Source organism: Herbaspirillum robiniae (assembly GCF_002213415.1).
GTDB classification, from domain to species: Bacteria; Pseudomonadota; Gammaproteobacteria; order Burkholderiales; family Burkholderiaceae_D; genus Herbaspirillum; species Herbaspirillum robiniae.
In genome coordinates, this window is the sequence record NZ_NJGU01000014.1 from 1 (window position 1) to 57,671 (window position 57,671).

Here is a 57,671-nt window from a genome sequence, read left to right on the forward strand (position 1 = left end):
ACAACAATAGCAACACTCCACCATCACCCCCGCCCCCCCGCAAACAACCCCTCACTCAACGCCATCCACGCCCGCGCAGCATGCGACAAATACCCCCCACGCGTGACATACGCCACCTGCCACTGCACCTCCGGCTCCACCAGGCGCACCGCCTGCAACTGGTCGGTAGCGATCCGGTGAATGAACGGCTCGGGCAACAGGGCCGTGCCCATGCCCGCCAACGCCATGGCCACCAGCCAGTCCCATTGCCCGCTCTGCGCGGCGACCTGCGGTGAAATCCCCAGTTCGCGGAAACTGCCGCGCAGGCTGCGCGTGAGGCCGAATTCGTTGTTCAGCATCACCAGCGGCATGCCGTCCAGCTGCGCGCAGCGCAGGGTGCTGCGGTTCTTCTGAAAGCTGCCGGCCTGGGCCACGGCCCAGATCGGGTAGCGTGCCACCGGCATTACCTGCAGCTCCAGTTCCGGGTCGACCGGCAACACCGTCATGCCGATCTCCAGCTCGCCGCTGGCCACGCGCTGCTCGATCTGCGGACCGGTGTCTTCCTTCAGGTTCATCGCGATATCGGGATGGCGCTCGCGGAAGGCCTTCAGTACCGGCGTGCACAGGATGTTGATCATCGGCGGGATGCCGATGTCGAGATGCCCCTGGCGCAGCGCCTTGGTGTCGCGCACTTCGGCGTTGAGGCGCTGCATCGAGGCCAGGATCTGCTGACCCTGCTCGTACACCACGCGCCCGGTGTCGGTCAGCTGCAGGCTGCGGCCGTCGCGGATCAGGAGCGGGGCGTCCACCTCGTCCTCCAGCTGGCGCACCATCTTGCTGACGGTGGACTGGGTCACGTGCAAGGCGTCGGCGGCGCGGCTGAAGCTGTTCAGGCGCACCGTTTCGGTGAAATAGCGCAGGGCGCGGATGTCCATGGCGGCAAGGCTTTCAGGCTCGGTTTGCGGGAAATCAAGGTATGCGTATTCCGACTGGAACAACGGAATTTAAATCATACAGCGCATAGGTCCCGGCTCCTATACTGGACCGAAACAAGAATGCAAGAAGTCCGTTTGGGCCCGCCACACCGTCGCCCGCGCGGATGCACTTCACCCTTTCCAAAAGAAACCGAGCAGGAGCAAACATGGACAGCCAGCGCATCCGCCAGCCTGAACTGGCGGGCAAAGTCATGACGGCCGAAGCGGCCGCCTCTTTCTTCCACAACGGCATGACCGTCGGCATGAGCGGCTTCACCCGCGCCGGCGACGCCAAGGCCATGCCGCGCGCGCTGGCCGAACGCGCGCAGCGCGAGGAGCTGCGCCTGACCGTGATCACCGGCGCCTCGCTGGGCAACGGCAGCGACGGCCTGATGGCCGAAGCGGGCCTGCTGGCGCGGCGGCTGCCGTTCCAGGTCGACCCGACGCTGCGCAGGAAGATCAATGCCGGTGAAGTCATGTTCATCGACCAGCACCTCTCCGAGACCGCCGAGCAGCTGCGCAGCGGCTCGCCGTCGCAGGTCGACATTGCCGTGATCGAGGCCGCCGCCATCACGGAGGACGGCATCGTGCCGACCATGTCGGTGGGCAATTCGGCCAGCTTCGTGGAGCAGGCGAAGATGATCATCATCGAACTCAACACCAGCGTGCCGCCGGCGCTGGAGGGCCTGCACGACATCTACCTGCCGGCCGCGCGCCCGGAGCGCGGGGCGATCCCGCTGACCGCGCCGCAACAGCGCATCGGCCGCACCACCATTCCCTTCGATCCGGCCAAGGTGGCCGCCATCGTGCTGACCGAAACGCCGGACAGCCCGTCCACGGTGCTGCCGCCGGATGACGAGACCAACGCCATCGCGCGCCACGTCATCAGGTTCCTGGAGTGCGAGGTAGAGGCCGGCCGCCTGCCGCACACGCTGGCGCCGCTGCAGGCCGGCATCGGCACCATCGCCAACGCGGTGCTGCACGGGCTGGTGGAGTCGCCGTTCCGCAACCTGTCGATGTATTCGGAGGTGCTGCAGGATAGCGCCATCGAGCTGCTGGATTCGGGCCAGCTGGCCTTCGCCTCGGCCTCGTCGATCACGCTGTCGCAGGCCCGGTACGAACACTTCATCGCCAACATCGAGCGCTACCGCGACAAGCTGGTGCTGCGCCCGCAGGAGATCAGCAACCATCCGGAACTGGTGCGCCGGCTGGGCATCATCGGCCTGAACACGGCGCTGGAGTTCGACATCTACGGCAACGTCAACTCCACCCACGTGGGCGGCACGCACATGATGAACGGCATCGGCGGCTCGGGCGACTTCGCGCGCAACGGGCAGATTTCGATCTTCGTCTCCAAATCGGTGGCCAAGGACGGCGCGATTTCCAGCGTGGTGCCGATGGTCTCGCACGTTGACCACAGCGAGCATGACGTCGACGTGCTGGTCACCGAATGGGGGCTGGCCGACCTGCGCGGCCTGGCGCCGCGCGAGCGCGCGGTGCGGGTGATCGACAACTGCTGCCATCCGGATTACCGGGCGCAGCTGCGCGACTACTTCACGCGCGCATGCGCGGCGGGCGGGCATACGCCGCATTTGCTGGGTGAGGCGTTCAGCTGGCACCAGCACTATGCGCAGCACCGGACGATGCGCCTGGGCTGAGCGCGGCCGGCGGGGCGGGCCGGGCGGGAACACGCGACGCTGACGATGCCGCGCCACCTGCGCCGGCCATCGTGCGCGCGTCTCTCACTGAACCGTCATCCCGGCGCAAGCGAAGCCCCCGGGGAGACGACTGCCGCTCGGGCTGGCCATCCTCAATCCTTCTGCTGCATCCTCTTCAACGCTTCCCACCCCACCGCGCCGCTGACCGCCGCCGGCATCGCCTCCTTCATGGTGTCGATGAAGTGTCTCAAGCGCGCCGGATAAAAACGCGCGTAAGGGTAGAGCAGCGACACCGGCAACGGATCCGGCCGCCACTGCGGCAGCAGTTGCACCAGCCGGCCGGCGGCCACGTCCTCGGCCAGGATCCATGACGAACCCACGGCCACGCCCATGCCCTCGATGGCGGCGTTGCGCAGCGCGTAGAGGCTGTCGGTGACCAGCTGCGGACGGAAGGCGACCTGGCCCTGTTCGCCGGTGACCTCATGCGTGAGCGTGACTTCGCGCCGGTAGAAGGCGGGAATGGCGATCCACGGCAGGGCCGCCAGCCCGGACGGATGCTGCGGCAGCGGACGTCCCTGCAGGAGCGCGGGCGAGGCCACCGTCATGCGCGGCACCTCGGCCAGGTGGATCGCCACCAGCGACGGGTCGCGCACGTCGCCGACCTCGATGGCGCAATCGATGCCGTGGGTGATGAAGTCGGCCGCGCGGTCGTGCAGCAGCCACTCCACGGTGATGCGCGGATGGCGGCGCATGAACTCGGCCAGCGGCCCGATCAGCTGCTTTTGCCCGAACGCGTGCGGCACCACCACCCGCAGCGAGCCTTCGGCCTCCAGCCGCGCGCCGCGCAAGTCGCTCTCAAACTCATCCCAGCCGGCCAGCAGATCCTTGGCGCGCTCGTAGCAGCGCTCGCCGTCCTCGGTCAGCTTCATCGCGTGCGTGGAGCGCTGCAGCAGGCGCACGCCCAGCGAGCGCTCCAGCGTCTGCAGGCGGCGGCTGATGGTGGGCTGGGTGGTGCCCAGCTGGGCGGCGGCGGCCGACAGGCTGCCGGCCTCGACGATGCGCACGAAGGTCTGCATCAGCTCGATGCGGTCGGTGAGACCGGCGGCGGAAAAGGGCGGGATGGCGGGAGAAATCGGCTTTGTCATACGCCCAACGTATATCAATTCTGCTTTTTGCGCTACTACCGTATGCGAGTGCGGGAGCGGAGAATCCGGTTCAACGCTGGCAGAGGCGGCATGTTTCAGCCCTCGCAAGACCAGCAGCGACGCAAACACACCGGGAGTAACACCATGAATAGCATTCCTAAGACGCATACAGCCGCCGCCGGCGTAGCCACGGGCACGACGGCCAAGGCCAAGGCCCATCCCCAACCCCACCAGCAGGCCGGCCTGTCGCCCGCGCTGATCGGCCTGCTGGCCACCGGCGCCGGCCTGGCCGTGGCCTCGCTGTATTACTCGCAGCCGATGCTGGGCGTGCTGGCCGACGACATCGGCGCCTCCGAGCGCGCCGTGGGCATGGTGCCGATGTCGACCCAGCTCGGCTATGCGCTGGGCATCCTGCTGCTGGCGCCGCTGGGCGACCGCTACGACCGCCGCCGCATCATCCTGATCAAGGCCGCCATCCTGACCGCCGCGCTGCTGCTGGCCGGGGCCGCCTCGGGCGTGGGCATGCTGCTGGCCGCGAGCCTGGCCGTGGGCCTGACCGCCACCATGGCGCAGGACATCGTCCCCGCCGCCGCCACGCTGGCGCCGGAGCAAAGCCGCGGCCGCATCGTCGGCACGGTGATGACGGGCCTGCTGCTGGGCATCCTGCTCTCGCGCGTGGTCAGCGGCTTCGTGGCCGAGCACTTCGGCTGGCGCGCCATGTTCGTCGGCGCCGCCGCCAGCATCGCCGCCATCGGCGTGGCGGCATGGCGCGGCCTGCCGCGCTTCCACGCCACCACGCACCTGTCGTACGGCGCGCTGCTGGGTTCGCTGGCCACCTTGTTCAAGAAGCATGGCGCGCTGCGCCGCGCCGCGCTGGCGCAGGGCCTGCTGTCGATCGGTTTCTCGGCGTTCTGGTCGACGCTGGCGGTGATGCTGCATGGCGCGCCGTTCCACCTGGGCAGCGCCGCCGCCGGCGCCTTCGGCCTGGCAGGCGCCGCCGGCGCCCTGGCCGCGCCGCTGGCCGGCCGCATCTCGGACAAGAAGGGCCCTGAACTTGTGACCCGCCTCGGCGTTGGCCTGGCCACCGTGTCGTTCGCGGCGATGGCGCTGTCGCCATGGTTCTCGGCCGACGGCCAGCTGGTCCTGATCGCCCTGGCCGCCATCGGCTTCGACCTCGGCGTGCAGGCCACCCTGGTGGCGCACCAGACCATCGTCTACAGCATCGAGCCGGGCGCCCGCAGCCGCCTCAACGCCATCCTGTTCGTCGGCATGTTCATCGGCATGGCCGCCGGCGCCGCCCTGGGCAGCCTGGCCCTGGCGCAGTGGGGCTGGATCGCGGTGGTCTCGCTGGCCACGCTGACCTCGATCCTGGCGCTGACGGTGCGGCTGTGGCCGGGCGCGGCCAAGGCGCGCTGAGTCCTCCAGCGGAAATAGGCTTTCCGAACACGGCCCCGGTGCGAACCGGGGCCGTTTTTTCATGCCGGCGCGGATAGATATTGGACAAGAATCATTCTCATCTATAATCGGCCGGTCTGAAAACAGGGAGACGGCCGCGCACCGGGATCGCCGGACGCCGCGCGACGCCGGGGAGCCGATAATGAAAAGTACGACCTTGCGCGGCTGGTATGCGGTACACCGCTGGACCAGCCTGATCTGCACCATCAACCTGCTGCTACTGTGCGTGACCGGACTGCTGCTGATCTTCCACCACGAGATCGACGAGCTGCTGGGCCAGGACGCCCATCCCGCCGCCGTCGCCGAAGGCGCGCCGCGGCCCACGCTGCAGCAGCTGGTGGACAAGACCCTGGCCGCCAATCCCGGCACGGCGATGCAGTCGCTGTCCTTCTTCGGCGAAGACGGCGAGCACTTCGTGGGCGTGCGCGTCGGCCCGCCGGGCGCGGCCAGCCTGCGCGAGGGCAAGTCGGTCTTCTATGACGCCGCCAGCGGCGAGACGCACAACATCGGCGGCGGCGACACCTTCACCGGCTTCATCCTGAAGCTGCATGTGAACCTGTTCCTGGGCTTCCCCGGCCAGCTGTTCATCGGCCTGGTGGGCATCGTGTTCGTGCTGAGCATGGTCAGCGGCATCGTGCTGTACGGCCCCTTCATGCGCAAGCTGGCCTTCGGCCTGGTGCGCTTCGGCCGCCAGGTGCGCATCGTGCAGGCCGACCTGCACAACCTGTCGGCCATCGCGGTGATGGTGTGGGCGCTGGTGGTGGGCCTGACCGGCACCTTCCTGTCGCTCTCGCCGCTGATCATCGGCATCTGGCAAAAGACCGAGCTGGCCGACCTGGTCCGCACGCTGCCAGCCACCGAGCCGAAGGCGCTGGTGGCGCCCGACCGCGCAGTGCAGGTGGCCAACGCGGCGGTACCGGGCAAGGACCTGGCCTTCGTCTTCTATCCCGGCACCGAATACGCCACCAAACGCCACTACATGGTGGTGCTGCGCGGCCATACCGAACTGGAAAAGCGCGTCTACAACATCGCCGTGGTCGACGCCGAAACCGGCGCGCTGGCCGACAGCCGCGGCATGCCCTGGTACATGCAGGTGCTGCTGTTGTCCGGTCCTTTCCACTTCGGCGACTACGCCGGCATGCCGCTGAAGATCCTGTGGGCGCTGCTGACGGTGCTGACCACGCTGGCCACGGTGTCGGGCTTCATCATCTGGATGAAGCGCAGCAAGAAGGCCATCCGCAGGATCGATGAGCGCAGCGCCGAGCGCGCCGCCATCGCCAACCCAAGCATGAAGGAACAAGGATGAACGGAACCTGGGGCTGGCCGCTGTTGCTGGCGGCGCTCACCTTCGGCGGTCTGGCCGCCGGCATCTTCGGCGACGGCGTGTGGGACTGGCTGTGCTGGGCCGGCCTGGCCGCGCCGGTGTGGGTGGTCGGACGCAAGCTGGCGCAGCAATGGCGTGGGCGGGAGCGTCCCGACGCCTGAGAAGGATGCCTCCTCCTGCCGCATGCCCTGTTCCCGTTCTTGTCCTTGACGCCGTTTTACTTGATAATAATTCTTGTTTACATTTGACGCGCGTTGCATCCAGGGAGGGAGCATGACCGTCGGCGGCCTCAGCAAGAACGAATTCCTCAGCCTGCTGTTCCGGGAGCACCACGGGTGGCTCTCGGCCTGGCTGCGCAAGAAGACCGGGTGCCCGCACCACGCCGCCGATCTCGCGCAGGAAGCCTTCACCCGCATCCTCTGCCTGGCCGATCCGGCCTCGCTGCAGCAGCCGCGCGCCTTCATGGTGACCACCGCCACGCGCCTGATCATCGACGAGGAACGCCGCCGCAAGCTGGAGCGCGCCTATCTGGAAGCGCTGGCGCAGATGCGCGATTCGCGCCAGGAATGCGCCGACAGCCCGGAACAGATCATGCTCGCGGTGGAGGCCCTCAACGCCATCGCCGCCATGCTCGAAGGCCTGGCCGAAAAGCCGCGCCGGGCCTTCCTGATGCACCGCCTGGACGGCGCGGCGCACGCCGACATCGCGGCCGCGCTGAACGTCTCGGCCAGCATGGTCAAGCAATACCTGGCCGCCGCCACGCTGCATTGCTACCGCGCCCTCTATCCCTCGACCCACCCCGCATCCGGCAAGGCCGCATGAACGCCGCCGACAACGCCATCCTGCCATCCCCGGCCGAACCCGACCAGCGCACCGTCGAGCGCGCCATCGAATGGCTGGCCCGGCTCGACGCCGGCGATGCCGGTCCGGACGAGCGCGCCGCCTATCGCCGCTGGTGCGAGGAAGACCCGCGCCATGCGCTGGCCGCGCAGCGGCTCGAACACATGCTGGCGCGCTTCGACGGCCTGGCCGCCGGCCCCGCGGCCTCGGCGCTGGAAACGGTCGCGCCGCCGCGCCGCAAGCGCGGGCATTCCGGCGCGCGGCGCGCGATCGCCGCCGCCGTGCTGGTGGCTTTCGGCGCCGGGTGTTGGGCGCTGATGCCGCAGGCCCGCTACTGGAGCGCCGACTACCGCACCGCCGCCGGCGAACGCCGCACCGTGGAGCTGCCCGACCACAGCAAGCTCACCCTCAACAGCCGCAGCGCCGTCAACGTGCACTATGAAGCCGGCCGGCGCCGCATCGAACTGCTGCAAGGCGAGATCCTGGTCGACGTCGCCCACATCGAGCATCCGCGGGAGCGCCCCTTCGCCGTACGCACCGGCGACGGCGAGGCGCGCGCCCTGGGCACGCGCTACTTGGTGCGCGACGACGGCCGCGGCACCGTGGTCACGGTGCTGGAATCGCAGGTGCGCGCGCAGAGCGCGGACGGCGCATCCTCCCGCGTGCTGGCGCCGGGCCAGCGCGCCACCATCTCGCCGCACGCCGTCGGCCCCGCCGAGACGCTGGACGCCGACCTCGCCGCCAGCTGGACCGGCGGGCGCCTGGTGGCCGACGACATGCCGCTGGCCGACGTGCTCGACGAGCTGGCCCGCTACCGCGCCGGCATGCTGCGCTACGACCGCGCGCAGCTGGCGCGGCTGCGCGTCTCGGGCGTGTTCGCGCTGGACGACCCGGACCGCGTGCTGCAAACGCTGCAGGCGGCGCTGCCGATCCGGGTCGAGCATTACTCGCCGCTGCTGGCGGTGGTCAGCGCGGCGCCGAAGTAGCCGAAAAATATTTTGTCCGCGCGCTGTCCCTTTGCATTTCTGCTTCGTCATGGTCTGTGAACGCCGCGAAACCGCGCGGCAAACCAACCAGAGACCACCATGACCCCTATCCCCCGACTTCGTCCCCTGCAGTTGGCCCTGCGCCTGGCACTGTGCGCCGCCACCGCCGGCGCGACGCTGGGCGCGGCCGTTCCGGCCCTGGCCCAGTCCGCCGCCGCGCAGCAGGACTACAGCATTCCCGCCGGCTCGCTGGCCGGGGTGCTCAACCGCTTCGCGGCCCAGGCGGGCGTGACCCTGGTGTTCGATCCCAAACTGGCCGAAGGCCTGGCCTCGCCCGGCCTGTCGGGCCGCCATGGCGTGCAGTCGGGCTTCGACGCCATCCTGCGCGGCAGCGGCCTGTCGGCCCAGGCGCAAGCCAACGGCGACTACCTGGTGCAGCGCGCCGCCGTCAAGACGCGGGCGGCGCAGGAGGGCGCCGCGCCCGCGCTCTCCGAGATCGTCGTGGTCGGCGCGCGCACGCCCACGCAGGTGACCGAGCTGCCGGCCACCACCTGGGTGATCGAGCAGGAACAGATCGCCGCGCAGGCGCGCGCCGGCGTGCCGCTCAAGGAGTTGCTGGGCAACCTGGTGCCGGGCCTGGACGTGGGCCCGCAGGGGCGCACCAATTACGGCCAGAACCTGCGCGGGCGCAGCGCGCTGGTGATGATCGACGGCATCTCGCTCAACGGCTCGCGCGCGCTGTCGCGCCAGTTCGACTCCATCGACCCGTTCAACATCGAGCGCATCGAAGTGCTCTCCGGCGCCAGCGCGCTGTACGGCGGCAACGCCACCGGCGGCATCATCAACATCGTCACCAAACGTGCGCAGTCCGACGCGCTGCGCTTCACCAGCGAAGCCGGCTTTCGCTCGGGGCTGCACAGCGGCGACGATTTCGACTGGCACCTGGCGCAATCGGTCTCGGGCGGCAACGACCGCGTACGCGGCCGCCTCGGCGTGGTCTACAGCAAGAACGGCGGCGCCTATGACGGCAGCGGCAAGGCCGTCATTCCCGACATCACCCAGACCGACCTGCAGTACAACGAGTCGATCGACCTGCTGGGCAACCTCGACATCGATTTCGGCGGCGGCCAGAGCCTGAAGCTGACCGGCCAGCTGTACGACTCCGGCTACCAGCCGGGCAAGGCGCTGTACATGGGCCAGAACCTGGGCGGCGCGATCCAGCTCGGCGCCGCGCCGGTCAATCCGGCGCTGCTGGATGTGCGCGACGGCTTCAGTTCGGACGTGAAGCCGCGCACCCAGCGCGAGATGTTCTCGGCCGACTATCACGCGCGCGACGTGCTCGGCGGCCAGGACTTCTACCTGCAGGCCTTCGCCCGCTCCGAGAAGCTGGACTTCTATCCCTTCCCCGGCACCGACAGCTACACCATCGGCGGCGTGCGGCGCAGCGCGGTGTACTACAGCACCTCGCGCCAGAACACCGACACCTACGGCGCCAAGGCGGTGCTGGCCAAGCAGTTCGACACGGTCAAGCTGACCTACGGCGTGGATTACGACCACGAGAAATTCACCGGCACCCAGGTGATGTTCAACACCGCGCAGGCGCTCTCCAGCGGCGGCCTGGTGTTCAACCGCTTCGCCGAGCTGGGCCGCTACCCGACCTTCCAGACCGACATCTACGCCTTCTACGGCCAGGCCGACTGGAAGCTGTCGGATCGCCTGACGCTGTCGGGCGGCGTGCGCCGCCAGCATGCCAACATCGAGGTCGGCGACTTCGTGCAGGTGGCGCAGCAGCGGCTGGTCGCCGCCGGCGTAGGCACCAGCGCGCAGGCCATCCCGGGCGGCAAGAACAGCTACGACGTGACGCTGTTCAACGGCGGCCTGCTCTACAAGCTGACCCCGCAGCAGCAGGTGTGGACCAATTATTCCGAAGGCTTCGAACTGGCCGACCCGGCCAAGTACTACGGCCAGGGCAGCTACTCGCTGGTGGGCGGCGCCACCGGCACCTGGAACCTGCTGAGCTCGACCAACGTCGCCAATTCGCCCATGAGCGGCATCAAGACGCGCCAGGTGGAGGCCGGCTGGCGCCACAACGGCGGCGGGCTGACGACGCAGCTGGCGGCGTTCTATTCGTGGTCGGACAAGGCGATCCAGATCAACCGCAGCACGCTCAACATCGACGTGGTCGACCAGAAGGTGCGCAACATCGGCCTCGAAGGCCAGCTCAACTACGCCTTCAGCGAGCGCTGGGACGCCGGCCTGAACTGGCTGGCCATCATCACCCAGCAGCAGTCCAACGGCGACTGGGCCAAGCGCGACGTGACCACTTCCAGCCCCTCCAAGATGACCGCCTACGCCGGCTGGAAAGAGAACAACCTGGCGCTGCGCTTGCAGGGCACGCAGGTGTTCGCGGTCTCCGACGGCGGCGGCAACCGTCTCGCGGGCTATGCGCTGTTCGACCTGCTGGGCGCCTACCAGCTGCCCAGGGGCACGCTCAGCTTCGGCATCCAGAACCTGCTGGACCGCGACTACACCACCACCTGGGGCCAGCGCGCCAAGATCCTGTACGGCAGCCTGGTGGCACAGCAGGCGCTGGACTACAAGGGCCGCGGACGAACCTTCGGCGTGAGCTATTCGCTGGATTATTGAGGCGCTTGCAGGTCGCCCGTCATGAACGAACCGCCCCGTCAGGGGCGGTTTTTTTATTTTTTCGGCGGGCAATAACCCTGTCGCCAGCCTCGTCAAATAATAATTGTTCTCATCTATAATCGAGCCCCTCCTCGCCGGAAGCAGCAGCAGACAAGGGAAGGCGAGGCCGCAACGGGAGATCCAGATGAACGACAAGACGCTTCCCGCGCCCGCCGCTTTCCGGCAAGACGACACCCCGGGCGCCGAACACGCGATGCTGGCGCGCCACCTGGCCGCCGCGCAACGCCGCTGCAGCGACGTGATCGCCCGCCAGGCGCGCGAGATCGCCGAACTGCGCGCGCAGGCGATGCAGATGCGCGCGGCCATCATCGCGCGCGACAGCGCGCTGGCCTGGGCATATGAAGACCGCGCCGCGCTGGAAGCGGCCAACCCCGACCTGGCGCCGCGCGTGACGCTGGCGCGCAAGGTGAGGGAGCTCAACCGCAAGCTGCAGGACCTGATGCGCGAGAAGATGCGCCCGCCGATGGGCGCGCCGCTGACTCCGGCCGCTCAGGCCCGGGCCGAAGGGGAGCAGATGTCCGACCTGGAAGCCAGCGTGGCCGCCGCCGACCTGGTGATCTGCCAGACCGGCTGCCTCTCGCATGGCGACTACTGGCGTGTGCAAGACCATTGCAAGCGCACCGGCAAGACCTGCGTGATGGTGGAACAGGCCGCCAACTTCCGCGTGGTGCGCATCCACCAGGACATGCGGGCGCACGCCGACAACGGCGCGCCCGCGTTGCCCAGGATGCCGGAGACGCCGGAAACCCCGGCCTGAGCGACAGGATTTTTCAGAGCGTTTTTCAGAGCGTCCTTTTCATGCCGGCGTAAGCCGGCATTTTTTTATCCACAGCAAACGCCGGCAGGCGGGCGAAAAACAACGCCGTCGGCGGCTTAACTGTTAATAGCAATCACTATCATTTATACTTAGCGCTTCCCCTCCGCGCGACCTTGCCCGACGGCAAGCGGCAAACCCGGGCTGCGCGGCCGGCTCCATTTTTCCAGGGATGCGTTTTCCCATGTCCATCGAAGCCCTCTACTGCGATCACCATTCCTGGCTCAAGGGATGGCTTGCGCGTCGGCTCGGCAACAGCGATCAGGCGGCCGACCTGGCGCACGACACCTTCATCCGCCTGCTCGGCAGCGAGCGCGTGCCGTCCGTGCTCAACGAGCCGCGCGCCTACCTGACCACCGTGGCGCAGAACCTGGTGTCCAACCTGTGGCGCCGCGAAAAACTGGAAAAGGCCTATCTTGAAGCACTGGCGCAGGCCCCGACCGGGCTGGCGCCCTCGCCCGAAGAACAGGCCATCCTGCTGGAAACCCTGATGGAGCTGGACCAATTGCTGGACGGCCTGCCCGCCGTGGTCAAGCGCGCCTTCCTGCTCTCGCAGCTGGACGGCCAGACCCACGCCCAGGTCGCCGCTGCGCTGGGCATCTCGATTCCCACCGTCAAACGCTACCTGGTGAAGGCGCTGCAGCGCTGTTATTTCGCCGACGTTTCCTTCCTCTGATCGGGCCGAACTTGTCCGCCTCGACCTGGTACCAGCACACGCCCGACGCCGCCGCCGTAACGCCGCAGGTGGCCGAGCGCGCGCTGGAATGGCTGGTCGAGCTGCAGTCGCAACCGGTGGCGCCGGAGACCCTGGCCGCCTGGCAGCGCTGGCGCACCGCCCATCCCGACCATGAACGCGCCTGGCAGCGCATCGAGTCGGTGCGCGGGCGCCTGCAGCCGCTGGCTTCGCCGGTCAGCTCCGCCATCGCCCAGGCCGCGCTGGCCCCGCGCGGCTCGCCGCGCCGTCGCCAGATCGTCAAGACCCTGGCCGTCACGCTGTTCGCCGGCGGCGCCGTATGGGGCGCGGCCGAACTCACGCCCTGGCGCGAATGGAACGCCGACTACCGCACCGCCGTGGGCGAGCGCCGCGCGCTGGTGCTGGCCGACGGCACCCACCTGACCATGAACACCGCCAGCGCCGTAAACGTGGCCTTCGGCGCCGCCGAACGCCGGCTGCGCCTGGTGGCCGGCGAGATCCTCGCCGCCACCGGCAAGGATGCGGCCCGTCCCTTCATGATCGAAACGCAACATGGCACCGCTTACGCGCTGGGCACCCGCTACACCGTGCGCCGGCTGGATGCGAGCACCGAAGTCGCGGTGTTCGAGGGCGCGGTGCGCATCGAACCGCGCCATGGCGCGACCGGCGCCATCGTGCTGCAGGCCGGCGAGCAGGCGCGTTTCACCGACACCGACGTCGGCGCGGCAGGCCGCGCCGAGCAGGCCGACATCGGCTGGGTCGACGGCTTCATCGTCGCGCGCAGCATGCGGCTGGACGATTTCCTGGCGCAGCTGGGGCGCTACAGCCGCGACAGCCTGTCCTGCGACCCGGCGATTGCCGACATGAAGGTCTCGGGCTCGTTCCCGGTGGCCGACGCCGTCACGGTCGTCGAGTCGCTGGCCGCCACGCTGGCGGTCCGGGCCGACATGCGCGAGCGCTTCTGGGGCGGCCGCCGCATGCGCCTGGCGCCGCTGCCGGGCGCATCCCGCCGCGGCTGAGCCGCGCGTTTTAAAAAAATCCAAAAATAATCAAAAAATCCGGCCTGGGGCTGATCCGTTTTCGTTTTTCGCGGGTCATGGGGATGGGGACACCGTATTCTTATCTTGCAAGGAGAGGTCGTAAGCACATGGGGCAGCAGAGGGCTTCCACGCGTCGCGCCCGCACAAGGGCCGCGCTGGCCTGCGCCGGGCGCCTGGCGCTGGGCGCGGCCGCCATGGCCGCGGGCCTGGCGCTGCCGGCCTTCTCCGCTGCGGCGGCGGCCCAGCCCGTCGCGCGCGCCTACGACATCCCGGCCGGTTCGCTGGAGGAGGTACTGGGCCGCTTCGGCCACGACGCCGGCATCCTGCTCTCGTTCCGCCCTGAACTCACCGCCGGCCTGCGCAGCGAAGGACTGCACGGCCACTACGACGTCGAAGACGGGCTGGCCGCGCTGCTGGCCGGCAGCGGCATCCAGGCCGTGCGCCAGACCAACGGCAGCTATACGCTGGCGCGCGCCGCCGCTACCGGCGCCGCCGCGCCGTTGCCCACCGTCACCGTGGTCTCGCAGGCCGACCAGGACAGCGCGCCCTACGTCGGCGGCCAGGTCGCCCGCGGCGGCAGCCTGGGCATCCTCGGCACCTCCAGCATCATGGACGTGCCGTTCTCCACGATGAACTACACCTCGGCCCTGCTGCGCGACCAGCAGGTGCGCACGCTGGCCGACGTCGTCATCAACGACGCCTCGGTGCGCATGCTGACCTCCACCGGCGGCTTCGGCGAGACCTACCAGATCCGCGGCTACAACCTCACCAGCGGCGACGTCGGCGTCAACGGCCTGTTCGGGCTGGCCTCGGGCAGCCGCATGCCGGCCGCCATCATGGAACGGGTCGAGGTGCTCAAGGGGCCGGGCACGCTGATGAACGGCATCAATCCCGGCGGCAGCATCGGCGGCAGCATCAACATCGTCACCAAGCGCGCCGGCGACGAGCCGCTGACGCGCCTGACCACCAGCTTCCAGAGCCGCGCCCAGCCGGGCGTGCAGGCCGACATCGGACGCCGCTTCGGCGAAGACAATGCCTGGGGCATCCGCGTCAACACGGTCTACCGCAACGGCGAGGCCAGCATCAAGGGCGGCCACCAGGAGCTGGGCGTGGGCACGCTGGCGCTGGACTACCGCAGCGCGCGCCTGCGCTGGTCGCTGGACGCCTACGCCCAGCACGAGGACAGCGACAACTTCCGCCCGCAGGTGGGCTTCGTCTCCGGCGTCACCTCGATCCCGGCGCCGCCGGCGGCGGACTTCAACTTCTTCCCCGACAACCGCCTGCACCTGGACGACAAGGCCGCCGTCACGCGCCTGGACGCCGAGCTCGCCGATGGCCTCACCGCCTATGGCGCGATCGGCTACCGGCGCGGCTGGACCCAGCAGAACCTGCCGGTCGGCTCGGTCAACGAAGCCGGCATGGGCACGCAGCGCAACGGCTACTACGACACCTACAGCAAGACCGTGACCGCCGACGCCGGCCTGCGCCTGCAGCTCGACACCGGCGGCTTGCGCCACACGCTCTCGGCCGGCGCGACCCGGCTGCGGCAGGAGACCGGCAACGCCTACGTCACCGCCGGCAGCTCCACCGCCTACAGCATCTACGCCCAGAACGCGCTGGCGCCGATCACCGCCGACCGCACCGCGCCCAGGAAATCGGCCGACATGGTGCTCGACAGCCTCACGCTGACCGACGCCATGTCCCTGCTCGACGGCCGCCTGCGCCTGTTCGCCGGGGCGCGCCGGCAGAGCGTGCGCTACGACAGTTTCGACACCGTCACCGGCGCCCAGGTCTCGTCCTACAGCGCGAGCGCGGTGTCGCCGCTGTGGGGCGTGGTGGTCAAGCCCCATGACAGCCTCTCGCTCTACGCCAACTACACCGCCGGCCTCACGCGCGGCACCATCGTGCCCACCGGCATGGTGAATTCAGGCCAGATCCTGCCGCCTTACCGTTCGCGCCAGATCGAGACCGGCGCCAAGCTCGACTGGGGCAATCTGCAGACCGGCCTGTCGGTGTTCGAGATCACCAACCCGAGCGCGGTGATCACCTTCCTCTCGAGCTCGCCGCAGACCAGCTCCTACGGCTACGACGGCGAGCAGCGCAACCGCGGCCTGGAACTCTCGGCCTGGGGCGAGGCCGCGCCGGGCCTGCGCCTGCTGGCCAGCGGCACCTTCTACGACGCGCGCCTGACGCGCACGCAGAACGGCGCCAACGACGGCCGCAACGCGCCCGGCGTCCCCAAGCGCACCTTCAACCTCGCCGCCGACTGGGATGCGCCCTGGCTGCCCGGCCTGGCCTTCAACGCGCGCATGGTGCGCACTTCCTCGGTCTACTTCAACGCCGCCAACACCCTGAGCCTGCCCGGCTGGACCCGTTGGGACATCGGCGCGCGCTACCAGACCCGCTTCGCCGGCCACGCCGTGGTGCTGCGCGCGAACGTGGAGAACCTGTTCAACCGCAATTACTGGCTGCTGGACAACCCCTACGTCACCGTAGCCGCGCCGCGCACCGTGCTGCTGTCGGCGCAGGTGGATTTCTGAACGGCGCCTGCCGGGATCCGGTGTCTTTCGTTGTGCATCGATGGCCGCTGAACGACGCTGGATCCTGACTTTCGTCAGGATGACGGAGAAGAGGGGGGACGCCGGTTGGTCTCATCAATGTCTCCGATCTGCGAAGGGCGCGATGCGGTGGCGTTGTTCCACCGCCGGATTTCCTTCCATCTATGCCCGTCCTCCCATCTCCGTCATCCCGGCGCAGGCCGGGATCCAGTGGCTTTCGTTGCACATCGACGGCCGCTGAACGACGCTGGATCCTGACTTTCGTCAGGATGACGGAGAAGAGGGGGACGCCGGTTGGTCTCATCAATGTCTCCGATCTGCGAAGGGCGCGATGCAGTGGCGTTGTTCCACCGCCGGATTTCCTTTCACCTATGACCGTCCTCCCATCTCCGTCATCCCGGCGCAGGCCGAGATCCAGTGGCTTTCGTTGCACATCGACGGCCGCTGAACGACGCTGGATCCTGACTTTCGTCAGGATGACGGAGAAGAGGAGGGACGCCGGTTGGTCTCATCAATGCCTCCGGTCTGCGAAGGGCGCGATGCGGTGGCGTTGTTCCACCGCCGGATTTCCTTCCATCTATGGCCGTCCTCCCATCTCCGTCATCCCGGCGCAGGCCGGGATCCAGTGGCTTTCGTTGCACACCGACGGCCGCTGAACGACGCTGGATCCTGACTTTCGTCAGGATGACGGAGAAGGGGTGACGCCGGTTGGTCTCATCAATGTCTCCGATCTGCGAAGGACGCGATACGCGTGGCGTTGTTCCACCGCCGGATTTCCTTCCACCTATGGCCGTCCTCTCATCTCCGTCATCCCGGCGCAGGCCGGGATCCAGTGGCTTTCGTCGCACATCGACGGCCGTTGAACGACGCCGGATCCTGACTTTCGCCAGAATGACGGTGAAGAGGGATGAGCCGTTTTTCACGCCCGCGTGTCAATGAGATGAGAAGCTGTTTTTCTCCGCGCACGGCAGCGATGCCGTGCGCGGCGGCCAAGGTCTGGCCGCGGCACGAGAAGGGTTTCAGATGCCGTCCGGCGCAAGCCGGACGGCATTTTTTTCAGCCCTCGATGCCTTCGGCCGCGAGCGCCGCGCGCACGGACGGGCGTTGCGCCATTGCCGCCATGAAGCGCGCCAGCGCCGGCCAGCGTTCCATCCCGATGCCGAAAAAGCGCAGCCAGCCCAGCACCGTGAAGAGATAGGCGTCGGCCACGCCGAAACGCTCGCCCATCAGGTACGGCGTCGCCTGCAGCGCCTGCTCCACATGCGCGATGCGCCGGAACAGCCGTTCGCGAAACACCGCCTTGACCTCCTCGCCGAAACTGTCGGAAAACAAGGGACTCATGCCCGCATGCAGCTCGCTGGTGATGAAGCTCAGCATCTCCTGCAGGCGCACGCGCTCCCAGCTGCCGGCCGGCGGCGCCAGCGCGGCCTCGGGCCGCAGGTCGGCCAGGTATTGCAGGATCGCCGGCCCTTCGGTCAGCACGCGGCCGTCTTCCAGGCGCAGCGCGGCGACGTAACCCTTGGGGTTGATGGCGAGGAAATCCTCGCCGCGCGCGGTGCGCTTGCTCTTGTTGTCGACCTTGACGGCGTCGAAGGGCAGGCCGAGCTCATGCAGCACGATGTGCGGCGACAGCGAACAGGCGTGCGGGGCGTAGTACAGGGTCAGTGGCGATGTCATGCTTCACTCTCGTCGGTGGAAAAGCCGGTATTCTGTCGGCCGCCGCACACGCGCACAAGAACGCAGAATTTTGTGCCCAAGGCACAAATTTGTTACCGGAGAGCGAAGTGAAAGACAACGTATCGGGCTGTCCCGTGGAAGAGGCGATGCGCCTCCTGGGTGGTCGCTGGCGCCTGCTGCTGGTGTGGTTCCTGCTGGACGGCCCGAAGCGTTTCAACGAATTGAGGCGTCACCTGCCCACCATCTCGCAACGCATGCTGACGCTGGACCTGCGCGCGCTCGAGCAAAGCGGCATGATCAGCCGCACGGTCTATCCGGAAGTGCCGCCGCGCGTGGAATACGCGCTCACCGAAGAAGGCCAGCGGTTGCGTCCGCTGGTAGGCGCGTTTCAGGATTTCGGGATGTGGCTGAAGGAGCGCGGCGCGTCCGGCCCGCAGAGCTGATACCGGTGCGCTTCAATCCGCGCGCCGCGCCAGCGTCTCCACCAGCGCGTCGGGCAGGTAATGCGGCCCGTCGAAGATCGAGACCCGGTAGCCGCGATAAAGGTTGACCTGCGGCCGGATCTCGTCGGCGGTGGCGCTGCGAAAACCCCCGCCCGGCATCGGCCGGAAGGCCTCGGCGATGATGCGCACGCGCTCGCGGCCCAGCCGTTTGGCAAGCACGTCGGCGTAGTGCAGGGCGACGCGCGGCTCGCGCGCATACACGCCCACGCCATCCTGGAAATACACCCCCACATCCGGCGGCAGCCATTTCAGCAGGCCGTCGGCCAGCGCGTCGGGACCGACGTTGGCGCTGTCGTACACGGTAATCCACAGCGCGCGCGGCAGCTTGGCCAGCAAGGCGCCCAGGCGCGGCGCCTCGGCCCAGGTCGGATCGATCTCGACCGGAAAGTACCAGCCGGTCACGTGCAGCGGCGTGGGCAGCTTGGCCAGTTCGATGGAGTCGGCCACCAGTTGCTCGATGCCGGCGCGCGCGGCCTTCTCGTCGAAGCGGCCGGCCAGCCCGAGGATCACGTCCTGCGCCCACGGCTCGCCGGCGATGCGATGCCAGTCCGGCATCTGCGGCGCGGCCGGCATCTGGCTGCCGGGCACGAAGGCCATGCCGTCCACCGCCGTCCATTGCACCAGCAGTTCGCGTGCGCCCAGTTGCTGCCATTTGCCGCGCGGCATCACGGTGGCATTGTCGGGCTGCCAGACCACCCCATCCACGCGCACCGGCGCGCGAGCAGCGGCGTCGAACGGATCGCAGCCGGCGCAGGCGGCCAGCAGCGAAGCCGCGCCTACGGCCAGCGCGGCGCTGCGCAAGGATCTGCTGATGCGGGGCAAGGGGTCCACGGCCGGCTCCTGGAGGATGGATTCAGTAGGACAACGTGGTGGTCAGGAAGAATCCCTTGGCGCGATCGTCGCCGCCCATCCGGACGCGGTATTGCAGCGACAGGTCGAGGTAGGAGCGCGGGGCGTGATAGCGGTCTTCGCGGAACCAGTAGCGCACATTGACACCAGGACCGAAGCCGAACGCAGTCTTGTTGCCGTTGAGCGAGTTGTAATCGCCGTTCAACGTCAGGTGCGGGAACACCACCAGGTTCCGGCTCACGTTGTCGAGGCGGAAACTGCGGCCGGCCTGCACGGATGCCAGGCCATAGGTTTGCGGGTTCTGGACGTAGCGGCCGACCTCGCCGTACCACTGCGTGGTCCACCACGACGGCCGGTCCACCCGCAGGTCGGTGCCGATGCCGTCGGAGTAGGCCAGCTGCGCCAGCCAGTCGGAGGTGGACTGCGACCCCAGCGGCACCAGCCTGCCCAGCGAGACCACGATGTTCTGGCTGGCGAAGGGCTTCCAGCGTGCGCCGATGGTGGCCTGCGCGGTCTGCGGTCCGGTGGCGCCGCCGGACTTGTCGTCCAGTGTCTGGAACACGCGCCCGAAGACTTCGAAGGTGCGCCCGTCCATATAGCCGAACGGCCGCCAATACGCTTCGGCGCCGGTCTGCCAGGTGCTGTCGCGGCTGGACGCGCCGGGGCGGCCGCTGTTGCCGGCGCTGGGCCCGCCGCCGCTGCGCGAGAGCGAAGCGATAAAGCCGAACTCGCGATCGATGGTCGAGATACTGCGACGGGTGTCGAAGCCCTGCTGCGCGGTCTTGTCGACGCGGCCCTCGTCGGCGGCATCCACGCTGCGTTTGAACCAGTCCAGCGCGCTTGACTCGTCGCGGTTATGGACGGCGGTGTAAGCGGCGTCTTCCAGCGCGCTGTCGGGCAGCTTGCCGGCGGCATCGGCCTTGCCGAAGGATTGCTGGGCGGCGCCGTTCTCGCCGGCGCGTGAGGCCAGGTAGGCCATCTGCAAATCGTCCAGGTCATCCAGCGCGCCGGCGTCACGGCCGGCCAGGAATTTGGCGCGTGCTTCGGCCTGGTGGCCGGTGCGCGCCAGCAGGTCGATTTCGGTATCGAGCGGCAGGCCGCCTTGCGCCAGCGCATCGGCGTAATCCTGACGCACACCGGCGGCATTGCCGAGGCGCTCGCGAATGCCGCCGCGCTGGGCCAGCAAGGCGCCGTCTTGCGCCGTGCCTTGCTTCAGGGCGTCGGTGGCGGCCTGTTCGGCTTCCGGTAGGCGCTGCGCCGAGACCAGCGCGTTCAACAACAGCAGGCGGTAATCCATGTTCTGCGGCGCCAGCGCAATGGCGTCGCGCGCGCCGTCGGCGGCAGCGCCGTAGTCCTTGCGCTCCATGGCCTGGTAGGCCAGCAGCGCCTTGTCGTAACCGGCGTCGCGCGGCAGCGCGCCCGGCACCACGCGGCAACCATTGGCGGCATCGGCGCCGGACGGATTGCAATCCAGCGCCGGCACCGGGAAGTCGCGCGCCGACAACGGTATGGCTTCATCGGCGGCCAGCGACAGCGAAGCGCGGCGATAGCGCGCCAGGTCCTGTTTGGCCTGTTGACGCGTCTGCCGCAGCTGGGCGGCACGCGCCTGGTCGGTCGTGGCGGCCTCGTCGATATCGGCCAGCGCATCGAGTGCGCGTTGCGGGCGATGCAAGGCCAGCTCGGCATCGGCCTGCAGCAGGCGCACATTGAGTTGCTCGTCGGGACGCGCCAGCTCGCGCGCGCGGCTGAAGTCGCTCTGCGCCGCCTCACCGCGCCCCAGCCGCAGGCGCGCATAAGCGCGCAGCAGCAGCGGACCGGCCTGCCATTCGTCACGCGCACGCGCTTCGTCGGCGGCAGCCTCGGCGTCTTGCAGGCGCTCGTTGCGCAGCAAGGCGATGGCCAGCATCAGGCGATACGACATTTCTTGCGGGGCGTACTCCACGGCGCGCTGCGCGGCGGCCAGTTCGGCGGCGGGGTCCCGGTCCTGCTGCGCGCGGAACACGGCGGCCGCCTGCACCGCCGCCATCTCGCGGCGCAGTTCGATCTGGCGACGACGCAGCGGGCCGGCGTCGCGCACGTTGTCGACACCTTGCGCCAGCGCCGTCTCGGCATCATCGTAGGCATGCGTTTCGATCAGCGCATTGCCCAGCAACAGCCAGTAGGCATTGTTGCGCGGCGACTTTTCCACGGCACGGCGCGCCAGCGCGATGGCTTCGTCATAGCGCCTGGCGTTATAGGCGCGATAGGCGGCGGTGGCGTCGTTGTAACCGGCATCGCGCACGGCGCTGCGCATGGCGGCGCCGTTGCGTTCCAGGTCGCGCGTCTGGCGCAGTTGGCGACGCAACTCCATCGAATCCGGACGCAGGCGGATCGCCTCATGCAGTTGCGCCTGCGCATGGCGGAAATCGCCACGTGCGGCGGCCTGGTAAGCGTCTTGCGCCAGCTTGTAGGCGGGGCCGGACAGCGGCAACGGAATCACTTCCGTCTGCGCCTGCGCGGCGCCGGCGCTGAAGGCGGACGCCAGCAGCAACGCCAGCGCGCAGCGATGTGGAAGTGGCAGGCACAACGCGGAGGACGGTCGGTTTTTTCTCATCTTCTTGTTCTCATGTTTTTTTGTGGTGAAGCGTCGTCACGCAGATTGCCCGCCCTGCGCCAGCAGCTCGCGCTGGCGGCTCACGGCCTGTTCGATGGCTTCGCGCGAGATCACCGATTCGTTGACCAGGTAGTCGCCGATGCGGCCGTGGCGGTCGGGACGATAACGACGCATGGCGGCGTCGAAGGTCTCGCGCGAGAGCAGGCCGCTGGCGATCAGCAGGTCGCCCAGCAGCGGCACGCGAGCGTCGGTCTGTTCGCGGTCGAAGGCATTGCTCTGGCCGCGCAAGAGGCGCAGGCCGGCGGCGATCTCGGACTCGCGCGCCACCATCGCGAAGGGCGCGCGGCCCAGCGCGATCTCCAGTTCGGCGCGACCCTCGTCGGTCAGCGCGCTGGCTACCGCCACGCGCGCCAGTCCGGCGTCGGGGCGGCCATCCACACCGGGCCCGATGTACAGCGCGCGCAGGCGGGCGCTGACTTCGTGCGGCAGCAGGCCGGCGTATTGCTCGACCATCTCGCGCGTGAGGCTCACGCGCGGCAGGCGCTCCTGGTAGGCCAGCGCCTCGGCCAGCGTTTCTTCATCCAGCCAGCCGTTGGTGACCATCACGGTGCCCAGCGGCAGGTGGGTGCGGCGCTGCTCTTCCAGCGCGCGCGACAGCGTGGCGTCGTCCACCGCCTGCCAGGTCTTGAGCAGGTCGCCCAGGCGCAGGCGCGGACGCGCCTCCATGCCCTCGGTGGGGAAGTCGTGCATGGTCTTGTCCCAGGCCAGCGCCTTGCCCGCGAACAGGTAGAGCAGGAACAGCCGCCAGGCGCGCGCCACCGCCATGAAGTTGACGAAGTTCGACACCACCATGCGCGGCAGCGCCATCAGCCCGTGGCGCCAGCCGTACAGCTCGGCGGTGAAATAGAAGCGGTGCGCGGCGCGGTTGAGCATGGCCAGCGCGTTCAACATCAGCACGGTGCGCCACCAGCCGTCGCCGGCCAGCAGCGGCGGATAGAACACGTCCCACAGGTTGAAGGTGGTGGCCGCGGAGAACAGGATGAACTGCAGCGCCAGCACATAGCCCAGCATGCTGATGAAGGCGGTGACGACGCCCTTGCGGTCGTGCAGCAGCAGGTAGCGCGAGGCCAGCGAACCCTTCCAGTCCATCTGCTCCCAGCTCTGCAGGCCGATGCCGATGACCCAGCGCGCCTTCTGGCGGTAGGCCTGGCGGAAGGTGTCGGGGAAATATTCGCGCACCGCCAGCGGCATCTCCAGCGTGCTCTCGACGGCGCGCTCTCGATCGCCGAAGAACCAGGGCTTGCGGCGCACCGTGAACTTCACCGGGAAGCGCGCGAAGATGGTCTGCATGCCCATCTGTGACAGCTTGGTGCCGACCTCGTAGTCTTCGGTAAGGCTGGCGATGTTGAAGGGCTCGCCGCCGGATTCTTCCATCAGGCCCTTGAGGGCCTTGCGCGAGAAGCAGGTGCCCACGCCCGCCGAGGGCACCATGCCGGCCACGCTCTCACGCACCATCATGTCCTTGGCGTGGCTCTCGGCGAACTCGTCCATGTAGGTGCCGGCCACCAGCTCGAACCACTCGCGCTCCAGCGAGGCCACCGGCAGCTGGATCATGTCCTTGCGCGGCAGCAGGTAGTTGAAGAACTTCAGCTCCAGCGGGTGCAGCACGTCTTCGCTGTCGTGCAGGACCACGCCGGCGAAATGCATGTTCAGCTGCGTCTCGGCGGCGAAGATGGCCTTGACCACCCAGTTCAGGCAGTCGGCCTTGCAGGTCGGTCCGGCGTGCGGCACCTCGACGCGGTGCAGCTGCTTGTAGCGCACCCGCATGCGCTCGACCTCGGCGATGGTGGCCTCGTCGTTCATGTAGGTGCCGACGAAGATGTGGTAGCGGTGGTAGTCCAGCACCGCCACCATGTCCTCGATCATCTGCGCGATGACGTCGGCTTCCAGCCATGCCGGGATCATGACGGCGATGGGCTGCTCGTCGCGCTCGCGCAGTTGCTCGACCGTCAGCGGCGTGCGCGTGCGCTCGATGGTGAGCTTGCGGTAGATCCGGCGCGCCCAGTACCAGAGGTCGAAGAACAGGTCGTCGATCGCCGAGAGCAGGATCAGGACGGCCACCACGGCCGCCGCGATTTCCAGCGCCGAATAGTAATTGGCGAACAGGAAATTGAGCTGGGCCGTGGCGTTGGCGGTGGAAAACATGGCGTGTTCCCCGGCCTTATTCCTGCTCGCGCTGCTTCTGCTTTTCCTGCTCCTGCTCACGCATGCGGCGACGGCGCGCGCGGCTTGCCAGCACCAGCAGCAGGATGAAGAGCCCGATGATGGTCATCGGCACCACCCACCACAGGATGTCGGGGATGGTGATCGAAGGCGCGTCCTGCACGTAGTCGCGGCCGGTGCTGTCGTTGGTGTCGATCTCCGAGAGCAGGCCCGACGACGCCACCGCCGCCACGTTGCCCGAGGACAGCGCGAAGGGCTTGGAGATCACCGGCCGGCTCTCGCCCACGCTGCGCCATACCACGCCCTGCTTGCCGCCGGCGCTGGCCACTTCGAGGATGCCGAGGCGGTTGAAGCCGGTCACGTCCAGCATGGGCTTGGCCGAGCTGTCGTTCATCACCAGCGTGTTGCCCTTGACCTGGACGATGCCCCGGCTGTCCTTGAAGGGCGTGTCGAAGGCCAGGAAGTCGCCGGAAGGTACGGCGTCCTTGCCGTCCTCGACCACGGTGAGCCTGGTCCTGGCCGCCGGCAGGCCGGCGCTGGCGGCCACCATGATCACGCGTTGCAGGCTGGCCGGAACGTCGTTCAGGTAAGACTTCGGCACCAGCAGTTCGGCGCCGGCGGCAAAGCGCCGCACCATGCCGGTGAAGTTGGCCTCATCCTTGGCCTTGGCCAGCTTGACGTGGCTGGAGACCAGCACCGCCACCGGGAAAGCCTGCGGCGTCTCGCGGCAATTGTCGCTGGAAGGCTGGCGCACGAAGGCCACGCGCAGCAGGTTCTGCGCCGCCAGCGCGCCCGGCGGGATGCGCGCGGTGATGCGCTCGCGCTGGCCGTTGGCCTGCAGGCTCCTGGCACCCAGCAGCACGTCGTTCAAGAACACCGAGGCCACCGGTGGCGTGCGGCCCGCGCCCGGCGCGGCCGACACGTCCAGCACCAGTTCCGAGGGCAGGCGGCCGTCGCTGGCGACTTCGGCGATGTCGAAGGAGGCGGTCCAGTCGGCGCGGCTCATGACGTCGAAGCTGCCCGGCGCGCCGCCGAGGTTCTTCAGCAGGATGAAGTCTTCGCCGGTGCCGGGCTTGTGCGCGGTGCGCGCGATCAGGTTGGGCGCGCCGCTGATGTTGCGCCAGTAGCTGTCGAACATGCTGGCGAAGGCGGTGCCGGCCTGCGGCCCGGCCAGGATCACCGGATGGCCGAAGGCCTGCGCCAGGCGCAGCTCCTGCGCATCCAGCCCGGCCGCCTGCGGCTGCACGCGCGCGCGCCAGTCGGCGAAGGCTGTGGCGGCATCGGGCGCGCCGGCCTGCACCTGCTGCTGCAGCGCGGTCATGGCGGCGTCGATGCCGGCCAGCAGTTTCTGGTCGCCGACCAGGATGTCGCCGCGCAGCTGCGCGTCGGCGCCGTTCTGGCCGACGGCCATCAGCGCGCCGATCTCGGCCTGGTCTTTCAGGACGTGCTCGCCGCTGCCGGAGAGCGCGGCGAACGCGGGAATCGCGCGCAGTCCCTCAGGCACGGCAAGGCGCGAGAGGTCGATCTTGTCGCCCACCTGCGGCAGCACGGTGACGGTGCTGTGCTTGCCGGCGCGCTCCAGCGCCACGCCGATGCGCCAGGCGGTGTCGTAGGACTTCGGATCCAGGTCCTTGCCGGCCACCATGATGGAGGTGAGCGCCGGCAACGCGCCCCAGGCGGTGCGCAGGTCGCCGATGGCGCGGCTGTCGTAGCGGTAGCTGAAGGCCGAGCCCGGCGCCACGCGCAGCACATTGCCCGGCGTGCGCGGGTCGGAACACATGGTCAGGCCGGAGAGCATCGTGGTCCAGTTCACCGACATGCGCACGAAGCCGTTGGCGCGCGGCGCGCCGTCGATGCCCAGCGTCAGGCTGGCGTCGCCCTGGTCGGCCGTCATCGCGCGCGCGGCGGCCGGGAAGGTATCCACCGCCAGCACCATGGTGGTCCGGCCGCCGTCGGCGCGCAGGTATTTGGCATCCAGCTTCAGCGAGGCGTCCGACAGCGGCACGTTGGCCGGCACCGGCAGGTAGATCTCGCGGCTGCTGTCGTTGGAGGCCAGCACCAGCGGCGTGGTGAAGCCCAGCGTGGAGAGCGTTTCGCGGCGCTGGATCCAGGTGTCGTCGGCCAGCTTGCGCAAGGCGTCGGCGGCCGGCGAGGCGGCCTGCGCCGGCGCTATCGATGCGGCGCCCAGCAGCGCGGCGCCGGCGGGAATGAGCAACGCTGCGCGCAGCGCGTGACGGAGGGAAAGACGACGGGCGAGACGAACGGGACGAACGAAATCGGGTTGGCGGGCAATCATAAATTCCTGTCGCGAGAGTGGCGCCTCAGCCCGTCGCTGTCGCTCGCCGGGCTAGCCGTCCCGGACGCGCCGCTGTACATGCACGGCGACGGTGGGACGAGGCTGGTTGTTATTCAAAACTTTTCTACTGCTCGGTTGTGGATTTACGACTTGGCAGCTCTACATTTTGTTGCAAGTCTTGCTGCATTTTTCTGCTGTTCCTGAAGCTTCAACAGGTGTCGCAGGAGAGAAACCGGGCCGGTTTCCGGCCTCATTCCGGACACGACGACCTGCCTAATAAACAGGCAATCAGGTTTCACCAACACGCGCCCGGCGCAGGCGGAACGCGGCTTGCGCCGCCCGCCTGCGACCGTGTTGCGGGACGCGTTTCCCGGCACGGAGCAGGGCCACGGCCGCGCTTGGCCGCACCTCATCCGCGGCGCGGGAAAAGTGTTTCAAAATGTTTTCTTCTGTAGGAGAAACGCACCTGCCGCTGTGGGAAAAATTTATGAAATCTCACAGCCGCGGTGCGACCGGCGGCGCGCCTGTTTTACGCGCCGGGAATGGATGAGTCAGGCGGCGAAGGCGTGGAATTCGCGACCGAGGATGGCGTCGACGATGCGCTGGCAGGCATGGCCGTCGCCGTAGGGATTGTGCTTGCGCGCGAAGCTCTTCCACAGGGCTTGTTCGCTTTGCAGCGTGGCCACGGTGTCGACGATGCGGCCCATGTCGGTGCCTACCAGCTTCACGGTGCCGGCGGCCACCGCCTCGGGTCGCTCGGTGACGTCGCGCATCACCAGCACCGGCTTGCCCAGCGCCGGCGCTTCTTCCTGCACGCCGCCGGAGTCGGTGAGGATCACGTGCGCCTGCTGCATCAGCCGCACGAACTGGAAGTAATCCAGCGGCTCGATCAGGTGCAGGTGCCGCAAACCCGACAGCTCCTGCATCACCGGGCCGCGCACGTTGGGGTTCAGGTGCACCGGATAGACGATCTGCAGGTCGTCGCGCTGCGCCAGCTTGGCCAGCGCGCGGCAGATCTGGCGGAAGCCCTCGCCGAAATTCTCGCGCCGGTGGCCGGTCACCAGCAGCAGCTTGCGCGCGGGATCCAGCGCCGGCAGCTCACCGTCCAGGCGGCGGCGCAACGCGGCGTCGCCATCGATGCGCGCCACCGTCATCTGCAGCGCGTCGATGACGGTGTTGCCGGTCACCAGCACGCGGCCCTGCAGGTTTTCCGCCTCCAGGTTGCGGCGCGACTGCTCGGTGGGGGCGAACATCAGGTCGCTCACCACGTCGATGGTGCGGCGGTTCATCTCTTCCGGCCAGGGCTGGTTGAGGTCGTGCGTGCGCAGCCCGGCTTCCACGTGGCCCACCGGGATGCGGCGATGGAAGGCCGCCAGCGCCGCCACCATCGCGGTGGTGGTGTCGCCGTGCACCAGCACGCGGTCGGGCCGGGTGTCGGCCAGCAGCTGGTCGATCTCGGCGAACAGGCGCGAGGACAAGCCGTTGAGCGTCTGGTCCGGCACCATGACGTCGAGGTTGCGGTCGGCGCGGATGTCGAACAGGTCCAGCACCTGCGCCAGCATCTGGCGGTGCTGGCCGGTGGCGCAGACGATGGCGTCGATGCCCGGCTCGGCCTGCAGCGCCTTGACCAGCGGCGCCATCTTGATGGCCTCGGGACGGGTGCCGAAGATCGACAGCACCTTGATGGGGGTGGACTTGTCCATGTTGCTCCAATGCATGGCCCGCAAGGGCGGGCGGTTCACGTGGCTGCCGCGCGGGCCGGCATGGCGGGTAAGGCCATCATGCGGGGCCATCGATGGACGTTGCGCTGTTTCTGTTTGTTGTTTGCGTCAGCGCCGCGCCTGGCGCGCGGCCTTGAGATTCAGGCAGGGAGCGATGAGCTTCCTGCCTGTGTGATTGCGGTGCGGGCATTTGGTTTCGGATTTGCCGGCGGGGAACATGGCGCGCCGCGGTCGCCGCGCCTGCCAACATCTCTTATAATCGGGAGCAGGAGACAACCCATCGCGGCATTGTTGCCAGGCAGTCATCGCGCCCACCGGCGCCCGGCCGCCGGCGCACATGGCGCGGACAACGACGGTGAATGGCATGGCACTGTATTTCAAGAACAAGAGACCGAAGACTTTCCTTGGCGCGCCCGTGGGCTGGCCGCTGATGTTCCTGATGGCGCTCGACCTGTGCATCGCCGGCCTGATGGCGCTGTCCGACCACGACTGGGCCGCCGTGATCCTGCTGTATCCGCCGCTGGCCTTCGCCATCGCCATGCTGGTCGACGCCCGCAAGGAAAAACTGGCCGCCGGCCAGCGCCGCCGCTGAGCTTTCCACTTCATCTTTCATCGCATCTTCCATCGTTTGCCGATCGCCCTGCCGGCGATGCGCTTGCCCCGGGGCAAGCGGGCCACACGCACCACCGGACCGACACCTACTCCCGCCCATGAGCACGCCCCAGCCCGACGCCGCACTGCTGCATGTCAGCCGCCTCAACTTCGCCTATCCCGGCCTTGAGCTGTTCAAGGATTTGTCGGCCAGCGTTCCGCCCGGGGTGACGCTGGTGCGCGGCGGCGACGGCCGCGGCAAGACCACGCTGCTGCAACTGCTGGGCGGGCTGATGCCGGTCAGGGACGGTGTGCTCGAACTGGACGGCATCCGCCTCGATGAAGACAGCGAGGCCTACCGCCGTCGCGTGTTCTACGTCGATCCGCGCACCGAAGCCTACGACCAGCTGAGCCCGCCGGAATTCTTCCGCGCCATGCGCGAGCGCTTCCACGGTTTCGACCAGACGCGCCTGCCGGCGCTGACCGAAGGCCTCTCGCTGACGCCGCACCTGGAGAAAAAACTTTTCATGCTCTCCACCGGCAGCAAGCGCAAGGTCTACCTGGCTGCGGCCTTCGCCGCCGGCGCCACGCTGAACCTGCTCGACGATCCCTTCGCGGGGCTCGACCGCGCCTCGATCAACTTCGTCACCGCCACGCTCAACGCCCAGCCGCAGAACGGCCGCCAGGCCTGGGTGGCGGCGATGTACGAAGCGCCGCCCGGCGTGGCGCTGGCGGCGACGATCGACCTGGGCGACTGAGCCCGGACGCCGCATCACATCACGCCGCGCTTTTGCGCGTGCGATGGCGGCGCGCCAACATTCCCCCACTGCAAGAAAAGCCGGCGGATTGCCTCGCTAATCCACCTTGGCGTTGCCGCTTCATCTTTCCTATGATGAAGAAGCACCGTCGCCACCGGTCCTGATCTTCCCATCCCGCCTTCCCGTCTACACCGGCGTGCGCCGCCAGGGTGCGGCAATGCGCGCGGCGCGTTGCACGTTTGCATTTCCATTACACATGTCGACCACGACTTGGGGGAACCACCATGCGTATTTCCAACGTGACAATCCGCGCGCGCCTGTGGCTGGGCTTCGGCCTGCTGATGGCGCTGATGCTGGTGATGGCGGCGTCGGGCATCACCCGGCTGGGCCAGCTGAACCGGCAGATGACCGATGTCATCCATGACAAGTATCCGAAGACGGTCGTGGCCGGCGACATCGTCGACCAACTGAACCTGGTGGCGCGCTCGGTGCGCAACATCCTGCTGCTGAAGGACGAGGCGCAGATCAGGAGCGAATCGGAGCGCATCACCGGCGCCGACAAGGCCACGCGCGAAGACCTGGCGCAGCTCGACAAGATGCTCACCGACGAGCCCAGCCGCGCCTCGCTGGCCAAGCTGCTCAAGGCGCAGGACGCTTACCTGCAAAAGCGCGACAAGGTGCTGACGATGGTCAAGGAGGGCACCAAGGACGGCGCCATCGACGTGCTGATCGGCGAGGTGCGGCCGGTGCAGAGCGCCTACATGAACGCGGCCGATGCGCTCATCAGGCAGCAGCATGAAATGATGAAGGCCGCCGGAGACGAAGTGCAGGACAACTACGCGCAGGCGCGCAACCTGCTGGTGGCGCTGACCGCCGCCGGCCTGCTGGTGGCGGTGGCGATCGCGTGGATGATCACGCGCAGCATCACCCAGCCGCTGGACCGCGCGGTGCGCGTGGCCGAGACGGTGGCCGCGGGCGACCTCACCTCCGAGATCGACCACAGCGGACGCGACGAGACCAGCAAGCTGCTGCGCGCGCTCAAGAAGATGAACGACAACCTGCAGGAGATCGTCAGCCAGGTGCGCGTGTCCACCGACACCATCGCCACCGCCAGCACCGAGATCGCGCGCGGCAATCTCGACCTTTCCTCGCGCACCGAACAGCAAGCGGCCTCGCTGGAAGAAACCGCCTCGTCGATGGAAGAACTCACCTCCACCGTCAAGCAGAACGCCGCCAACGCCAGCCAAGCCAACAAGCTGGCCGACTCGGCCACTTCGGTGGCGCGCCAGGGCGGCACGGTGGTGGGGCATGTGGTGGACACCATGGGCGCGATCAACGAGTCGTCGAAGAAGATCGTCGACATCATCGGCGTGATCGACGGCATCGCCTTCCAGACCAATATCCTGGCCTTGAACGCGGCAGTGGAAGCGGCGCGCGCCGGCGAGCAGGGCCGCGGCTTTGCCGTGGTGGCCTCCGAGGTGCGTTCGCTGGCGCAACGCTCGGCCACCGCCGCCAAGGAGATCAAGGAGCTCATCGCCGACTCGGTAGAGCGCGTGGGCACCGGCAGCAAACTGGTGGAACAGGCCGGCGCCACCATGCATGAAGTAGTGGAGAGCGTGCAGCGCGTGAGCTCGGTGGTCACCGAGATCAGCGCGGCGGGACAGGAGCAGAGCAGCGGCATCGAGCAGGTCAACCTGGCCATCGTGCAGATGGACCAGGTCACGCAGCAGAACGCCGCGCTGGTCGAGCAGGCGGCCGCTGCCGCGCAATCGCTGCAGGACCAGGCGGCGCAACTGGCGCGGCTGGTGTCGGTGTTCAAGCTGACGCCGGCGCACGAACCGGCGCTGCGCACCATCGAAGCCCGGCCAACTTTACGGATTGCCTGACGGTATCTGCTGCAGGCGTCGGGGACGAATGGCATGATGTGCCTGCACATGTATTGCCGTACATCGCCACCATTACAACGACGCCCGCATGGATACTCCCCACAACTTCAATCCCATCCTCGAACAAGTCCTTGAAGAAGTCCGCCCGCTGACGCTGCAGGGCAAGGTGGCCAACTACATTCCCGAGCTGGGCCACGTCGACCGCAACAAACTCGGCATCGCGCTCTACCTGCCCGACGGCGGCACCTATACCGCGGGCGATGCGCACGAGCGCTTTTCGATCCAGAGCATCTCCAAGGTCTTCACGCTGATCATGGCCTACCGCAAGCTGGGCGACAGCCTGTGGCAGCGCGTGGGGCGCGAGCCGTCGGGCAATCCGTTCAACTCGCTGATCCAGCTCGAGACCGACCAAGGCATTCCGCGCAACCCGTTCATCAACGCCGGCGCGCTGGTGGTGACCGACGTGCTGTGCAGCCAGTACGTGAACCCGCACCTGGCGATCCTGGAATTCATCCGCCAGATCAGCGGCGTGGAAGACATCAACTTCAACCCGCGCGTGGCGCGCTCGGAGGCGCAGCACGGTTTTCGCAATGCGGCGATGGCCAATTTCATCAAGAGCTTCGGCAACCTGAAGTCGCCGGTGGAGAACGTGCTGGAGACCTACTTCCGCCAGTGCTCGATCGAGATGAGCTGCGCCGAGCTGGTGAGCGCGGCGCAGCTGCTGGTGCATTACGGCACGGCGCTGGGCGTCTCCGAGGCGCTGCTCACGCCCAGCGAAGTGCGGCGCGTGGCCTCGATCATGCTGACCTGCGGCACTTATGACGCGGCCGGGGACTTCGCCTTTCGCATCGGCCTGCCGGCCAAGAGCGGCGTGGGCGGCGGCATCCTGGCGGTGGTGCCGGGACGCATGGCGCTGTGCGTATGGTCGCCGGCGCTGGACGCGCACGGCAATTCGCTGGCGGGCAGCCGGGCGCTGGAACTGTTCTCGGGGCGGACGGGGTTTTCGATTTTCTGAGGATTACGGATGTGGTTGGTTTGCTGCGGTTGGCGGTGTGCGATGAAGGTAGGGGGCGGTGTTGTTCGGCGGTGGTCGATGCGCGACGAACGACGCTGGATCCCGGCCTGCGCCGGGATGACGGCGGTGGGGTGGGGGTTGTCGGGTTCGGTTTTTTTCGTTGGTCGCTGACGGCGTTTGAGAGCCCGACTGCCTCATCTCTCTTCTCCGTCATCCTGACGAAAGTCAGGATCCAGCGTCGTTCAGCGGCCGTCGAGGCACAACGAAAGACACTGGATCCCGGCCTGCGCCGGGATGACGGCGGTGGGGTGGGGGTTGTCGGGTTCGGGTTTTTCCGTTGGTCACTGGCTACGTCTGCAAGCCCAACTGCCCCATCCCTCTTCTCCGTCATCCTGACGAAAGTCAGGATCCAGTGTCGTTCAGCGGCCGTCGAGGCACAACGAAAGACACTGGATCCCGGCCTTCGCCGGGATGACGGCGGTGGGGTGGGGGTTGTCGGGTTCGGGTTTTTTCGTTGGTCGCTGACGGTGTTTGCGAGCCCGACTGCCCCATCCCTCTTCTCCGTCATCCTGACGAAAGTCAGGATCCAGTGTCGTTCAGCGGCCGTCGAGGCACAACGAACGCCACTGGATCCCGGCCTGCGCCGGGATGACGGCGGTGGGGTGGGCGTTGTCGGGTTCAGGTTTTTCCGTTGGTCACTGACGACGTCTGCAAGCCCGACTGCCCCATCCCTCTTCTCCGTCATCCTGACGAAAGTCAGGATCCAGTGTCGTTCAGCGGTCGTCGAGGCACAACGAAAGACGCTGGATCCCGGCTTTCGCCGGGATGACGGCGGCGGGGTGGGCGTTGTCGGGTTCAGGTTTTTTCGTTGATCGCTGACGATGTTTGCGAGCCCGCCTGACGATCGCTGACGACATTTGCGATGTCTGCCCGACGATCGCTAACGGCGGCGCCATCAACCAGCCCGGCTCAATGCAAAGGCCCCCATCCAGCCAGCCGTTGCATCAACCACGAAGCCCCGAACAACAAAGCCCCCACCAGCGCGCCGACCACCGTCCCGTTGATCCGGATGTATTGCAGGTCGCGCCCGATATGCAGCTCGATCTGCCGCGACAGCTCCTGCGCGTCCCAGTTCTTGACGGTGTCGCTGATATGCCGCGTCAGGAACCCGGCCACCTCCGGACTGAGCGAGCCGATGGCCTGTTCCAGGTGGCGGTTCAGCGAGGCGCGCAGCTCGGCGTCTTCCAGCAGCGCCCGTCCTATCCACTGCGTGCCGCCCGCCACCTGCGCGTGCAACGCCGAGTCCTCGCGCGCGAGGTCTTGCCGTATCCACTCGCGCAGGCTGTTCCACAACCCTGCGACATAGGCGTTCACCGCCTCGCCCTCGAGCAGCTCGCGCTTGATCTCTTCGGCGCGTGCGCGCAGGCCTTCGTCTTCCTTCAGGCGCGTGACAAACCCGGCCACCTGTTTGTCGAAGGCTTGCCGCAATGAGTGCTGCGGATCCTGGGCGACGCCGGTCAGCAGCTTGTCGATGATGTCGGCCAGGGTCTCGGCGGACTTTTCGCCGATCCAGCTCGACGGCAGCACCTTCTCGATCTTGGGATATTCGCGGCGCAGCCACTCGACCATGCTCTGGGCGATGAAGGCGCGCGTCTGCTCGCGGTTGAGCAGCTCGACCACCTGCACGATGACGCGGTCCAGCAGCTGCTGGTGGCGGCCGTCCTGGGTCAGGGTGTCGAGGATGGCGGCCAGCGAGCGCGACAGGTCGACCTTGCCCAGCGCCGCATGCAGCGCATCGCGCACGAAACCCTGGATCTTGCGGTCGTCGGTGAGCGTCAACAGCCCGGCCATGGCCTGCGCCATGTAGGCGCCCAGGCGCGCGGCGTTCTCGGGCGCGGCCAGCCAGGCGGCCAGACGCTGCGCCGGATCGTGGCGGCGCACCAGTTCGGTCAGCGACTGCGGGCTGAGGAATTTCTCCTGGACGAACTGCGCCAGGTTGTCGGCGATGCGGTCCTTGTTGCGCGGGATGATGGCGGTGTGCGGCAGCAGCACCTTGCGAAACAGCGCCGTCACCGCGAACCAGTCGGCCAGTGCGCCGACCGTCGCCGCCTCGGCCATGGCGCGCAGCAGGTCGACCCACCACGCGCGCGGGGACAGCGAGGTCGCAACGAAGACCGCCACCGACGCCAGCAGGCAGAGCAGGGCGGCGCGTTTGGCGCGGCGCAGGGAGAGTTGTTTGTCCATCCGGCTTGGAGAGAGGGTGGGCCCAGGAATTCCGCAGACGCCCCCATGATAGCCGCTCGACCCATGACGCCGCCGGCCAGGCGCGCGGCTTGCTAGAGAAACCGGATACGCAGCCCGCAACGATGCGGCCACGCCCATCGCCTGCGGAGCACGTTATGATACCGACCGGCCGACCCGGATCGGCCGCCCGATCGCAGCCTTGTCCGCCGCCCATGAAACCGCAACGCGCCACCGCCGACCATCCCGAGACCCTCGACCAGAACGTGTACGAGGCGATCTTCAACGCCGTCATGCACGGCCGGCTCAAGCCCGGCACGCGGTTGCAGGAGGCCAGCCTGTGCGAGCAGTTCGGGGTCAGCCGCACAGTGGTGCGGCAGGCGCTGCGGCGCCTGTCGGAGCTGCGCATCGTCGATGTGGTGCCCAACAAGGGCGCGGCGGTGGCCACGCCGGGGCCGAAGGAAACGCGCGACGTGTTCGCCGCGCGGCGCGCGATCGAGGGCGCCATCGTGCGCGAGGTGGCGCGCCATATCGACCACGGCGACCTCGCGCGACTCAGACAGCGCCTGCAGGCCGAGCACGCCGCGCTGCACGAGGGCGACCACCCGCGCTGGGTGGCGCTGGCCGGCGGCTTTCACCTGGCGCTGGCGGAGCTCTCGGGCAACCAGGTGCTGGAGCGCATGCTGACCGAGCTGATGACGCGCTGCTCGCTCATCGTCGCGCTGTATGAGGTCCCCGGCGAGGCCAGCTGCGAGCACGACGAGCACGCCCGCCTGGTCGACCTGCTGGCGCTGCGCGACGGCAACGGCGCGGCGGCGGAAATGGAGCGCCACCTGCTGGCGCTGGAGGCGCGCCTGCGCCTGCCGGAAGAAAAATCCGACGCCCTGCGCCGCGCCTTCTGATTCCTTTTCGTCAACGTCACCCGCCGGCGTGCGCCTGCACCCGCCCGCGGCTGGTGCAGACGCACGCCGGCGGGCTGGCCGATGCCCGTTTTCGGCTCATTTCTCGAAATGTATACAATCTATATAAGTTCAATAAATCCTTTTAAATCAGTAGTTTGATTTAATCTAAAGGCTGGCATTCAACTTGCATGTATACGATCAAGGCGAACCCTCGCCACCGATCGATATCACTCAGACAAGGAGTCCTGCCGCCATGAACCGCCGTCAATTCCTGCTCGCTTCCAGCGCCGCCGCCCCGGCTGCGTCGTCGCAACCGTTCGCCGCGCTGGCAGCCGCCCCGAAACTGAAGATCGGCTTCATCTACCCCGGCCCGGTGGCCGACATCGGCTGGTCGTTCCAGCACGAGCTGGGACGCCGCATGCTGGAGAAGGAGTTCGGCGCCCGCATCGAGACGGTGTTCGTCGAACGCGTGCCGGAGACGCCGGAGGCCGAGCGCGTCATGCGCCAGCTGATCGACGACGGCTGCAAGATGATCTTCGCGACCTCGTTCGGCTTCATGAACCCGGTGCTGCGCGTGGCCAGGGACAATCCGGACGTGATCTTCGAGCACTGCTCGGGCTACACCATGGCGCGCAACGTCGGCCTGTACCAGACGCGCTTCTATGAAGGCGCCTACGTGCTGGGCACCATCGCCGGCCGCATGACCAGGACCAACACGCTGGGCTACATCGCGCCGATTCCCATCCCCGAGGTGATCCGCAACCTGGACGCCTTCGTGCTCGGCGCGCGCAGCGTGAACCCCAAGGTCAACACCAAGGTGGTGTGGATCAACGCCTGGTACGACCCCAGCCTGGAGCGCGATGCCGCCCAGACCCTGGCCGGGCAGGGCGCCGACGTGTTCTACCAGAACACCGACTCGCCGGCGCCGGTGCAGGTGGCGGAAAGCAAAGGTCTGTACGCCTTCGGCCAGGACTCCGACATGAGCCGCTTCGGCCCCAAGGCGCACCTGACCGGCAACACGCTGAACTGGGGCGTGTACTACGTGCACAAGGTGCGCCAGGTGCTGGAAGGCAAATGGAAGGCCGAGGACACCAAATGGGGCATGAAGGAAGGCATCGTCCAGCTCGCCCCCTACAACGCCGCGCTGCCCAAGGACGTGCTGGCGCAGGCCGAAGAACGCCGCAAGGCCATCGTCGCCGGCACGCTGCAGCCGTTTGCCGGCCCCATCAACAACCAGGCCGGCCAGCTGCAGATCGCCGCTGGCAAGGCCGTACCCGAGTCCGAGCTGTGGACCATGAGATGGTATGTGGAAGGCATCCAGGGCAAACAGCCCTGAGCCCGGCCATATCATCGCCAAGGCCGCCGCACAGGGACGCACAACATTGAACCGCCATGACTGAAATCGACTTCTCCGAGATCGGCACCTACCAGCGCTACAAGCTGATGGCCAGCCTGATCGTGCCGCGCCCGATCGCGCTCATCACCACCCTGGGCGAAGACGGCACGGTCAACGCCGCGCCGTTCTCCATGTTCAACATGCTGGGCGAAGACCCGCCGATCGTGATGGTCAGCATCAACCGCCTGCAGGACAGCGCGCTCAAGGACACCGCCGCCAACATCCTGCGCACCGGCGAATTCGTCGTGCACCTGACCGACGAAGCCATGTGCGCGCAGATGGACGCCTGCGGCGCCACGCTGCCGCCGCACCAGAGCGAGCTGGAGCACGCCGGCCTGCGCGCGCTGCCCTCGCGCACCGTCAAGCCACCGCGCATCTCCGAGGCACCGGTCGCCTTCGAGTGCGTGCTGCACGAGAAGCTGGAGACGCCCAGCCGCTACATCTTCATCGGCCGCGTACAATGGCTGGCCGCGCGCGATGGCCTGGTCGACACCGAACAATGGCGCGTGCGCCTGCAGGACTACCACCCGGTCGGCCGCTTCGGCGCCAGCTTCTACCTCAACGCCAGCGGCCGCTTCACGCTCGACAAAACGCAAGCCGCCACCACCCCCATCGACGAAATGTGAGGCCCGCCATGACCACTGCTTTCACCGAACAGGACACCGCCGCCATGCACCTGGCCATCGCCGCCTCCGCGCAGGCGCTCGCGCGCGGCGACATGCCCTTCGGCGCGACGATGGTCTCGCCGGCCGGCGCGGTGCTGATGACGGAGATGAACAACCAGAACACCGCCGCCGACTGCACCGGCCACGCCGAAATGGTGCTGGTGCGCCGCGCGCAGAAAGAGCTGGGCCTGGAAGCGATGCGCGGCGCCACCGTCTACGCCAGCGGCGAGCCTTGCGCGATGTGTTGCGGAGCGATGTTCTGGGGCGGCGTCGGGCGCGTGGTCTATGCCGCGTCCACCACGCAGATCGGCGAGGCCCTGGGCGGCCCGCTGTTGCCCTTGCGCGCCGCCGGCGTAGTCAATGGCGCGATGCCGGCGGTAACGGTCGAAGGACCGCTGTTGGGAGAAGACGCCGTGGCGGTGCTGCGCAGTTTTGAAGGCTAAGCCAGCAGCAACTGCAGACCCGCCAGCGCACCACAGGGCAGGCCGACCTGGTCGGCCCCGTTCACCTGCCACTCGCGCGGATTGATCCGCACCAGCGGCACGCCCAACCCCTCCCCCATCCTCCGCACCGACGGCACCGCCGTGCCGGCCCCGAGTTCGATCACCACCGGACGCTTCGCCTGGTCCAGCCAGGCGCGCATGCGCCGGTACTGCGCATCGGTGCGCCGCTCGTTCCAGCGATAGTCGTTGAACATCAGGATATTGGGCCGCGCCACCGCACCGCAGGAAGGGCACAGCGGCAGGGGCGAGCTCAGACGGCAATGCGCCATGTCCACCTGCGGCGCCACCGCATCGGCCGGCCAGATGGCAGCGCCCGCGCCGGAACAATCGTCGCTGCATTGCAGGTGATGGATGCTGCCGTGGCACTCGACGATGCGCTCCTCAGGCACGCCGGCCTTCTGGAACTGGCCGTCCACGTTGCTGGTGAAGACGAACATGCCTTGCGGCTTGGTCTTTGCCAATTCATTGAGCAGCGCAAACCCGGCGTGGGGAACGGTCTCGCGATACAGGTTCAGCCTGTGGCCGTAGAAACCCCAGGACAGCACGGGATCTTCGGTGAAGGCTTCGCCGTTGGCGATGTCGGTAAAGCTGATATTGGCTTTGGCCAGGGGCGGGTAGGCCTTCCAGAAACCCTCGTTGCTGCGGAAGTCGGGGAGGCCGGAGTCTACGCCCATGCCGGCGCCGGCGGTGATGATGAGGCTGTCAGATTCTTGAAGCCATTGGCGGGCGCGGGTGAGTGTAGTCGCCCTAACCAAGGATAAGGTCTGCGTGGCTGACATCTTGGGCTCCTATTCATATAAGGCTTGATAATGCTGAGAGCGCAATGGGACCGGGATCGTCAGCCGACATAGATAGCATGAGAGGCACAACCAATGAATCGGTATATTTTGAATAATGTTGTCTAAAATTTACATATGGTTTTATTTAGATAATAGACCGTTACCCATTGGCGTCGGATGCTTTTGGCGATGAAGAATATGGAAACTCTGCCGAGCGCACGCGAAATCTTTGGACTTAATGTTCGAAAAGCTCGTCGACTGAAGGAAATTTCGCAAGAAGAACTCGCTTTTCAGGCGGGTATTAGCAGGACTTACCTTAGTCAAGTAGAAGGTGGAACGAGAAATATTTCCGTAGACCACATGGAAGCTCTAGCAAATGCTCTAGAAATCGCGTTACAAAAGTTGTTGGATCCAGCGCTGTTTGTCATGACCTCTGTTCACTTAGAAGATTGAACTCCCGAGAAGGGAACGACAATTCAGAGTTTGGCTTCGTTCCAGATATATCTTCCATGCGATTATTCTTATCATCTGGTAAATTCGTGTTACGTAAAAATTGTAACTTCTGAGCGAGCCGTTCAAGGGGGCCATGTGGCAATCGTCGGTTCATAACAAGAAAACATGGGGGGTTAAATGGCGAAACTACGCCCACGAGCAAGAATTATTAGAACTATCGGAGATCAGCTTATTAGCGGCCCCGAAGCGGCTCTCATAGAGTTGGTAAAGAATGCATATGACGCAGACTCACCTTTGGTTCACATTACTATTACTCCCCAAAATAGCGACCGGGCCAGTAAAGACTCCATCGTGGTCATTGATCGAGGTCACGGAATGTCGGCATCAGATTTGACAGAGAAGTGGTTTGAGCCGGCCACTAGCGACAAGGTTGAGCGACGTAAAAGCCCAGGTGATCGGACAATGTTAGGAGCAAAAGGGGTCGGGCGATTCGCCACGGCGAGACTCGGCTCCTATCTAAATCTAAAGACCGTCAAGAAGTCAGAGGCTAAAACTGAAGTGAGCGAAATCACCCTAAATTGGGCCGATTTCGAGCACAGTAAATATTTGGATGAGGTCGATATTGAGGTCCGAACACACCCTGGAAATATCCATGATGTTCCTGGCGTCACACTAGAAATTAAAGACCTAAGAGACTCATGGACAGAGAACCAGCTAAGACAGTTAGTTAAGGAACTACGTCGGATTGCGTCTCCTATTGTTGCTCGGGAAGATCAATTTAAGATTTATCTTGACATCTCGGCATTCAATTCGGACATCCATGGTTTTGACGGTCAAGCACTAGTTTCTGGTGCGAATCGAGAATCCGACAGCGATGATATTGATCCAACTGAAATCCGGCCATTGCCCATCGGCGAAATCTGTCATTACACGGTCAACGGAATTTTCAAGAATGATGGTTCGTTTTCTGGAACATTCATAAATCGCCGCGGCGACCACAAACCTCAACCAATAGAAATAAGTGCCACGGACCTTACGACAGATGAAGCAGCTTGTGGAAGCCTGCAATTGAAATTGAACATCTATGATCGCGAAGGAGATGCTGTAGTAGATCTTTTTCAGGCGTTGGGTTTAGGTGCAATTGGGCGACTCGAGGCGAAAAAAGTACTTGATGAAAATATAGGCATCGGTATCTATCGGAATGGTTTTCGCATCCGCCCTTATGGCGATGCAGAGACAGACTGGCTAGAGTTGGAAAGAATGCGCGTTCAGAATCCCTCAAAGAAATTAGGCCTCAATCAGGTATGGGGGATGGTAGAAATTGAAGATGAATTCTCGTCTGGATTGATAGAAAGAAGTAGTCGTGAGGGCTTAGAACACAACGGTTCCTTCGAGCGCTTGCAAAGGCTAATCACCGACCTACTCACCATTGTGGAGACAATTCGCCAAGACTTCCGTCAAACGGCAGGCCTCAGTAGAAAAACAAATGTAGACACTGATGAAGTAAAGGAACGCGCCAATCTTAGAGCGACTACTCGCGCTATCTCCGATCTACCCGTGAAATATAGGGAGAAGCTAGAACGAGCAATGAAGCAAGACAGCTTGGCGTTGAAAACATCTATTGGAGAGCTCGAAACATATCAACAAGCGCTTGCATCTCACTCAACATTGGGCTTGGTTGTTGCTCAAGTTTTGCACGATGGAAGACGCTTCCTTTCTGATGTGACTACTCGTTCAAAACGTTTGGTAGAAGGAGCACCTAGACTTGAAGAAAACTCCAAGTTTGGGGAGCACTTCCGCAATACTTTTAATGGCGAAGCCAGCTCTATTCACTCATCAGCGGGACAGCTGAACAAGTTATTCAGAACCCTTGATCCAATTTCTGGAAAGAAGCGGGGACGTCCAAAAAACTTTGCTCTTACAGACGTATTGGATAGATGTATTGGTTTGTTCAGCGATTCCATAAAGGACCACTCCATAGAATTAGAAATACTTGGTGCGGAGGAACAGCCGTTAGTTGTCGGCTATGAAGCGGATCTAATGGCTGCCCTGCTGAACATAATTGATAATGCAATTCATTGGCTGGGTGTGAGTTCTTTAAAGCCTCGCAAATTGAAGCTTTCCACTGTTCATTCAAAAAAGTACGTCCGATTAAGTATTTCGAATAATGGCGCGCTGATAGATGAGAGATTCTATCCTCGACTTTTTAGCCCTGGTTTCTCGCTAAAAACAGAAGGATCAGGAATTGGGTTGGCCATAGCCAGGGAAGCTATGCGAGCAAGTAAGGGGGACGTTGCTTTTGACCCTGACGCTGACGAAACAACTTTTGTTATTGAGATGAAGAGGGCGTAATGGAAAGTTTTGCCGAACTGCGCATATTGGTCGCTGAAGACGAAGAGTCAAAAATCAAAGAATGGGTCGACGCAATTGCGGCACACAATGTTGACGTCGAAAACAAAAAATTCTCTGTCAATGCACAATTTGCAAAAAGCGTCCAAGGCGCATTGTCGCTAATCGGTCAATTCCGTTTTGACGCGGCAGTCGTTGATCTTCGCCTGGAGATCGAAGACGGCGTAGAGGAAAACAATACGAATGGGAACGACTTGGTGCGCCATATTCTTGTAACAGAGCCTATGGGTGTGGTGGTATACACCGGTCAACAATCCGAAGCGGACGACTATCGTGTACCGCAAGTCCGGATAATGAACAAAGGTGAAGGGCTAGCCCAAGTATTTGATTGGCTTTCTTCTAATAAAGATCTGTTCTTACGACTACGCGCTGCAAATCAGACGTTCAATAGGGAAACAGCCAAAATCTTCTTCGGATCTATTTGGCCGCGTTGGAATCACTGGACAAGCGACTCTCTGCCTGGCAACCAGAGCCTGACGGATGTTCTTGCTCGACACGTGGTCGCTCACGTACATGACGCGTTGCTCGATGCCAGCGGAGATCGTACTCATCCAGAGGAGACTTACTTCGTTCCCCCAATAAAAAACCGGCTTGATACCGGAGATTTAGTAAATATAGATGGTGACGTTTGGATTGTTGTAACCCCGAGATGTGATCTTGCTTCCGCCGGAAAAGTTGAGACCATCCTCTTGGCTAAATGCAAGGATGTTTCTGAGTTATGGGCGGCAGCATTGGGCGCTGGCGCAAAAAGCGAAAGAAAATGCAATGAGCTTATACAGCACGAACGAATGCCAAAGCAGCATTTTCTGCATCCGATGAGGGACAACAATAGCCAAACGCACGGCCCATGGATGGCACAGTTTCACCATATCAGAGCTTTACCTGCAGCAGAGGCGGTAGTACAGCTGCTTCCACTGCGATTCGCTTCACTATCGCCGCTTTTTGTCCCTTCACTTGTAGAACGTTTTGGAGCCTACTTCAGCAGAATCGGCACACCTGCATATTCTAGCGAGTAAGAATATAGTGATGGCGCTTGACGAGATTAGCTAATCTCGTCAAGCGCCATCTTAACGATAAGGCCAATCTGGCACGCCAAAAACGGGGGAACCGCGTTACCAACCTGATGATATTGCTGTGTTCGATTTCCCTGAAAGAAATAATTATCTGGAAATGTCTGAAGCCTAGCAGCCTCTCGCACTGTTAAGCTACGGCACTGCTTAGGATCTGGGTGGATGAAGTAATGGCCATCTTTGGAGATATGACTAGTGACAGTTGTTGAAGGTCCGGACCACATCTGAACTTTGAATCTGTCAGCAAATTTCCCGCTTTCCCAATTTGCATGGGCCGGCTTAAGGCCTTCCGCCATATTAAAATCCTCATGCCCTTTTGGAGAACGACCTTGGACATGGGCGTAAGTGGTTGCATATGCATAACGCATCAGATCTGAGGCCATGTGGCCACGCGCTTCGTGGTTTAGCCACACCGCTAAGCTTTTATCTTCATACCATTGATTTAAGGCACCGCTTTTCCCTAACGTTAATGTGGGCCGTGCTTTCGCTATTCGAAGTCCTCCTATTGAATAGCGCCCACTGATAAGCGTCGCGTTGCGCGCGAGTTCTTTTTCAAGTTCAACGGCCCCTTTTTCTTTGGCAGCTCTGCTCAATATCTCGAACTGCTGCTTTACTGTCTTAGTCCACTCGTTGGCGTCGTCAACTCGCCGGCTCAAATGACTACGCAGTGGAGGCAGAGTCTCAATTGCCTCTTTTACCGACGACGGCTGCGCACGGCGCTTTAGCAGTGTTATTTTTTTCAGCCCTAGATCTCTTCTTACGCCAACAAGAATGACTCTGTGGCGCGCTTGAGGTACGCCGTATTCTTCAGCGCGAACAATGAATTTACGGGGATCTAATTCGCTAAAATCGGAATCAGCGTCAAAATAGATATCGTGGGACAAGGAAAAAATCCGATAGCCGGATTTTTTAGACTTCACTCCTATTGCTTGGTCCGGATCTGCAAGATCTTCAAGTATCGACTTGAACATCTGCTTATTAGCCACCGACGCTGAAAGAATACCTTTTACGTTCTCCATGACGAATATCGCTGGACGATACTTTTGGATAATCCGTAAGTACTCTTTATAAAGAAAATGACGATGATCATTTTCTGGACGATAGTCGCTATTTCCCTTATTTCTGGAGCGTCCCACCAAGGAATATGCTTGACACGGTGGCCCACCAATCAAAACCCAAGGCTTTCTGTCGCTTAAGCCAGCATCACTAATAATCTTATCCAAGCGCTCATTATCTTTTTCATCTCCAAGCGTGAGACGCAGCGCCTCAGCTTCAGCTTTTTGCTGAGCAGCACGAATTGTGGGTGTGACGGGAAAGACCTCGGCTCGATTGCAGAACGCATAGTAGTGAATAAGCTCTGCTGGCGTCTCTCTTTTCAATATTCGATAAAACGCCCTCAGCATCAAGGTGCGATGCGCGAACTTATCCATTTCGGCGGACACTAGGATCCGAAAAGGGTCCGTTGCCACTGAAGAAAAACCTTCGCCCAGCCCCCCCGGGCCAGCGAATAAGTCCACTATGGGGATGACTTTTTTGCTTGAACTCATTCTTTTAACAAGAATTCATTGTTTTAGTATGCGTGACGAATGCCATGGATATTGTCGATAGCACAATCCGATCTCGAATGATGGCCAACATTCGCTCTAAAGACACGAAACCAGAAATGGCTGTTCGTAGATATCTACATGCCAATGGCTTCCGATATCGACTACATGATCGTCAGCTGCCAGGAAAACCCGATTTATCTTTACCCAAATACAGGACTGTCATCTTTGTCCATGGCTGCTTTTGGCATCAACATGAGAGCTGCAACAGAGCTTATATGCCCAGTTCTAGAAAAGAGATTTGGCAAAATAAATTCGCGAACAACAAGCGCAGAGATGTACGAGTTATTCAAGAACTAGGGGAATTAGGTTGGCGAGTGATTGTGATCTGGGAATGTGGCTTGGCGAAGTCTTCGACTGCCACATCCTTAGACTGGCTGCCCGCGAAAATCAAACAAAGCGAAGAGCCATTTTTAGAATGGCCCTGTACCCCAACCAAACACCCGTAACCGCAATGAGCCTCATCGAAATGCTGCCGGGTGTTTTAACAATCTTTGCTTGAACAACCCATCAAACGTCAATATTCCCCGCCTGCAACGCATTAGACTCAATAAACGCCCGACGCGGCTCCACATCATCCCCCATCAGCGTCATGAAGATCTGATCCGCAGCAATCGCATCTTCAATTTGCACCTTCAGCAAACGACGCACGGTCGGATCCATGGTGGTTTCCCACAGCTGCTCGGGATTCATCTCGCCCAGGCCTTTGTAGCGCTGCTTGTTGACGCCGCGTTCGGCTTCGTCCCGCAGCCAGGCCATGGCCTGGCGGAAGTCGGTGATGGCGGATTCCTTGCGCTTTTCGCCGGTGCCGCGGGCGATGACAGCACCCTTGCGGATCAGGCCCTTGAAGGTCTGGGCGGCGGTGCTCAGGACCTGGTAGTCGGGGCCGCTGGCGAAGTCGGCGTCGATCACGGTGGCCTTGATGTTGCCGTGGTGGCGGCGCTGGATGTGCAGGGCGACCTTCTCGGAGAGTTCGTCGAGCTTGGCGATGACTTGCACGGTGGGGTCGGCGATGGCCTTGGTGAGCTCGGCTGCGGTGGCTTCGGCCTGGGCCAGGTTTTCCATCTTCAGGACGACGCCGGCGTTCATGATGGCGTCCAGCGCGGCCTCGTCGATGGCGCGGGTCAGGCGCATGATGATGGCGTTGGCGGTGTTGTACTGGCGGGCCAGTTCGACCAGGGCGTCGCCGCTGATGCCGGCGGCGTCTTCAGCGGGCTTCAACTCGGCGTCGTTGAGGGCGATCTGCATCATGTATTGCGCTTCCTCGAAGTCGTCCTTGAGGTAGCGCTCGTCCTTGCCGGCCTTGACCTTGTAGAGCGGCGGCTGGGCGATATAGATGTGGCCACGCTCGACCAGCGCCGGCATCTGGCGGTAGAAGAGGGTCAGCAGCAGGGTGCGGATGTGGGCGCCGTCGACGTCCGCATCGGTCATGATGATGATGCGGTGGTAGCGCAGCTTGTCCGGGTTGAATTCATCGGCGCCGATGCTGGTGCCCAACGTTGCGATCAGGGTGGTGATCTGCTCGGAGGAGAGCATCTTCTCGAAGCGCGCCTTCTCGACGTTCAGCACCTTGCCGCGCAGCGGCAGGATGGCCTGGAACTTGCGGTCGCGGCCTTGCTTGGCGGAGCCGCCTGCGGAGTCACCCTCGACGATGTAGAGCTCGCACAGGGCCGGGTCGCGTTCCTGGCAGTCAGCCAGCTTGGAAGACAAACCCAGACCGTCCATGACGCCCTTGCGGCGGGTCAGTTCGCGCGCCTTGCGCGCGGCTTCGCGCGCGCGGGCGGCTTCGACGATCTTGCCGCAGATGATCTTGGCGTCGTTGGGCTTTTCCATCAGGAAGTCGGTCAGGGTCTTGGCGACGATTTCTTCGACCGGGCCGCGCACTTCGCTGGAGACCAGCTTGTCCTTGGTCTGCGAGCTGAACTTGGGCTCCGGCACCTTCACCGAGAGCACGCAGGTGAGGCCTTCGCGCATGTCGTCGCCGGAGACTTCGACCTTGGCTTTCTTGGCCAGGTCGTTTTCTTCGATGTACTTGTTGATGACGCGGGTCATCGCCGCGCGCAGGCCGGTCAGGTGGGTGCCGCCGTCGCGCTGCGGGATGTTGTTGGTGAAGCAGAGCACCTGCTCGTTGTAGGCGTCGTTCCACTGCATGGAGACGTCCACCGAGATGGTGGTGCCCTGGTCGGACTGCTTCTCGCCGGTGGCCTGGAAGATGGTCGGGTTGAGCACGCTCTTGTTCTTGTTGATGTATTCAACAAAACCGCGGGTGCCGCCTTCGAAGGCGAAGTTTTCTTCCTTGCCGGTGCGCTGGTCGGTGAGCTTGATGTGCACGCCGTTGTTCAGGAAGGAGAGTTCGCGGATGCGCTTGGCGAGGATCTCGTAGTGGAACTCGACGTGGGTGAAGATCTCTTCGTCGGCCCAGAAGTGGACTTCGGTGCCCTTCTTGTCGGACTCGCCGACGACCTTGATGGGGGAGACCTGGATGCCGTCGATGGTTTCCAGTTCGCGGTTCTGCACCACGCCCTTGGCGAACTCCATGGAGTGCACTTTGCCGTCGCGGCGGATGGTCAGCAGCAGCTTCTTGGACAGCGCGTTCACGCAGGACACGCCCACGCCGTGCAGGCCGCCGGAGACCTTGTAGGAGTTCTGGTCGAACTTGCCGCCGGCGTGCAGCTCGGTCATCACGATCTCGGCGGCGGAGCGCTTGGGTTCGTGCTTGTCGTCCATCTTCAGGCCGGTGGGGATACCGCGGCCGTTGTCGGTGATGGAGATGGAGTTGTCGGCGTGGATGGTGACGTGGATCTCGCTGCAGTAGCCGGCCAGTGCCTCGTCGATGGAGTTGTCCAGCACCTCGAAGACCAGGTGGTGCAGACCGGTGCCGTCAGAAGTATCGCCAATGTACATGCCGGGACGCTTGCGCACCGCTTCCAGGCCTTCCAGGATCTGGATGGAGGAAGCGCCGTAACTTTGCTGCGCGGTGTTGGTGTTGTCTGCTGGGCTGGAGGACATGGTTACCTTCTGAAAAAGCTAGCCAAACGACTAGAGAACTGCGAAAAAACGACAGGGAACTGCTTAAAACGGAATTCTTAAAAGCGACTGAGGGGCCGTCTCGGACGGCCCCTCGTTCGCTTGAAGCGGTAATGCTCAGATACGCATCGGCATGACGACGTATTTGAAGTCGGCGTTTTCCGGGATGGTGATCAGGGCCGACGAGTTGGCATCGCCCAGGGCGATGTTGACGTAGTCGTTCTTGAGGTTGTTGAGGACGTCGAGCAGGTAGCTGACGTTGAAACCGATGTCGACGGTGTCGCCGCCGTAGTCGATTTCCAGCTCTTCGACCGCTTCTTCCTGGTCGGCGTTGGTGGAGCTGATCTTCAGGCTGCCGGGAGCGATCACCCAGCGCACGCCCTTGAACTTGTCGCTGGTCATGATGGCGGCGCGCTGCAGCGAACGCAGCAGCTGTTCGCGACTGATGGTGAAGCCGTTCTTGTAGCCCTTGGGCACCACGCGGGTGTAGTCGGGGAACTTGCCTTCGACCAGCTTGGAGATCAGCTCGATGTCGGCGAAGGTCAGCTTGACCTGGTTGTTGGCGATCTCCAGCTTGACTTCATCGTCGCTCTCGTCGAGCAGGCGCTGCAGCTCGATGATGGTCTTGCGCGGGATGATGACTTCCTGGCGCGGGAAGTCCTGTTCGGTGGCGACCTGGCAGAAGGCCAGGCGGTGGCCGTCGGTGGCGACCGCGATGACGTTCTTGCCTTCGACCACCAGCAGCAGGCCGTTGAGGTAGTAACGGATGTCCTGCTGGGCCATGGCGAAGTGGACCATGTTGAACAGGTGCTTCAGGGTCTTTTGCGGCAGGGTGACCTGGGCGTTGTACTGCTCGGCCTGGGCGACGGTGGGGAATTCTTCCGCGGCCAGGGTCTGCAGCGCGAAGCGCGACTTGCCGGACTGCACCGTCATGCGCTTGTTGGCCAGGGAGATCGATACTTCGCCGGAGTCAGGCAGGGCGCGCAGGATGTCGAGCAGCTTGCGCGCAGCCACGGTGGTGGCGACCGCGTCGCTGCCGGAACCGACTTCGGCGTGCGTGGTGATCTGCACTTCGATGTCGGTGGACAGGAAAGACACCTTCTCGCCGTCCTTGCGGATGAGGATATTGGCCAGAATCGGCAATGTGTGCCGACGCTCGACAATACCGCTCACGATCTGCAGAGGACGCAGGAGCGTGTCTCTTTGGGTTTTAACCAATTGCATAGTCTGTTTGTCCTTGCTAGTAGTGGTCATTAAAGGATGCCATTGGCGGGCTTCCGGTCATGCAAATGTCGCGCGTGTTCCTCCTCTGGTGAAAAACAGCTGCATGCAGCCGGAACCTGCCTGAATACGCAACGCTCCTGCATTTGCATGTCCGGCCGCCGCCGGTCCGAAACCCGTTCCGAAGAAGCCGGCAAGTCGGCCGCGGCGGATTGTTGCGGGCTTCTCAACGATCCTTGGCGACGCTATGCACTGGCCACACGTTATGAACATTTGGAGGTTAATTCCCGTTTTTAAAGGGATTTTCTCCGAAGTTTCCGTGATACCCCGCGGATTTTCTGCGTTCTGGGCGGCCCTTGCGTCCGCCGGCGAAATATCGTCTGACATTGTACCAATCATCCCCCTTTCCGAGTAGTCGCTTGAGCCTCGGAAGAGGGCTTTTACGAAGGAAATTGATGGGGCGGCGCGGGTGCTTTGCGGAATGCGCCGGCCGCTCGCCGGGCGGCGCGGGGATGGGCATGCGCGTTGTGGATAAGTCGGGTTTGGCGAGCGGCGTTGTGCCGCTTTTTTGTGCACGGATGGGGTGGCGACTTGATGCGCCGGTTGGCTTAGGTTTGTGAGGATTTGTGGATAAGTTATGTTTTCCACATTGCCTGTTTGGCTATGCCTTCTTTGTCGAGGGCGCCCTTGGCTATCGTTGTGTATAAGTCATCTTGTTCACAGGCGATTTTTTTGACTTCTCTTGGCTCGCTGAGTTGTTCACAAGTTCGCCTAGTGAATGCGGGTGTGGGTAAGTCGATGCCTGCGTCGCCAAACGCCCGCCGCTGCCTGCTGTGGATAATCCTTGGTGCCCGCGGGACGCGGGTTTCGGGCTGATGGATGGATCTTGCCGCACGCGTCTGACGTGCCGGCTTGTGGATAAATTGACCGGCGGGCCAAACCCGCATTCTTTCCGGCAAGTTGATTTATCCACCGCCGGAAATACGCGCCGGCCCGCTGGCGCAAGGTGCTGTGGACAAATCATCGTCCCCAACAAAAATGCCGCCCGGTTTGCAGCCGGGCGGCATTTTCATTTTCCGTGGGCGATGTGGACAAGATTTCCTTGTCCACAAGCGCCGGCGGCCATCATCCCTTCAGGGTCTGCTCCAGCACGTGCAGCTCGTGGTTGCACTCCGGGCTCTTGGCGCGGTCGGCGGCGATCTTGCGCACCGCGTGCAGCACGGTTGTATGGTCGCGGCCGCCGAAGAGGTCGCCGATCTCCGGCAGACTCTTCTGGGTCAGCTCCTTGGCCAGGTACATGGCGATCTGGCGCGGGCGGGCGATATTGGCCGGGCGCTTTTTCGAGTACATGTCGGCGACCTTGATGTTGAAGAAGTCGGCCACGGTCTTCTGGATGTTTTCCACCGAGATCTGGCGGTTCTGCACCGACAGCAGGTCCTTCAACGCTTCCTTGACGACATCGATGGTGATGTCCTTGCCGTGGAAACGGGAGTAGGCCAGGATCTTGCGCAGCGCGCCTTCCAGCTCGCGCACGTTGGAGCGCAGGTGCTTGCCGACGAAGAAGGCGACGTCGTCGGACAGCACCACGTCTTCGGCAGCAGCCTTTTTCATCAGGATGGCCACGCGCATTTCCAGCTCGGGCGGCTCGATGGCCACCGTCAGGCCGGAGTCGAAGCGGGAAATCAGGCGATCGTCCATGCCGGTGATTTCCTTGGGATAGGTATCACTGGTGATGATGATCTGCTTCTTGGCGGCGATCAGCGCTTCGAAGGCGTAGAAGAATTCTTCCTGGGTGCGGCTCTTGCCGCCGAAGAACTGGATATCGTCGATCAGCAGCAGGTCCAGCGAGTGGTAGTAGCGCTTGAAGTCGTCGAAACCCTTGCGCTGGTAGGCCGTGACCACGTCGCGCACGTATTGCTCGGCGTGGATGTAGCGGATCTTGGCGCCCGGGTTATCCACAAGCACCTGGTTGCCGATGGCGTGGATGATGTGGGTTTTACCCAGGCCCACGCCGCCGTACAGGAACAGCGGGTTGTACGAGGTGCCGGGGTTGTTGGCGACCTGCGTGGCGGCGGCGCGCGCCAGTTGGTTGGCCTTACCGGTGACCAGGTTGTCGAAGGTCAGCACCGGGTTGATGCGCGACTGCTCCTGGCGAGGCGCCACCGCGCGCACCGGCGCGGCCGGCTCCGGATCGAGGTGCAGCTGCTCGTGCGTCGGCAGGCCCAGGCCCGATGCGCCGCCGCCGCCTGGCTGGGCGCTGGCCGACGCGCGGCGCGCCTGGCCGATGCGCGGATCGAGCACGAACTGGACTTCGGTGGGCGCTTCCCAGTACTCGCTGGCGAGGTTGGTGATGCGGTTGGCGAACTGGGCCTTGACCCAGTCCAGCTTGAAGCGATTGGGCGCGGCGATGCGCAGCAAACCGTCTTCGTAGTCGAGCGGAATGAGCGGCTTGATCCAGGCGCTGTATTGCTGAGGCGTCAGCTCCTGCTCAAGCTTGGTGGAGCAGGTCTGCCAGAAATTTTCCATGAAGCTTTCTTATTGAATGAGGTGCGGCGCCGGGGTAGCGGTTCGGGGTCGGGGTGGCCGAGATAATGAACCGGGCACGAACGAGGGACGCATTTTACCCTGATGCGGAGAAGTTATCCACAGGCGATGAGGCAATTTGCCAGAGTAAAAAATAATATCCACAGGCGGGAAATGCGGGGTTCGTGCATTATTTTTTTGACAAGCCTCAGCCCGACGCTGCTCACAGGGGGACAGAGTCAATGGATTGCTGTTTGAGCAACTGTTTATTTGGGGACAATGTTGCTGGTGATCTACACGCCGATTTAGGGGAGACCTTGTGACTTTGTCCCTTTTGTCGTTTTTTTGGCTGACAACCGGCCCCGAAATGGGGCCGTTGAGCGGCGAAAATGAATAATCCGCCGCGTTTTTATTCCACCACCTCGCCGTCGACGAAGACCTTGAGCTCGCCGGGCTGGTATTGCGTCCACACTTCGTTGTCGGTCAGCGGCTGAGTGACGATGACGGCCACGCGGTCGTTGACGGTGGTGACCTCCGAGAAATCGACCGAGAGGTCGTCGTCGGAGAGCTTGGCGCGGGCGAAAGGATGCTTGCGGATGATGTAGTAGAGGTTGGTGGAGCAGTGGGTATAGAGCGCCGAGCCGTCCGAGAGCAGCATGTTGAAGGTGCCGTGGCCGGCGATGTAGTCGGCGATCTCGCGCAGCGCGGCGCGCAGCTCGGCCAGCGGGGGCAGGGCGTCGCCGAAGCGCTTGCGGATCTCCTGCAGGATGTAGCAGAAGGCCAGCTCGCTGTCGGTGGTGCCGACCGGACGGAAGGGGCCGTCGAGCTGCGGCGTGAAGTTCTTCAGGTCGCCGTTGTGGGCGAACACCCAGTAGCGACCCCACAGCTCGCGCACGAAGGGATGGCAGTTGGCCAGCGTGACGCGGCCCTGGGTGGCCTTGCGGATGTGGGCGATGACGTGCTGCGACTTGATCGGGTAGCGCTTGATCAGCTCGGCCACCGGCGAGTCGACGGCGGCCTGGTGGTCGACGAAGGTGCGCACGCCCGAGCCCTCGAAGAAGGCGATGCCCCAGCCGTCGCTGTGGTGGTCGGTGAGTCCTCCGCGCGTGGCGAAACCGGTAAAGCTGAAGACGATATCGGTCGGGGTGTTGCAGTTCATCCCAAGGAGCTGGCACATGATGGTCGGGTGTGGATAAGTATTTCCGGGTCGACAACGTTATCACGATTGCCGCGCGCTGCAACACCGCTTCTTGCGGGCACATAAAAAAAGCCCCGCGAGCTTGCGCTTGCGGGGCTAATCCTTCCTAAAGAGGGAGGAGGAGACACAGTACGTACTACAAAACCTCAGACTACTTACAGACCAGAAGCCGGTCGGCCTCGAGCTGCGGGCGGGGCGCTCAGTCGCGCGCGGCCATGTTGCGCAGTTCGGCGGCGAAATTGGGTTGGGTCATGCTGTATTCGTTGGCCATGCGGTTGAGCATGCGCTTGCCGCTGAACTTGTGCGCCAGGATGCGTTGCTCCAGCGACTTGCGCGGCTTGACCAGCAATACGGCGGCTTGCGCCAGACCCATGATCAGCGGCTTGAACACCATCAGGAAGGTCACCAGAGCGCCCAGTCCCAGGGCCGGGCGCAGGTAGGCGGCCAGCATGCCGACCAGGGCCTGCGCGAAGGGAATCGCGGTTTCGGCGGGGAAGGCAAGGTTCAGGAAGGACATGATATTTCTACCTCTGATAATTCTGTCGCGACACGGTTTCGCGGCGTTCAATCTCACTGTTGTTGCGTCGCAGTATGGCTGGTGGCGGCTTGTATGACTACTTTAGAGTTCTCATATCAGATATAGCTTTGGTGAATGAGGGTGTGAGATTTGCGCCGGGATCTGGCCTGCCGGCCGGAGAGCCTTTTCCGTGGCGGGATTGCGACCGCCACGCCACGTCAGTTTTGGGCGCTGCAACGACCGCGCGGAGGGCGCTGAAGCGAAAATACAACGCCACGTTGTGGTTTTCCCGCGCGGCGGTGAATATCTCCGAGAATGAGGGCGCAGGCGGCGCCGTCCGCGCCTGGGGATAATCCGGTCGCAGCCGGCGCCGGCCACGCGGCTCGCAACCCGTCGCAGGCACGAAAAAAAACCCCACAGGCTGAGCCTGCGGGGTTAATCCTTCCTAAAGAGGGAGGAGGAGACAACGGATCGGAGTCCTGACGCGTTGATCGAATCAGCGTCAACACAAGCGCCGTACGCGCCGGAACAACCGAAATCCTTTACTACCAGGGCGACGGCCGGTTAGGCCTTTCGCCGGGTCGCGCAGCCGATGGGGCGCAACCGGTAAAACTTGAATCCTGAACTACTGTCGGCCTGCCGGCGCCTCAAGTCGCCGGCCGGTCGGTGCGACGATCAGCCGCGGGAAGCGATGAAGCGCAGTTCGGCGGCCAGGTTCGGCTGGGTGGCTTCGAACTTGTCGGCCATGCGGTTCAGCTGGCGCGAACCGGCAACACGATCCTGCTCGGCGGCGACCAGAGCGACGGCTTGCAGCTCGTGGGCCTTCACGAAGTGGATGAAGATGTTGCGCATGACGGCTGCGAACTTGCTCTTGAAAGTGCTGTTGGTGCTTTGTGCGATGGTTGCCATGATTCGATCCTTGACGATGTGTGTTATGTTGCATTGCAGTGTAGTGAACTCACATTTGTTTGACCAATTTCCTTTTCGGATATCAGTTATATAATCCGTGAATAGCAATTCGACGATGTTGTTCGCGATCCACTTTCAGCCGCAAAGGCCCGCCCTATGAGCTTTCTCACCCTGGACCTGAACCTGCTGCGCGTATTCGACGCGGTCATGACCGAGCAAAACCTGACGCGCGCCGCCAACCTGCTGGCGATGACCCAGCCGGCTGTCTCCAATGCGCTGCGTCGCCTGCGCGACACGCTCAACGACGACCTGGTGATCCGCACCGCCCACGGCGTGAAGCCGACGCCACGCGCCGAGGAGCTGTGGCCGACGGTGCGCCGCGCGCTCTCCGAGCTGGAAGCGGTGATCGCGCCGGAGAGCTTCGACATCTCGCGCGCCCAGAACACCTTCCGCATGGCCATGGTGGACGCCACCGCCGCGCTGTGGCTACCGTCGCTGGTGCGCACCATCATGCGCGACGCCCCGCGCATCAAGATCCGCATGATGCCGCTGACCACCCGCGACCCGCGCGCCATGCTGCTGCGCGGCGACATCGACCTGGCGGTGGGCTTCTTCCCGGGCGTGACCGCCCAGCTGGCCGACGGCCAGGGCATGGCCAAGACCCAGATCAGCCACGCCCGCCTGTACACCGGCCAGTACGTCTGCGTGATGAACAAGAACCACCCGCTGGCCGGCCAGCCGCTGACGCTGGACACCTACTGCGCCGCCGACCACCTGCTGGTGAGCCTGTCGGGCAAACCGCACGCGGTGATCGACGACGTGCTGGCGGGCATGAACCGGGAGCGCAAGATCCTGCTGACGGTGAACCAGTTCTTCACCGCCGGGCGCATCGTGGCCAGCTCGGAGCTGCTGACCGTGCTGCCGCGCCACCTGGTGGCGGCCACCGGCATGGCCGATGTGCTGGTGGTCAAGGAACTGCCGTTCCAGACCCCAGAAGAGCATGTGGACATGTTGTGGCACGAGCGCGACGCCCGCAATCCGGCCCATAAATGGCTGCGCGCCCACCTTTCTGCAACAACTCACGACGAATTCGGTCGTATCAACATGAAGCGCTGATGCGGCGCGCGCAGGCTTAACACCCGTCTTGTCCACAGGCCTCCCCGGAGACAGGAGGCCGGCGGGTGCGCCTGCACCGAAAAAATTCGGCGGCCGCGGCATCGGCGCATGTTGATCAACCCTCACGGGAAGACCGAACCTATGCCGCGCCCGCTAAAAATAATCCTGTGGCTGCTTGCCAGCCTGATCCTCGTGATCGCCGCCGCGATCATCTTCATCCTCACCTTCGACTGGAACCGGGCCAAGCCCTGGATCAACAGCCACGTCTCTGAATCGATAGGGCGCCAGTTCGCCATCAACGGCAACCTGTCGCTGCACTGGCAGCGCGCCGAGCCGACCACGCCACCGGTGACGGGCTGGTCGCGCTGGGTGCCGTGGCCGCGCCTGCAGGCCGACGACATCACGCTGGCCAATCCCGAGGCCTTCGCCCAGTCCGACAAGATGGCCACGGTGCAGCAGATCACCTTCACGCTCAATCCGGTTCCGCTACTGGTGCACGACATTTCCGTGCCGACGCTGGAAATCAGGAATCCCGACGTCTCCCTGCTGCGCAACAAGGACAGTGTGAACAACTGGACCTTCAAGACCAGCGACAGCGGTCCCTCTCCGTGGAACCTGAAGCTGGGGCGCCTGATCCTGCGCCAGGGCAAGCTGGCGCTCGACGACGCCACGCAAAAGATCGACATCAAGGCCGAGATCGACACCCTCGACCCGGACCGGGAAAAGGTCTACGGCCTGGGCTGGAAGCTCAAGGGCAGTTTCAACGGCGCGCCGGTCGCGGGCGAGGGCAAGGCCGGCGGCGTGCTGTCGCTGCAGGACCAGTCGCAACCCTATCCCCTGCAGGCCAACGTCAAGGTGGGCAAGACGGCGATCGGCGTGCGCGGCACGCTGACCAAACCCGCCGAACTGGCCGCGCTGGACCTGCGCCTGTCGGTGTCGGGCGCCAGCATGGGCAATCTCTATCCGCTGACCGGCGTGCTGCTGCCGGAGACGCCGCCCTTCGCCACCGAGGGTCGGCTGGTGGGCAAGATCGACGCCAAGCACAGCGAATGGAGCTATGAGGAATTCACCGGCAAGGTCGGCGCCAGCGACATCGGCGGCAGCCTGTTCTACAACACCGCCGGCCAGCGGCCGCGGCTGGATGGCGCGATCACCTCCCAGCTGCTGCGCTTCGACGACCTGGCGCCCCTGATCGGCGCCGACTCCAACACCGAGAAGGCCAACCGCGGCGCCGAGGAGCGCCAGCCGACGGACAAGGTGCTGCCGGTCAAACCCTTCAGCACCGAGGCCTGGGGCGCGCTGGACGCCGACGTCAAGCTGACCGGCAAGCGCATCCTGAAGGAAAAGGACCTGCCCATCAGCGACCTGCAGGCGCACCTGATCCTGAAGGACAAGGTGCTCACGCTCGATCCGCTGAACTTCGGCGTGGCCGGCGGCAACCTGACCTCGACCATTCGGCTCAACGGCCAGGACAAGCAGATGAAGTCCGACATGAAGCTGTCGGCGCGGCGCCTGAAGATTCAGCAGCTGTATCCGGAGCTGGCCTCATCCAAGACCAGTTTCGGCGAGATCAACGGCGACGCCCGGCTGTCGGCGACCGGCAACTCGGTGGCGGCCATGCTGGGCTCGGCCAACGGCGAGGTGAAGACGCTGGTGAGCCAGGGCGCGATCAGCAAGTTCCTGCTGGAGGCGGCCGGGCTGAATGTGGGCAATGTGGTCATCAGCAAGCTGTTCGGCGACAAGGAAGTAAAGCTGAACTGCCTGGCCGGCGACCTGCCTGTGAACAACGGCGTCATGCAGGCCAAGACCCTGATCCTGGACACCGAAGACGCGCTGATCCTGGTCGACGGCACGGTGGACATGAAGCAGGAGAAGTTGGACCTGAACGTGCATCCCAAGAGCAAGGGCCTGCGCATCATCTCGCTGCGCTCGCCGCTGTACGTGAAGGGCACGTTCAAGAACCCGGATGTCGGCGTCAACGCCGGCGTGCTGGCCTTGCGCGCCGGCGGTGCGGTGGCGCTGGGCCTGCTGGCGCCGGTCACGGCCATCCTGCCGCTGATCAATGTGGACGGCGAACAGAAGGCCGATTGCGCCAACCTGCTGGAAGAGGTGAAGAAGGCGCCGCAGGCCCCGCCGCCGGGCAAGAGCCCGGCGAAAAACAGCAGTGGAAAAGTTGCGCCCAAAAAATAGGCATCAGGGAAATTGACGTTTTGACCATCCGGGGCCGGGGGATAACTCTCCCGGCCTCGTCTTTTTTCGATCACTTTTTTGATCTGTGCACAGGCGCACAAAAATGCGCTGCCCGGTGAAAACATCAAAAAATGCTCTGGAATAAGCTCAACAGGTGGGAAAAACGACCGGAAATCAGCCCGAAACGGCCAGAAATGCGGGATTCCGGAAAATTGCCCGGCCGATCAGGTTTTCGGCCGGACGAAAATCAGCCTGTGGATAAAGTTCTGAATAACTTTTTCACGGATTGGGGACAAGCCCGAAAGTTATCCAAAGCCGAAAATTTATCCAAGAAATATTCGGGCGCCATACAGGCCTTGCCAAGTGTTTATACTTTTCGCAAGCGCCTGATTTTTTTCCGGTAAACCAAGTTATCCACAGAAAGTGGCGAGTGTTAACCATTACCTACTAATTTTATATACAGACTTATTCTAAAAGCCTGAAAACCCGAACTTCGGCGGCGAACGCGAAAAGCGGTGCGTAAAACACCGCAGATGTTGTTCTTCAGGAAAGACCTGTTGATGCAAGACGAATGCGTTTTCCTGACTTCTGCGAAGCGCAGGCACTCGGCAATGAAAAAACGCTTGTGGAGAAGTGAAAAGCCGGCGCGCGGGATAAGTTATC

General features: G+C 64.2%; 44 protein-coding genes. 27 read left to right on the forward strand and 17 right to left on the reverse strand.

The window, feature by feature from the left end; translation table 11 throughout:
• Positions 1–23: 23 nt before the first annotated feature.
• A complete protein-coding gene (locus CEJ42_RS21275; protein ID WP_088752454.1) occupies positions 24–914 on the reverse strand; it encodes a LysR substrate-binding domain-containing protein in 891 nt (296 codons plus the stop codon).
• A 206-nt stretch (positions 915–1,120) separates the two neighbouring features.
• On the opposite strand from CEJ42_RS21275, the gene CEJ42_RS21280 reads away from it, so the two are divergent.
• The gene (locus tag CEJ42_RS21280; protein ID WP_088752455.1) at positions 1,121–2,611 is read left to right on the forward strand and encodes an acetyl-CoA hydrolase/transferase family protein; all 1,491 of its coding nucleotides are present in this window, start codon (positions 1,121–1,123) and stop codon (positions 2,609–2,611) included.
• Between the two features lie 152 nt (positions 2,612–2,763).
• On the opposite strand, the gene CEJ42_RS21285 is transcribed toward CEJ42_RS21280, so the two are convergent.
• Positions 2,764–3,756 (reverse strand): LysR family transcriptional regulator, encoded by a 993-nt coding sequence (locus CEJ42_RS21285; RefSeq protein WP_088752456.1) that lies wholly within the window; start codon positions 3,754–3,756, stop codon positions 2,764–2,766.
• 144 nt (positions 3,757–3,900) lie between these two features.
• Here CEJ42_RS21285 and CEJ42_RS21290 point away from each other — a divergent pair, with 144 nt between their 5' ends.
• The 10 genes from CEJ42_RS21290 (at position 3,901) to CEJ42_RS21335 (ending at position 16,155) form a co-directional block, all read left to right on the forward strand.
• A complete protein-coding gene (locus tag CEJ42_RS21290) occupies positions 3,901–5,172 on the forward strand; it encodes an MFS transporter (RefSeq protein WP_088752457.1) in 1,272 nt (423 codons plus the stop codon).
• 181 nt (positions 5,173–5,353) lie between these two features.
• Positions 5,354–6,517 carry a PepSY-associated TM helix domain-containing protein gene (locus CEJ42_RS21295; protein WP_088752458.1) on the forward strand — a complete coding sequence of 388 codons (1,164 nt, stop codon included), beginning with the start codon at positions 5,354–5,356 and terminating at the stop codon, positions 6,515–6,517.
• Entirely contained in the window at positions 6,514–6,696 is a 183-nt protein-coding gene (locus tag CEJ42_RS21300; RefSeq protein WP_088752459.1) for a hypothetical protein, read from the forward strand. Before CEJ42_RS21295 ends, CEJ42_RS21300 begins: the two co-directional genes overlap by 4 nt.
• 112 nt (positions 6,697–6,808) lie before the next feature.
• Entirely contained in the window at positions 6,809–7,357 is a 549-nt protein-coding gene (locus CEJ42_RS21305) for a sigma-70 family RNA polymerase sigma factor (protein ID WP_088752460.1), read from the forward strand.
• Positions 7,354–8,361: a FecR family protein gene (locus tag CEJ42_RS21310; RefSeq protein ID WP_088752461.1), complete on the forward strand. Its 1,008-nt coding sequence runs from the start codon at positions 7,354–7,356 to the stop codon at positions 8,359–8,361. The genes CEJ42_RS21305 and CEJ42_RS21310 overlap by 4 nt, the downstream gene beginning before the upstream one ends.
• A 99-nt stretch (positions 8,362–8,460) precedes the next feature.
• The gene (locus CEJ42_RS21315) at positions 8,461–11,007 is read left to right on the forward strand and encodes a TonB-dependent receptor (RefSeq protein WP_207760466.1); all 2,547 of its coding nucleotides are present in this window, start codon (positions 8,461–8,463) and stop codon (positions 11,005–11,007) included.
• A gap of 184 nt (positions 11,008–11,191) precedes the next feature.
• Positions 11,192–11,824 (forward strand): DUF2325 domain-containing protein, encoded by a 633-nt coding sequence (locus CEJ42_RS21320; RefSeq protein WP_088752462.1) that lies wholly within the window; start codon positions 11,192–11,194, stop codon positions 11,822–11,824.
• A 229-nt stretch (positions 11,825–12,053) separates the two neighbouring features.
• On the forward strand, positions 12,054–12,557 hold the full coding sequence (locus tag CEJ42_RS21325; RefSeq protein WP_088752463.1) for a sigma-70 family RNA polymerase sigma factor: 504 nt from the start codon (positions 12,054–12,056) through the stop codon (positions 12,555–12,557).
• A gap of 11 nt (positions 12,558–12,568) precedes the next feature.
• The gene (locus tag CEJ42_RS21330) at positions 12,569–13,594 is read left to right on the forward strand and encodes a FecR domain-containing protein (RefSeq protein ID WP_088752464.1); all 1,026 of its coding nucleotides are present in this window, start codon (positions 12,569–12,571) and stop codon (positions 13,592–13,594) included.
• Positions 13,595–13,722: 128 nt separating this feature from the next.
• A complete protein-coding gene (locus tag CEJ42_RS21335) occupies positions 13,723–16,155 on the forward strand; it encodes a TonB-dependent receptor (protein ID WP_207760467.1) in 2,433 nt (810 codons plus the stop codon).
• Between the two features lie 1,074 nt (positions 16,156–17,229).
• Here CEJ42_RS21335 and gstA read toward each other — a convergent pair.
• Complete coding sequence (gene gstA, locus CEJ42_RS21340; RefSeq protein WP_079219247.1) at positions 17,230–17,838, reverse strand: glutathione transferase GstA; 609 nt, start codon at positions 17,836–17,838, stop codon at positions 17,230–17,232.
• A 158-nt stretch (positions 17,839–17,996) separates the two neighbouring features.
• On the opposite strand from gstA, the gene CEJ42_RS21345 reads away from it, so the two are divergent.
• Positions 17,997–18,293 (forward strand): winged helix-turn-helix transcriptional regulator, encoded by a 297-nt coding sequence (locus CEJ42_RS21345; protein ID WP_217507552.1) that lies wholly within the window; start codon positions 17,997–17,999, stop codon positions 18,291–18,293.
• A 12-nt stretch (positions 18,294–18,305) separates the two neighbouring features.
• Here the strand turns inward: CEJ42_RS21345 and CEJ42_RS21350 are convergent, their stop codons facing one another.
• From CEJ42_RS21350 to wecB, 5 genes are all read right to left on the reverse strand, one after another.
• Positions 18,306–19,184: an alpha-amylase family protein gene (locus CEJ42_RS21350; RefSeq protein ID WP_207760468.1), complete on the reverse strand. Its 879-nt coding sequence runs from the start codon at positions 19,182–19,184 to the stop codon at positions 18,306–18,308.
• Between the two features lie 22 nt (positions 19,185–19,206).
• A complete protein-coding gene (locus CEJ42_RS21355; RefSeq protein WP_088752465.1) occupies positions 19,207–21,795 on the reverse strand; it encodes an NfrA family protein in 2,589 nt (862 codons plus the stop codon).
• Between the two features lie 36 nt (positions 21,796–21,831).
• Positions 21,832–24,000 (reverse strand): glycosyl transferase family protein, encoded by a 2,169-nt coding sequence (locus tag CEJ42_RS21360; RefSeq protein WP_088752466.1) that lies wholly within the window; start codon positions 23,998–24,000, stop codon positions 21,832–21,834.
• A gap of 16 nt (positions 24,001–24,016) precedes the next feature.
• On the reverse strand, positions 24,017–26,314 hold the full coding sequence (locus CEJ42_RS21365; protein WP_129587813.1) for a hypothetical protein: 2,298 nt from the start codon (positions 26,312–26,314) through the stop codon (positions 24,017–24,019).
• A 551-nt stretch (positions 26,315–26,865) separates the two neighbouring features.
• The gene (wecB, locus tag CEJ42_RS21370) at positions 26,866–28,017 is read right to left on the reverse strand and encodes a non-hydrolyzing UDP-N-acetylglucosamine 2-epimerase (protein WP_079217387.1); all 1,152 of its coding nucleotides are present in this window, start codon (positions 28,015–28,017) and stop codon (positions 26,866–26,868) included.
• 382 nt (positions 28,018–28,399) lie between these two features.
• Between wecB and CEJ42_RS21375 the strand changes: the two genes are divergently transcribed.
• The 5 genes from CEJ42_RS21375 (at position 28,400) to CEJ42_RS21395 (ending at position 33,157) form a co-directional block, all read left to right on the forward strand.
• Positions 28,400–28,627 carry a hypothetical protein gene (locus CEJ42_RS21375; protein WP_079217388.1) on the forward strand — a complete coding sequence of 76 codons (228 nt, stop codon included), beginning with the start codon at positions 28,400–28,402 and terminating at the stop codon, positions 28,625–28,627.
• 118 nt (positions 28,628–28,745) lie between these two features.
• Positions 28,746–29,384 carry an ABC transporter ATP-binding protein gene (locus CEJ42_RS21380; protein ID WP_079217389.1) on the forward strand — a complete coding sequence of 213 codons (639 nt, stop codon included), beginning with the start codon at positions 28,746–28,748 and terminating at the stop codon, positions 29,382–29,384.
• A gap of 284 nt (positions 29,385–29,668) precedes the next feature.
• The gene (locus CEJ42_RS21385) at positions 29,669–31,270 is read left to right on the forward strand and encodes a methyl-accepting chemotaxis protein (RefSeq protein ID WP_088752468.1); all 1,602 of its coding nucleotides are present in this window, start codon (positions 29,669–29,671) and stop codon (positions 31,268–31,270) included.
• Positions 31,271–31,358: 88 nt separating this feature from the next.
• Positions 31,359–32,285: a glutaminase gene (locus tag CEJ42_RS21390; protein ID WP_088752469.1), complete on the forward strand. Its 927-nt coding sequence runs from the start codon at positions 31,359–31,361 to the stop codon at positions 32,283–32,285.
• A gap of 11 nt (positions 32,286–32,296) precedes the next feature.
• Positions 32,297–33,157, forward strand: a complete 861-nt coding sequence (locus CEJ42_RS21395) for a hypothetical protein (RefSeq protein WP_129587814.1) — start codon at positions 32,297–32,299, stop codon at positions 33,155–33,157.
• Positions 33,158–33,254: 97 nt separating this feature from the next.
• On the opposite strand, the gene CEJ42_RS21400 is transcribed toward CEJ42_RS21395, so the two are convergent.
• On the reverse strand, positions 33,255–34,529 hold the full coding sequence (locus tag CEJ42_RS21400) for a DUF445 domain-containing protein (protein ID WP_088752471.1): 1,275 nt from the start codon (positions 34,527–34,529) through the stop codon (positions 33,255–33,257).
• A gap of 212 nt (positions 34,530–34,741) precedes the next feature.
• On the opposite strand from CEJ42_RS21400, the gene CEJ42_RS21405 reads away from it, so the two are divergent.
• From CEJ42_RS21405 to CEJ42_RS21420, 4 genes are all read left to right on the forward strand, one after another.
• On the forward strand, positions 34,742–35,428 hold the full coding sequence (locus CEJ42_RS21405) for a GntR family transcriptional regulator (protein ID WP_088752472.1): 687 nt from the start codon (positions 34,742–34,744) through the stop codon (positions 35,426–35,428).
• A gap of 253 nt (positions 35,429–35,681) precedes the next feature.
• Positions 35,682–36,764 (forward strand): BMP family ABC transporter substrate-binding protein, encoded by a 1,083-nt coding sequence (locus CEJ42_RS21410; RefSeq protein ID WP_088752473.1) that lies wholly within the window; start codon positions 35,682–35,684, stop codon positions 36,762–36,764.
• A 56-nt stretch (positions 36,765–36,820) separates the two neighbouring features.
• Positions 36,821–37,450 (forward strand): flavin reductase family protein, encoded by a 630-nt coding sequence (locus tag CEJ42_RS21415; protein WP_088752474.1) that lies wholly within the window; start codon positions 36,821–36,823, stop codon positions 37,448–37,450.
• An 8-nt stretch (positions 37,451–37,458) separates the two neighbouring features.
• Complete coding sequence (locus CEJ42_RS21420; protein ID WP_088752475.1) at positions 37,459–37,932, forward strand: nucleoside deaminase; 474 nt, start codon at positions 37,459–37,461, stop codon at positions 37,930–37,932.
• Here the strand turns inward: CEJ42_RS21420 and CEJ42_RS21425 are convergent.
• Positions 37,929–38,771: an SIR2 family NAD-dependent protein deacylase gene (locus CEJ42_RS21425; protein WP_088752476.1), complete on the reverse strand. Its 843-nt coding sequence runs from the start codon at positions 38,769–38,771 to the stop codon at positions 37,929–37,931. The genes CEJ42_RS21420 and CEJ42_RS21425 overlap by 4 nt on opposite strands.
• 198 nt (positions 38,772–38,969) lie before the next feature.
• Here CEJ42_RS21425 and CEJ42_RS21430 point away from each other — a divergent pair, with 198 nt between their 5' ends.
• From CEJ42_RS21430 to CEJ42_RS21440, 3 genes are all read left to right on the forward strand, one after another.
• The gene (locus CEJ42_RS21430) at positions 38,970–39,224 is read left to right on the forward strand and encodes a helix-turn-helix domain-containing protein (protein WP_243397921.1); all 255 of its coding nucleotides are present in this window, start codon (positions 38,970–38,972) and stop codon (positions 39,222–39,224) included.
• A gap of 177 nt (positions 39,225–39,401) precedes the next feature.
• Complete coding sequence (locus CEJ42_RS21435; protein WP_088752477.1) at positions 39,402–41,576, forward strand: sensor histidine kinase; 2,175 nt, start codon at positions 39,402–39,404, stop codon at positions 41,574–41,576.
• On the forward strand, positions 41,576–42,649 hold the full coding sequence (locus CEJ42_RS21440) for a DNA-binding transcriptional response regulator (RefSeq protein WP_088752478.1): 1,074 nt from the start codon (positions 41,576–41,578) through the stop codon (positions 42,647–42,649). The genes CEJ42_RS21435 and CEJ42_RS21440 overlap by 1 nt, the downstream gene beginning before the upstream one ends.
• Before the next feature lie 26 nt (positions 42,650–42,675).
• On the opposite strand, the gene CEJ42_RS21445 is transcribed toward CEJ42_RS21440, so the two are convergent.
• Positions 42,676–44,250: a DNA cytosine methyltransferase gene (locus CEJ42_RS21445; RefSeq protein WP_088752479.1), complete on the reverse strand. Its 1,575-nt coding sequence runs from the start codon at positions 44,248–44,250 to the stop codon at positions 42,676–42,678.
• Between the two features lie 44 nt (positions 44,251–44,294).
• On the opposite strand from CEJ42_RS21445, the gene CEJ42_RS21450 reads away from it, so the two are divergent.
• Positions 44,295–44,756 (forward strand): very short patch repair endonuclease, encoded by a 462-nt coding sequence (locus CEJ42_RS21450; RefSeq protein WP_088752480.1) that lies wholly within the window; start codon positions 44,295–44,297, stop codon positions 44,754–44,756.
• Positions 44,757–44,817: 61 nt separating this feature from the next.
• Here CEJ42_RS21450 and gyrB read toward each other — a convergent pair whose 3' ends face one another.
• The 6 genes from gyrB to CEJ42_RS21480 all read right to left on the reverse strand — a co-directional run bounded on the left by gyrB (position 44,818) and on the right by CEJ42_RS21480 (position 53,702).
• Positions 44,818–47,316 carry a DNA topoisomerase (ATP-hydrolyzing) subunit B gene (gene gyrB, locus CEJ42_RS21455; protein WP_088752481.1) on the reverse strand — a complete coding sequence of 833 codons (2,499 nt, stop codon included), beginning with the start codon at positions 47,314–47,316 and terminating at the stop codon, positions 44,818–44,820.
• Between the two features lie 135 nt (positions 47,317–47,451).
• A complete protein-coding gene (dnaN, locus tag CEJ42_RS21460; protein WP_079217403.1) occupies positions 47,452–48,558 on the reverse strand; it encodes a DNA polymerase III subunit beta in 1,107 nt (368 codons plus the stop codon).
• 1,122 nt (positions 48,559–49,680) lie between these two features.
• Entirely contained in the window at positions 49,681–51,081 is a 1,401-nt protein-coding gene (gene dnaA, locus CEJ42_RS21465) for a chromosomal replication initiator protein DnaA (protein WP_079217404.1), read from the reverse strand.
• Positions 51,082–51,487: 406 nt separating this feature from the next.
• A complete protein-coding gene (locus CEJ42_RS21470) occupies positions 51,488–52,255 on the reverse strand; it encodes a class II glutamine amidotransferase (protein WP_079217405.1) in 768 nt (255 codons plus the stop codon).
• A gap of 220 nt (positions 52,256–52,475) precedes the next feature.
• Complete coding sequence (locus CEJ42_RS21475) at positions 52,476–52,793, reverse strand: hypothetical protein (RefSeq protein WP_079217406.1); 318 nt, start codon at positions 52,791–52,793, stop codon at positions 52,476–52,478.
• 675 nt (positions 52,794–53,468) lie between these two features.
• Positions 53,469–53,702 carry a hypothetical protein gene (locus tag CEJ42_RS21480; RefSeq protein ID WP_079217407.1) on the reverse strand — a complete coding sequence of 78 codons (234 nt, stop codon included), beginning with the start codon at positions 53,700–53,702 and terminating at the stop codon, positions 53,469–53,471.
• A 156-nt stretch (positions 53,703–53,858) separates the two neighbouring features.
• On the opposite strand from CEJ42_RS21480, the gene CEJ42_RS21485 reads away from it, so the two are divergent.
• Positions 53,859–54,818 (forward strand): LysR family transcriptional regulator, encoded by a 960-nt coding sequence (locus CEJ42_RS21485; RefSeq protein WP_079217408.1) that lies wholly within the window; start codon positions 53,859–53,861, stop codon positions 54,816–54,818.
• 141 nt (positions 54,819–54,959) lie between these two features.
• Positions 54,960–57,008, forward strand: coding sequence for an AsmA family protein (locus CEJ42_RS21490; protein ID WP_207760469.1), 2,049 nt, complete (start codon positions 54,960–54,962; stop codon positions 57,006–57,008).
• The last annotated feature ends 663 nt before the right edge of the window (positions 57,009–57,671 follow it).

What these genes read in the sequence shown, in the direction of transcription:
- CEJ42_RS21275 (WP_088752454.1), bottom strand. Translation starts at nt 914, where the DNA reads ATGGACATCCGCGCCCTGCGCTATTTCACCGAAACGGTGCGCCTGAAC.
- CEJ42_RS21280 (WP_088752455.1), top strand. Translation starts at nt 1,121, where the DNA reads ATGGACAGCCAGCGCATCCGCCAGCCTGAACTGGCGGGCAAAGTCATG.
- CEJ42_RS21285 (WP_088752456.1), bottom strand. Translation starts at nt 3,756, where the DNA reads ATGACAAAGCCGATTTCTCCCGCCATCCCGCCCTTTTCCGCCGCCGGT.
- CEJ42_RS21290 (WP_088752457.1), top strand. Translation starts at nt 3,901, where the DNA reads ATGAATAGCATTCCTAAGACGCATACAGCCGCCGCCGGCGTAGCCACG.
- CEJ42_RS21295 (WP_088752458.1), top strand. Translation starts at nt 5,354, where the DNA reads ATGAAAAGTACGACCTTGCGCGGCTGGTATGCGGTACACCGCTGGACC.
- CEJ42_RS21300 (WP_088752459.1), top strand. Translation starts at nt 6,514, where the DNA reads ATGAACGGAACCTGGGGCTGGCCGCTGTTGCTGGCGGCGCTCACCTTC.
- CEJ42_RS21305 (WP_088752460.1), top strand. Translation starts at nt 6,809, where the DNA reads ATGACCGTCGGCGGCCTCAGCAAGAACGAATTCCTCAGCCTGCTGTTC.
- CEJ42_RS21310 (WP_088752461.1), top strand. Translation starts at nt 7,354, where the DNA reads ATGAACGCCGCCGACAACGCCATCCTGCCATCCCCGGCCGAACCCGAC.
- CEJ42_RS21315 (WP_207760466.1), top strand. Translation starts at nt 8,461, where the DNA reads ATGACCCCTATCCCCCGACTTCGTCCCCTGCAGTTGGCCCTGCGCCTG.
- CEJ42_RS21320 (WP_088752462.1), top strand. Translation starts at nt 11,192, where the DNA reads ATGAACGACAAGACGCTTCCCGCGCCCGCCGCTTTCCGGCAAGACGAC.
- CEJ42_RS21325 (WP_088752463.1), top strand. Translation starts at nt 12,054, where the DNA reads ATGCGTTTTCCCATGTCCATCGAAGCCCTCTACTGCGATCACCATTCC.
- CEJ42_RS21335 (WP_207760467.1), top strand. Translation starts at nt 13,723, where the DNA reads ATGGGGCAGCAGAGGGCTTCCACGCGTCGCGCCCGCACAAGGGCCGCG.
- CEJ42_RS21345 (WP_217507552.1), top strand. Translation starts at nt 17,997, where the DNA reads ATGCGCCTCCTGGGTGGTCGCTGGCGCCTGCTGCTGGTGTGGTTCCTG.
- CEJ42_RS21355 (WP_088752465.1), bottom strand. Translation starts at nt 21,795, where the DNA reads ATGAGAAAAAACCGACCGTCCTCCGCGTTGTGCCTGCCACTTCCACAT.
- CEJ42_RS21360 (WP_088752466.1), bottom strand. Translation starts at nt 24,000, where the DNA reads ATGTTTTCCACCGCCAACGCCACGGCCCAGCTCAATTTCCTGTTCGCC.
- CEJ42_RS21365 (WP_129587813.1), bottom strand. Translation starts at nt 26,314, where the DNA reads ATGATTGCCCGCCAACCCGATTTCGTTCGTCCCGTTCGTCTCGCCCGT.
- wecB (WP_079217387.1), bottom strand. Translation starts at nt 28,017, where the DNA reads ATGGACAAGTCCACCCCCATCAAGGTGCTGTCGATCTTCGGCACCCGT.
- CEJ42_RS21375 (WP_079217388.1), top strand. Translation starts at nt 28,400, where the DNA reads ATGGCACTGTATTTCAAGAACAAGAGACCGAAGACTTTCCTTGGCGCG.
- CEJ42_RS21380 (WP_079217389.1), top strand. Translation starts at nt 28,746, where the DNA reads ATGAGCACGCCCCAGCCCGACGCCGCACTGCTGCATGTCAGCCGCCTC.
- CEJ42_RS21385 (WP_088752468.1), top strand. Translation starts at nt 29,669, where the DNA reads ATGCGTATTTCCAACGTGACAATCCGCGCGCGCCTGTGGCTGGGCTTC.
- CEJ42_RS21390 (WP_088752469.1), top strand. Translation starts at nt 31,359, where the DNA reads ATGGATACTCCCCACAACTTCAATCCCATCCTCGAACAAGTCCTTGAA.
- CEJ42_RS21400 (WP_088752471.1), bottom strand. Translation starts at nt 34,529, where the DNA reads ATGGACAAACAACTCTCCCTGCGCCGCGCCAAACGCGCCGCCCTGCTC.
- CEJ42_RS21405 (WP_088752472.1), top strand. Translation starts at nt 34,742, where the DNA reads ATGAAACCGCAACGCGCCACCGCCGACCATCCCGAGACCCTCGACCAG.
- CEJ42_RS21410 (WP_088752473.1), top strand. Translation starts at nt 35,682, where the DNA reads ATGAACCGCCGTCAATTCCTGCTCGCTTCCAGCGCCGCCGCCCCGGCT.
- CEJ42_RS21415 (WP_088752474.1), top strand. Translation starts at nt 36,821, where the DNA reads ATGACTGAAATCGACTTCTCCGAGATCGGCACCTACCAGCGCTACAAG.
- CEJ42_RS21420 (WP_088752475.1), top strand. Translation starts at nt 37,459, where the DNA reads ATGACCACTGCTTTCACCGAACAGGACACCGCCGCCATGCACCTGGCC.
- CEJ42_RS21425 (WP_088752476.1), bottom strand. Translation starts at nt 38,771, where the DNA reads ATGTCAGCCACGCAGACCTTATCCTTGGTTAGGGCGACTACACTCACC.
- CEJ42_RS21430 (WP_243397921.1), top strand. Translation starts at nt 38,970, where the DNA reads ATGGAAACTCTGCCGAGCGCACGCGAAATCTTTGGACTTAATGTTCGA.
- CEJ42_RS21435 (WP_088752477.1), top strand. Translation starts at nt 39,402, where the DNA reads ATGGCGAAACTACGCCCACGAGCAAGAATTATTAGAACTATCGGAGAT.
- CEJ42_RS21440 (WP_088752478.1), top strand. Translation starts at nt 41,576, where the DNA reads ATGGAAAGTTTTGCCGAACTGCGCATATTGGTCGCTGAAGACGAAGAG.
- CEJ42_RS21445 (WP_088752479.1), bottom strand. Translation starts at nt 44,250, where the DNA reads ATGAGTTCAAGCAAAAAAGTCATCCCCATAGTGGACTTATTCGCTGGC.
- CEJ42_RS21450 (WP_088752480.1), top strand. Translation starts at nt 44,295, where the DNA reads ATGGATATTGTCGATAGCACAATCCGATCTCGAATGATGGCCAACATT.
- gyrB (WP_088752481.1), bottom strand. Translation starts at nt 47,316, where the DNA reads ATGTCCTCCAGCCCAGCAGACAACACCAACACCGCGCAGCAAAGTTAC.
- dnaN (WP_079217403.1), bottom strand. Translation starts at nt 48,558, where the DNA reads ATGCAATTGGTTAAAACCCAAAGAGACACGCTCCTGCGTCCTCTGCAG.
- dnaA (WP_079217404.1), bottom strand. Translation starts at nt 51,081, where the DNA reads ATGGAAAATTTCTGGCAGACCTGCTCCACCAAGCTTGAGCAGGAGCTG.
- CEJ42_RS21470 (WP_079217405.1), bottom strand. Translation starts at nt 52,255, where the DNA reads ATGTGCCAGCTCCTTGGGATGAACTGCAACACCCCGACCGATATCGTC.
- CEJ42_RS21475 (WP_079217406.1), bottom strand. Translation starts at nt 52,793, where the DNA reads ATGTCCTTCCTGAACCTTGCCTTCCCCGCCGAAACCGCGATTCCCTTC.
- CEJ42_RS21480 (WP_079217407.1), bottom strand. Translation starts at nt 53,702, where the DNA reads ATGGCAACCATCGCACAAAGCACCAACAGCACTTTCAAGAGCAAGTTC.
- CEJ42_RS21485 (WP_079217408.1), top strand. Translation starts at nt 53,859, where the DNA reads ATGAGCTTTCTCACCCTGGACCTGAACCTGCTGCGCGTATTCGACGCG.
- CEJ42_RS21490 (WP_207760469.1), top strand. Translation starts at nt 54,960, where the DNA reads ATGCCGCGCCCGCTAAAAATAATCCTGTGGCTGCTTGCCAGCCTGATC.